This window comes from Colwellia polaris (assembly GCF_002104515.1).
Lineage (GTDB): Bacteria > Pseudomonadota > Gammaproteobacteria > Enterobacterales > Alteromonadaceae > Cognaticolwellia > Cognaticolwellia polaris.
Genome location: NZ_NBOE01000001.1, coordinates 807400 through 865070, shown reverse-complemented (window position 1 = coordinate 865070; position 57671 = coordinate 807400). Strand labels below are relative to the sequence as shown.

At 37.7% G+C, this 57671-nt stretch carries 47 protein-coding genes and 1 tRNA gene (1 of these 48 running past the window's edge); 19 read left to right on the top strand and 29 right to left on the bottom strand.

Annotation, left to right across the window (positions count from 1 at the left end):
• Positions 1 to 132: 132 nt before the first annotated feature.
• A complete protein-coding gene (locus B6A32_RS03895) occupies positions 133 to 1254 on the top strand; it encodes a DUF3083 family protein (RefSeq protein ID WP_085301384.1) in 1122 nt (373 codons plus the stop codon).
• A 413-nt stretch (positions 1255 to 1667) separates the two neighbouring features.
• The gene (gene msrA, locus B6A32_RS03890; protein WP_085301383.1) at positions 1668 to 2228 is read left to right on the top strand and encodes a peptide-methionine (S)-S-oxide reductase MsrA; all 561 of its coding nucleotides are present in this window, start codon (positions 1668 to 1670) and stop codon (positions 2226 to 2228) included.
• A 149-nt stretch (positions 2229 to 2377) separates the two neighbouring features.
• On the opposite strand, the gene B6A32_RS03885 is transcribed toward msrA, so the two are convergent.
• Positions 2378 to 3223, bottom strand: coding sequence for a tetratricopeptide repeat protein (locus B6A32_RS03885; RefSeq protein WP_085301382.1), 846 nt, complete (start codon positions 3221 to 3223; stop codon positions 2378 to 2380).
• 338 nt (positions 3224 to 3561) lie between these two features.
• Here B6A32_RS03885 and B6A32_RS03880 point away from each other — a divergent pair, with 338 nt between their 5' ends.
• Positions 3562 to 4638, top strand: coding sequence for an HDOD domain-containing protein (locus B6A32_RS03880; RefSeq protein WP_158088443.1), 1077 nt, complete (start codon positions 3562 to 3564; stop codon positions 4636 to 4638).
• A 169-nt stretch (positions 4639 to 4807) separates the two neighbouring features.
• Here B6A32_RS03880 and B6A32_RS03875 read toward each other — a convergent pair whose 3' ends face one another.
• From B6A32_RS03875 to folB, 4 genes are all read right to left on the bottom strand, one after another.
• Positions 4808 to 5962, bottom strand: coding sequence for an acyl-CoA dehydrogenase family protein (locus B6A32_RS03875; protein WP_085301380.1), 1155 nt, complete (start codon positions 5960 to 5962; stop codon positions 4808 to 4810).
• Between the two features lie 257 nt (positions 5963 to 6219).
• Complete coding sequence (locus B6A32_RS03870) at positions 6220 to 7017, bottom strand: undecaprenyl-diphosphate phosphatase (protein ID WP_085301379.1); 798 nt, start codon at positions 7015 to 7017, stop codon at positions 6220 to 6222.
• 5 nt (positions 7018 to 7022) lie between these two features.
• Complete coding sequence (gene folK, locus B6A32_RS03865; protein ID WP_085301378.1) at positions 7023 to 7529, bottom strand: 2-amino-4-hydroxy-6-hydroxymethyldihydropteridine diphosphokinase; 507 nt, start codon at positions 7527 to 7529, stop codon at positions 7023 to 7025.
• On the bottom strand, positions 7529 to 7900 hold the full coding sequence (gene folB / locus B6A32_RS03860; RefSeq protein ID WP_085301377.1) for a dihydroneopterin aldolase: 372 nt from the start codon (positions 7898 to 7900) through the stop codon (positions 7529 to 7531). The genes folK and folB overlap by 1 nt, the downstream gene beginning before the upstream one ends.
• Before the next feature lie 211 nt (positions 7901 to 8111).
• Between folB and plsY the strand changes: the two genes are divergently transcribed.
• Complete coding sequence (plsY, locus tag B6A32_RS03855; protein WP_085301376.1) at positions 8112 to 8684, top strand: glycerol-3-phosphate 1-O-acyltransferase PlsY; 573 nt, start codon at positions 8112 to 8114, stop codon at positions 8682 to 8684.
• Between the two features lie 34 nt (positions 8685 to 8718).
• Here the strand turns inward: plsY and tsaD are convergent, their stop codons facing one another.
• Positions 8719 to 9768, bottom strand: coding sequence for a tRNA (adenosine(37)-N6)-threonylcarbamoyltransferase complex transferase subunit TsaD (tsaD, locus tag B6A32_RS03850; protein ID WP_085301375.1), 1050 nt, complete (start codon positions 9766 to 9768; stop codon positions 8719 to 8721).
• A 337-nt stretch (positions 9769 to 10105) separates the two neighbouring features.
• Here tsaD and rpsU point away from each other — a divergent pair, with 337 nt between their 5' ends.
• The 4 genes from rpsU (at position 10106) to rpoD (ending at position 14719) form a co-directional block, all read left to right on the top strand.
• Positions 10106 to 10321, top strand: a complete 216-nt coding sequence (gene rpsU, locus B6A32_RS03845; protein ID WP_011045067.1) for a 30S ribosomal protein S21 — start codon at positions 10106 to 10108, stop codon at positions 10319 to 10321.
• 53 nt (positions 10322 to 10374) lie between these two features.
• Entirely contained in the window at positions 10375 to 10821 is a 447-nt protein-coding gene (locus tag B6A32_RS03840; protein ID WP_085301374.1) for a GatB/YqeY domain-containing protein, read from the top strand.
• 153 nt (positions 10822 to 10974) lie between these two features.
• Positions 10975 to 12738, top strand: a complete 1764-nt coding sequence (gene dnaG / locus B6A32_RS03835; protein WP_085301373.1) for a DNA primase — start codon at positions 10975 to 10977, stop codon at positions 12736 to 12738.
• 136 nt (positions 12739 to 12874) lie between these two features.
• Positions 12875 to 14719, top strand: coding sequence for an RNA polymerase sigma factor RpoD (gene rpoD, locus B6A32_RS03830; protein ID WP_085301372.1), 1845 nt, complete (start codon positions 12875 to 12877; stop codon positions 14717 to 14719).
• A gap of 128 nt (positions 14720 to 14847) precedes the next feature.
• On the opposite strand, the gene B6A32_RS03825 is transcribed toward rpoD, so the two are convergent.
• The 7 genes from B6A32_RS03825 to B6A32_RS03795 all read right to left on the bottom strand — a co-directional run bounded on the left by B6A32_RS03825 (position 14848) and on the right by B6A32_RS03795 (position 25180).
• On the bottom strand, positions 14848 to 16224 hold the full coding sequence (locus B6A32_RS03825; RefSeq protein ID WP_085301371.1) for a sigma-54-dependent transcriptional regulator: 1377 nt from the start codon (positions 16222 to 16224) through the stop codon (positions 14848 to 14850).
• Positions 16225 to 16355: 131 nt separating this feature from the next.
• Positions 16356 to 18365, bottom strand: a complete 2010-nt coding sequence (locus tag B6A32_RS03820; protein ID WP_143327865.1) for an ATP-binding protein — start codon at positions 18363 to 18365, stop codon at positions 16356 to 16358.
• Between the two features lie 55 nt (positions 18366 to 18420).
• The gene (locus tag B6A32_RS03815) at positions 18421 to 20454 is read right to left on the bottom strand and encodes a TRAP transporter permease (RefSeq protein WP_085301369.1); all 2034 of its coding nucleotides are present in this window, start codon (positions 20452 to 20454) and stop codon (positions 18421 to 18423) included.
• A gap of 176 nt (positions 20455 to 20630) precedes the next feature.
• The gene (locus tag B6A32_RS03810; protein ID WP_085301368.1) at positions 20631 to 21644 is read right to left on the bottom strand and encodes a TAXI family TRAP transporter solute-binding subunit; all 1014 of its coding nucleotides are present in this window, start codon (positions 21642 to 21644) and stop codon (positions 20631 to 20633) included.
• Positions 21645 to 21712: 68 nt separating this feature from the next.
• Complete coding sequence (locus tag B6A32_RS03805) at positions 21713 to 22714, bottom strand: porin (RefSeq protein WP_085301367.1); 1002 nt, start codon at positions 22712 to 22714, stop codon at positions 21713 to 21715.
• Positions 22715 to 23139: 425 nt separating this feature from the next.
• Positions 23140 to 24282, bottom strand: coding sequence for an MbnH family di-heme enzyme (locus B6A32_RS03800; RefSeq protein WP_085301366.1), 1143 nt, complete (start codon positions 24280 to 24282; stop codon positions 23140 to 23142).
• The gene (locus B6A32_RS03795; RefSeq protein ID WP_085301365.1) at positions 24275 to 25180 is read right to left on the bottom strand and encodes an MbnP family copper-binding protein; all 906 of its coding nucleotides are present in this window, start codon (positions 25178 to 25180) and stop codon (positions 24275 to 24277) included. The genes B6A32_RS03800 and B6A32_RS03795 overlap by 8 nt, the downstream gene beginning before the upstream one ends.
• Positions 25181 to 25332: 152 nt before the next feature.
• On the opposite strand from B6A32_RS03795, the gene B6A32_RS03790 reads away from it, so the two are divergent.
• Together B6A32_RS03790 and B6A32_RS03785 are read left to right on the top strand one after the other, a co-directional pair.
• Entirely contained in the window at positions 25333 to 28092 is a 2760-nt protein-coding gene (locus tag B6A32_RS03790; protein WP_085301364.1) for a choice-of-anchor B family protein, read from the top strand.
• 172 nt (positions 28093 to 28264) lie between these two features.
• Positions 28265 to 28341: transfer RNA gene (locus B6A32_RS03785), tRNA-Ile, on the top strand.
• Positions 28342 to 28649: 308 nt separating this feature from the next.
• Here the strand turns inward: B6A32_RS03785 and B6A32_RS03780 are convergent.
• The 3 genes from B6A32_RS03780 to B6A32_RS03770 form a co-directional block, all read right to left on the bottom strand.
• On the bottom strand, positions 28650 to 30929 hold the full coding sequence (locus B6A32_RS03780) for a xanthine dehydrogenase family protein molybdopterin-binding subunit (RefSeq protein WP_085301363.1): 2280 nt from the start codon (positions 30927 to 30929) through the stop codon (positions 28650 to 28652).
• Between the two features lie 12 nt (positions 30930 to 30941).
• Positions 30942 to 31436 carry a (2Fe-2S)-binding protein gene (locus tag B6A32_RS03775; protein WP_085301362.1) on the bottom strand — a complete coding sequence of 165 codons (495 nt, stop codon included), beginning with the start codon at positions 31434 to 31436 and terminating at the stop codon, positions 30942 to 30944.
• Positions 31437 to 31891: 455 nt separating this feature from the next.
• Positions 31892 to 32560 carry a glutathione S-transferase family protein gene (locus tag B6A32_RS03770; RefSeq protein WP_085301361.1) on the bottom strand — a complete coding sequence of 223 codons (669 nt, stop codon included), beginning with the start codon at positions 32558 to 32560 and terminating at the stop codon, positions 31892 to 31894.
• A gap of 194 nt (positions 32561 to 32754) precedes the next feature.
• Here B6A32_RS03770 and B6A32_RS03765 point away from each other — a divergent pair, with 194 nt between their 5' ends.
• On the top strand, positions 32755 to 33588 hold the full coding sequence (locus B6A32_RS03765; protein WP_085301360.1) for an AraC family transcriptional regulator: 834 nt from the start codon (positions 32755 to 32757) through the stop codon (positions 33586 to 33588).
• Between the two features lie 169 nt (positions 33589 to 33757).
• Here B6A32_RS03765 and B6A32_RS03760 read toward each other — a convergent pair whose 3' ends face one another.
• Both B6A32_RS03760 and B6A32_RS03755 read right to left on the bottom strand, forming a co-directional pair.
• On the bottom strand, positions 33758 to 36370 hold the full coding sequence (locus B6A32_RS03760) for a TonB-dependent receptor plug domain-containing protein (protein WP_085301359.1): 2613 nt from the start codon (positions 36368 to 36370) through the stop codon (positions 33758 to 33760).
• A 435-nt stretch (positions 36371 to 36805) separates the two neighbouring features.
• The gene (locus tag B6A32_RS03755; RefSeq protein ID WP_085301358.1) at positions 36806 to 38392 is read right to left on the bottom strand and encodes an isocitrate lyase; all 1587 of its coding nucleotides are present in this window, start codon (positions 38390 to 38392) and stop codon (positions 36806 to 36808) included.
• 342 nt (positions 38393 to 38734) lie between these two features.
• Between B6A32_RS03755 and B6A32_RS03750 the strand changes: the two genes are divergently transcribed.
• The 5 genes from B6A32_RS03750 to B6A32_RS03730 all read left to right on the top strand — a co-directional run bounded on the left by B6A32_RS03750 (position 38735) and on the right by B6A32_RS03730 (position 44290).
• Positions 38735 to 39670, top strand: coding sequence for a LysR family transcriptional regulator (locus B6A32_RS03750; protein WP_085301550.1), 936 nt, complete (start codon positions 38735 to 38737; stop codon positions 39668 to 39670).
• Between the two features lie 34 nt (positions 39671 to 39704).
• The gene (locus tag B6A32_RS03745) at positions 39705 to 40103 is read left to right on the top strand and encodes a CidA/LrgA family protein (protein ID WP_233131310.1); all 399 of its coding nucleotides are present in this window, start codon (positions 39705 to 39707) and stop codon (positions 40101 to 40103) included.
• Complete coding sequence (locus B6A32_RS03740) at positions 40093 to 40809, top strand: LrgB family protein (protein ID WP_085301356.1); 717 nt, start codon at positions 40093 to 40095, stop codon at positions 40807 to 40809. Before B6A32_RS03745 ends, B6A32_RS03740 begins: the two co-directional genes overlap by 11 nt.
• Positions 40810 to 41196: 387 nt before the next feature.
• A complete protein-coding gene (locus B6A32_RS03735) occupies positions 41197 to 43371 on the top strand; it encodes a malate synthase G (RefSeq protein WP_085301355.1) in 2175 nt (724 codons plus the stop codon).
• Between the two features lie 436 nt (positions 43372 to 43807).
• On the top strand, positions 43808 to 44290 hold the full coding sequence (locus B6A32_RS03730) for a hypothetical protein (RefSeq protein WP_085301354.1): 483 nt from the start codon (positions 43808 to 43810) through the stop codon (positions 44288 to 44290).
• A gap of 113 nt (positions 44291 to 44403) precedes the next feature.
• Here the strand turns inward: B6A32_RS03730 and B6A32_RS03725 are convergent, their stop codons facing one another.
• The 4 genes from B6A32_RS03725 to B6A32_RS03710 all read right to left on the bottom strand — a co-directional run bounded on the left by B6A32_RS03725 (position 44404) and on the right by B6A32_RS03710 (position 47606).
• A complete protein-coding gene (locus tag B6A32_RS03725; protein ID WP_085301353.1) occupies positions 44404 to 45357 on the bottom strand; it encodes a hypothetical protein in 954 nt (317 codons plus the stop codon).
• Positions 45358 to 45360: 3 nt separating this feature from the next.
• Complete coding sequence (locus B6A32_RS03720) at positions 45361 to 46098, bottom strand: hypothetical protein (protein ID WP_085301352.1); 738 nt, start codon at positions 46096 to 46098, stop codon at positions 45361 to 45363.
• Positions 46088 to 46639, bottom strand: a complete 552-nt coding sequence (locus tag B6A32_RS03715; protein WP_085301351.1) for an RNA polymerase sigma factor — start codon at positions 46637 to 46639, stop codon at positions 46088 to 46090. The genes B6A32_RS03720 and B6A32_RS03715 overlap by 11 nt, the downstream gene beginning before the upstream one ends.
• A gap of 73 nt (positions 46640 to 46712) precedes the next feature.
• On the bottom strand, positions 46713 to 47606 hold the full coding sequence (locus B6A32_RS03710; RefSeq protein WP_085301350.1) for a hydrogen peroxide-inducible genes activator: 894 nt from the start codon (positions 47604 to 47606) through the stop codon (positions 46713 to 46715).
• Positions 47607 to 47953: 347 nt separating this feature from the next.
• Between B6A32_RS03710 and B6A32_RS03705 the strand changes: the two genes are divergently transcribed.
• Complete coding sequence (locus B6A32_RS03705; RefSeq protein ID WP_085301349.1) at positions 47954 to 48235, top strand: peptidylprolyl isomerase; 282 nt, start codon at positions 47954 to 47956, stop codon at positions 48233 to 48235.
• Between the two features lie 148 nt (positions 48236 to 48383).
• Here the strand turns inward: B6A32_RS03705 and msrQ are convergent, their stop codons facing one another.
• From msrQ to B6A32_RS03670, 7 genes are all read right to left on the bottom strand, one after another.
• Positions 48384 to 49022 (bottom strand): protein-methionine-sulfoxide reductase heme-binding subunit MsrQ, encoded by a 639-nt coding sequence (msrQ, locus tag B6A32_RS03700; RefSeq protein ID WP_085301348.1) that lies wholly within the window; start codon positions 49020 to 49022, stop codon positions 48384 to 48386.
• Positions 49022 to 50032 carry a protein-methionine-sulfoxide reductase catalytic subunit MsrP gene (gene msrP / locus B6A32_RS03695; protein ID WP_085301347.1) on the bottom strand — a complete coding sequence of 337 codons (1011 nt, stop codon included), beginning with the start codon at positions 50030 to 50032 and terminating at the stop codon, positions 49022 to 49024. The genes msrQ and msrP overlap by 1 nt, the downstream gene beginning before the upstream one ends.
• Before the next feature lie 143 nt (positions 50033 to 50175).
• Positions 50176 to 50538, bottom strand: coding sequence for a glutaredoxin family protein (locus B6A32_RS03690; protein ID WP_085301346.1), 363 nt, complete (start codon positions 50536 to 50538; stop codon positions 50176 to 50178).
• Between the two features lie 103 nt (positions 50539 to 50641).
• Entirely contained in the window at positions 50642 to 51193 is a 552-nt protein-coding gene (locus B6A32_RS03685; RefSeq protein ID WP_085301345.1) for a DUF2058 domain-containing protein, read from the bottom strand.
• Positions 51194 to 51357: 164 nt separating this feature from the next.
• Positions 51358 to 53613, bottom strand: a complete 2256-nt coding sequence (locus B6A32_RS03680) for a xanthine dehydrogenase family protein molybdopterin-binding subunit (protein ID WP_085301344.1) — start codon at positions 53611 to 53613, stop codon at positions 51358 to 51360.
• A gap of 2 nt (positions 53614 to 53615) precedes the next feature.
• A complete protein-coding gene (locus B6A32_RS03675) occupies positions 53616 to 54086 on the bottom strand; it encodes a (2Fe-2S)-binding protein (RefSeq protein ID WP_085301343.1) in 471 nt (156 codons plus the stop codon).
• An 87-nt stretch (positions 54087 to 54173) separates the two neighbouring features.
• Positions 54174 to 54800 (bottom strand): nucleotidyltransferase family protein, encoded by a 627-nt coding sequence (locus B6A32_RS03670; protein ID WP_085301342.1) that lies wholly within the window; start codon positions 54798 to 54800, stop codon positions 54174 to 54176.
• A 217-nt stretch (positions 54801 to 55017) separates the two neighbouring features.
• Here B6A32_RS03670 and B6A32_RS03665 point away from each other — a divergent pair, with 217 nt between their 5' ends.
• Positions 55018 to 57489, top strand: coding sequence for a penicillin acylase family protein (locus tag B6A32_RS03665; protein WP_085301341.1), 2472 nt, complete (start codon positions 55018 to 55020; stop codon positions 57487 to 57489).
• 48 nt (positions 57490 to 57537) lie between these two features.
• Positions 57538 to 57671: the 5' end (the start) of an MAPEG family protein gene (locus B6A32_RS03660; RefSeq protein WP_085301340.1), read on the top strand. 250 nt of this gene lie beyond the right edge of the window; 134 of the gene's 384 nt are visible here — the first part of the coding sequence; its start codon is at positions 57538 to 57540; its stop codon lies beyond the right edge, outside the window.

Genomic DNA, 57671 nt, shown 5'->3' with positions numbered 1-57671 from the left:
AACCGAGCCCTCATATATTATTTATTATTGCTTAATTTACTGACATAAAAATGTCATGTCTGCTGCTTATAATCACATCATATTAACGAATTGGTATCAGTGTGATGCCTCAATTTGATACAAGGAATTATGATGTCAATAATTAGGAAGCGTAACGCAGCAGCTAAAACCTACATACCAACTAATGCGCGCGACAATCAGTATATCTTGGCTGAATTTGCTTTAACAGACGAACTGCTCGCAAACTTGCCTGCACAAATAGCAAAAGACGGCAGCAATAATTATTATGGCTGCTATCAAGCATTAGCTAAGTTATTGTTTACGCTAAGTGATGAAGGCGGCATAAAAAATAGCGTATTGGTAGCCAACAATAAATTAGTGAGAGTGCGTTATAGCCAAGAAATGCATCAATGGCAAACAAAACAACAAATCATATTTTATTACGATCCAAATCAACACGTATTACAAAATGCGTTTTTTGACGCCAATGTCAGAGCAAAAAAAATCACCTTGTTATTTTTAGCTTCAGGTACTGAGATTAGAATTGGTGCGGCCAGTTTTCACCAACGGGTTAAAACCCTACTTCAAAGCTTTGCAGAAAAAATTAAACTGCCATTAAGCGAAATACGTATGCGTGATCATCAGCATTTAACCTACGATATTTTTGCTAAAAACAAAGGCTGCAATACAAGTACAGCACATAAATTTAGACCTATTGCCCAAAGATATTCAAGTGAAAATGTTGATTTGCCTAACAATGTAGCTTCTATCACTTATGCCATTATCGACTTAACACTTGATCATAGAATTTCTCAATTGGTAGATATTGACGCTACAGCAAAAGACCCTTACAACCCACTTTATACTTACCTAACAGATACTTTTTCTTTAGTGGCGAAACGTTTTAACTTGAACAATGGTGCTTTAATTGCAAATGGATTAGTCCCTATTGTTAGAAACAGCTTACATGATTTAGTCTCTAAAGTAGGCGAATTACAAATGTTAGGCTACAACCCAAACCAGAGTCCTTGTGGCATAGTTAGTCGATGGCAGGCAGCTGAACTAGTTGATAATGTTCAGTTTATATTTGTTGCTAACAGTGAGAATGGCGAAGAACAAAACTATGCTAAATTTGTTAATCAAATTGAACAAGCTATGCGTTTATTAGCGACTGAATTAGAGCTTCCAACAGCAAAAGATGAACTAACTTTACGCTTTCATCAGCATATTGCTTTTAATCTAACCTCAGATTAATTTTTTCTAATTTCATATTGTAAACCTAGTGCTAACTAAGGCACTAGGTTCTCTATGTTTAATCTTATTGGCTTTAAAGTATAAGCTTTAATAAGCCGGTAAAAATGTCATCAATTTGTCATAAAAATAACTATTTTCCTAAACCTCGCTAAATAAAAAACAAACTCTAGCATTTGTTTTTTTGCTTTATACACGCTCACTTTAGTACTACTTCAACAATGACTCAGCGACAAGACTCCTGATCAAATCAATTTAACGAATAAATTATTTAATAAATTAACTCACAAAACATATAGACATCTAAACGGCTAGGTGATATCTTCTGAAAAAGTTAAACACATAGACGTCTAAACGTCTTATGTTTTCATCACGTAATTATGTTGTTCACTAGCAATAGTGAAGAGGAAAAGAAAATGAGCATCGAAAAAATAACTTTAGGCGCTGGCTGTTTTTGGTGTATTGAGAATATTTTTGCCCGAATTAAAGGCGTTGTTTCTGTAACCAGTGGTTATGCTGATGGCGATATTGAAAACCCAAGCTATGAACAGGTTTGTACTGGCACGACTAATCATGCAGAAGTAGTTCAAATCACATTTTCTCCTGAGCAACTTAGCGTTGAACAAATATTAACCGTGTTTTTTGCCATACACGATCCTACATCGATCAACCGTCAAGGCGATGATATTGGTAGCCAATATCGCTCAACAATTTTGTTTCACAATCAAGCTCAGCAAAAATTAGCTATCGCTCGAATTGCAGAGTTAACTAACAAACAAGCTTTTGAGCAGCCTATTGTTACTACAGTGAAGGCCGCTAATAACTTTTATAGCGCTGAAAGTTATCATCAAGATTACTTTACTAACAACCCAGAAAATAAATATTGCCAGTTAGTGGTTGTGAGAAAAATACAAAAGTTTCTGAATGAATTCTCTTATCTATTAAAAGATGAAGACTTAATACCTCAAGCAAGTTAAGTGTCAAAGCTTTCAGGCAAGTAAATGTTTGATAGCAAAAATTTTTCTATAAAAAACGCATAACAATATAATTGCTATGCGTTTTTTAGTTTTTATTAACGTTAAGTTTTAGCGTGAATAGCTGAGCTTAAGAATAGTCACAAACGGTGTTAGTACATAAGGGTATACAGTTTACGTCGATATTTTGTCGCTAAGGCATCGCCGTCTGGCAGTGACTTCAATACATCTAATAATAAATCTTTACTGGTAATATCTGCGCCATTACTTTGCACTAGCAAAAACAAAATTGCCAAAGCTTCTTCATTTCGGTTAACTTGGCTGTATTGCGCGGCTAACTTCTGCTTTAACTCTACATTTTCAGGATTACTTTGTAACTCTTGCTCAAGCGCTTGAATTTCTGGAGAATCGGCAGCTTGGCTTGCTAATTCTAACTTAGCCATTAATGATTTGAAGTGACTATCTTGATCAATCATTTTAATGCTATTTAGCAGCGTTTCAGCCTCAGCGATTTTACCTGTTTGAATATAAACATTTGCCAGCACTAACTTAATATCAGCACGTTCACTGTCAAGTTGATAAGCCTGGTTGATCACTGGAAATGCTTCTGTAATTTTATTCTCTAAAATTAATTCGTTAGCTTGCGCTAATAAAGCGTCTTCGGCTTTAGGTAAGTATTTCGCTAAAAATTCACTAATACTTTCATCAGTTTGAGGCCCAGTTAATCCATCTAGTGGCTGACCATCTTTAACTAAAATCGCCGTTGGTAAACCTTGAATACCAAACTGTTGAGCTATTTGCCCTTGAGTTTCACAATCAATCGTAGCGTATATAATCGTTTCGCCAGCATTCGCTAATGCGATAGCTAACTTATCTCGTAACTCCACACTTTCTGCTATTTGCTGGGCCCAAAAATCAACCAATACCAGTTTAGTTTTTGATTCTTCGAGAATAACTTGCTGAAAATTTTCTAAGGTAATCGCAATAGAATTTGCCATCAATGCAGTTCCAATAATAAAGACATATATTTTTAAGTGGGGTCAAACCCTAAAGATGCAAGCAAATGCCTTAAATATTTATTGTTGTCATCTAACGCCTGCGTTACAGGTGTGTTAGAAACTAATTACTTTTATTTTTTAATTCACATATCGTTTGGATTGTCGTGTATGCAACAGGCAAATAGCATTACATTTGACCAACATTATTAATAAGTTCATAATTTATCTAATTTTATTATTAAATAAGTCATGAAATGTCATTAGAATTTTTTGTTATAGTTTTCGTCATAATTACCTCGGTTCTCTGGTATTTAAAGCGAGGAAGCAGCACTAAAACAATGAGAAGAACTCAAAAAACTGTTGCTCAACGAAGTCAATTATCTACAGCGAAAATACGCAGCATAAACACAGTTATTCAAGCACCTGTACGCCTGATTCCAGAAATAAATAATAATCAGAATAGCGTTGTAAAAAATTCAAATGACTTAATGAATTTTACCTTATTACCTTTTGATGCTCTTGATCGTAATCAGCAACAAAAAATTAATGAAATAAGTCAGTGCTGCCGCCAACCAAATCCTTTATTGCTCAATTTGACCAGCGGTGAACTGGAGGCTAAAGAGCTAATATCTTTGATTAAATCTGATCCAGAAATGACAGCCAAGATCATCAATACCGTTAACTCTTCACTTTTTTCGTTACGACAGCCAATTGAAAGTATTCACCATGCCATAGTGTTTATGGGGGTTACATCTGTTAGAAGTATCGCTTTACAATTTATTTTACAACAAAGCGTTCCCTTTAAAGATGAAGCACAATCAGCAGCTTATAAAAGAATTTGGCTTTCTAGTTATATTGCGAGCTCATTAGTCTTTTTAATCGCTAAACACTTAAATAAAGAAAATGCGGCTGAATTGTCTACCTTATGTTTGCTTATAAGTTTAGGGGATATGACAATGCTTTCTTATCAACCTTCAATAGCCAATACATATTTAGGCAAAACATCACTACTTGAAAGAGTAGAGAATGTACAATCTTCTCTAGGTTTAAACTCCGCTGTAATCGGTAAAGCTTTGGCCGAACAATGGCAACTGCCAACGTCAATTGTGTCAGGAATTGCTACTAGCTTAACCCCTTTGATTAATAAACAATTAAACCGTGTTATGCCGCACGAAGAAGCGCAAAATACATTACTGTGTTATTTGTCTTGTCGACTAGGTGACTTAATTGCTTTTGAAGGTGTGAGTGATATTTTTAAAGTTGAAGATGACGGGTTGGCAGCTTTATGCGGTTCAGATTTTGCCTATATACAAACCAATATTGAGCAACTAGCACTTGAACAAGTAAGTCAATTATTTCGGGATGCTAGCTTTATTAATAAAGCTAAGCGACTGATCGCTCAAGTGGCCGCCTAGCCTATAATATTTATGCGCACTAAGTTTTGTATTTAGCGCTTAAATAACGCTCTAACCCTCGCTTAATTTCAAGCGTAAGTATAAGAGGTCAGAGCGTTTAGATTTTTAAGACTTAGAATTTTAAGACTTAGAATTTTATGGTTTAGGTTTTCAAAACAAGGTTAACTATTTAAACGTTTTGTAATAATTCACGAGCAATAATAACTTTTTGAATCTCACTTGTACCTTCATAAATTGCCGTTACACGCACATCACGCGCCATGCGCTCAACAGGGTATTCTTTCACATAACCTGCCCCACCCATTAACTGTAATGCGTCGTAACAAGCTTTGTTGGCATTTTCTGTGGCAAATAACTTTGCCATTGACGCTGCCATACCAAAAGGTTGACCTTGATCTTTAGTATACGCTGCTTGCATTAATAGTAATCGAGCCGCTTCCATTTCAGTGTAGCGTTCAGCTAACTTCCACTGCAACCCCTGAAAATTTGCGAGTGATTGACCAAATTGCTTACGATCTACAATATACGCTTTAGCATAATCAAGTGCAGCAAGACCAACACCCAGTGCTAATGAGCCTATACCAATTCGACCACCTGCAAGTTCACCAACAGCAACGCCAAAGCCTTTATTTTCTGCCCCCATTAACGCTGAGGCTGGTACGCGACAGTTCGTAAAGTTTACTTCGTTAGTTGGTGATGCTTTTTGGCCCATTTTCTCTTCGGCTTTACCTATGGTTATTCCGTCGGTATTGGCTTCAACAATAAAACATGAGATGCCTTTACCTTTTTTAGCTTCTGGGTCGGTAACTGCCCAAACTACGAATACATCAGCAAAAGAGCCACTGGTAATATAAAGTTTACTACCGTTAATAATATAATCATCGCCATCTTTAACCGCTTGCGTTTTCATACCTGCGGGATCTGAACCTGCTGTAGCTTCTGTTAAACAGAAACCACCAGCTCGGTATTCGCCACTACAAATTTTTGGTAGGTATTTATTTTTTTGTTCTTCATTACCTACCGCTTGAATAACTTCTGCAACCATATTAGTTACAGACGTTGTTACCGCTGTTGAAGCACAAGCGCGAGCGAGTTCGGTTATGGCTAAACTAAAAGCGACCGTACCAGCTTCAACTCCGCCATATTCAGCTTTAATATTTAAGCCCATAAAGCCTAATTCATTTAATTGAGCTAAGTTTTTTAAAAACAAGCTTTGATCTCTTGTTTCATCAAGCTCTGCCGCTACGGGGGCTAATTCACTATCGGCAAACTTTCTTGCCATATCTTGAATCATTATTTGTTCTTCAGTTAAAGACAAATCCATCAAAAATCTCACTTTTATTAGTTTAATATTAAGCGCTGCCGGTAATGGCTGGTGTTAATAATATTAGGACTAACGCTATTATTATGTGTAGTAAGCTATGCTGTTAATTACAGTTTCTAAACTCTGTTTTTTCAGTTCACTTTATTAATTACGTTTGTTAAACCGAATAAGTTTAAATTTTGTAAAGCATGGCTTTTTGGTTATATAGCAAAAACGCGCCAGGGCGCGTTTTCTATTAAATAATATTGTAACAACGATTACAGTACAAACCAAAGCAGACCAGCGCCCAAAACTAAGCGATAGATTACAAATGGCATCATACCTATTTTATTTACCATGATAAGGAAGTAATGAATACATGCATAGGCACTCACAAAAGCTAAAACACTGCCTAAGCCCATGGCTGACCAGTCAACCGCACCCGCCTCTAAAATAAGTTTTAAGGTTAAATAACTGCCCGCCATAGCAATTGCAGGTATCGACAATAAAAAAGAAAAGCGTGCAGCGTTTTCTCTACTTAAGCCTAACATTAGGCCGATAGTCATCGTAATACCAGAGCGCGACGTGCCAGGAATTAACGCAATGGCTTGTGCTAAACCAATTAACATTGCGCCTTTAAAGCCTAAGTTCTCAATACTTTTATTTTGCTTAGCTTTAATATCAGCAAAACCAAGTAAAAAGCCGAATAATAATGTGGTTGCCGCAATCACAAGTGCACTACGTAAGTGCTCTTCAATAAAGTCTTTACCTAATAATCCAAATAGCCCAGCAGGAATAGTGGCAAAGATTATCCACCAAGCTAATTTTCCATCAAAATTATTACGTTCGCCTTTTAAAGTACCAAACCAAGCCACAGCCATGCTGCCTACTTCTTTACGAAAATAAAGTACAACGGCTAACAAAGTACCTACATGAACAGCTACGTCGAATGCTAAGCCTTGATCTTGCCAGCCTAAAATAGCTGAAGGTAAAATTAAATGCGCAGAGCTAGAAATAGGTAAAAATTCTGTTAAACCTTGAATCAACGCTAAAATAAAAACTTCTACAGTGCTCATATTACTTATATTTCCTTATTTTTTCTTGCCCAAATCAAGGGCACTATTTGTAATTGTTGTTGGTCTTTATCATATTGTTGCCATAATTCTTGATAACAAAGCCCAAGACTAGGATGAACTAGATGCCCCGCTATTTCGGCTAATGGCCATAAAACAAAGGCATTTTTTGTAATTTCTTCTCGTGGTATTTGTGCTGGGCTGTCTGTTATAACATCATCATAAAGCAGCAGATCTAAATCTAATGTGCGCGGGCTAAATTTTTTAGCATTTTGACTACGCCCATGAGCAAACTCTATTTTACGTAAAACTGAAGAAACGCTGCCTAGACTTTGGTCTGTTTGTAAGCCAACCACCATATTGTAGAATGCTTTTCCAGCAAAGCCGACTGCTTCACTTTCGAATAACGAAGACAATGTCAGCAAACCAAATGCTTCGGTTAAGGCATTCAGCCCTTGTTCAATATAATGCTGGCGATTAATGTTACTGCCAATTGAAATATAAATTTCAGCCATTACATTGCTTGTTCAAGTCGCTGTGAACCACGTTCTATTTCAACACCTACTGTAGTAGCGTTATGTACAGCGGTTGGTTTCATCAGTTTTAAGCGTAACCAAGGTATTTGATAATTCGCGATAAGAAAGGCTGCAATTCTTTCTGCTAGAGTTTCAATTAAATCTACCGGATTAGCGTTTGCGAATTCGACAATAGCTTCAGAAATAGCGGCGTAATCAAGTGTTTTAGCCAGTTCGTCATTTTCAGCGGCTTGTGCTGTATTCCATCCCATGGCCAAATCAATAACAAGTGTTTGTTTAATTTCTTTTTCCCAGGCATAAAAACCAATGGTTGTTTGAAAAGTTAACCCTTCAATATAAACTTTATCCACACTCAAACCTTATTTATGTAATGGCGTTTCATGAGATAGTACAAACAATCGCCACAACTTACTTTACAAAATAAATGGCGAGTTTACCTGTGCAGGTCTAGAAAAACTAGTAAACAACACGCTACAATGACAAAAAGCTAAAATAATAGGTTATTTTTACAGCTTACTTTGAAAGGAACTATGTATCACTAGTTTACTTGTTACGTTTTTAATGGTGGTTATGGCCTACTTAGTAGGTTCAATTTCGAGTGCCATTTTACTTTGCAAACTATTGAGCTTACCTGATCCCCGCTCTGCTGGTTCTAATAACCCTGGCGCTACAAATGTACTAAGAATTAGCAATAAATTTGTTGCTGCATCAGTGCTAATTTTCGACATACTAAAAGGTACTTTACCCGTGTGGGCTGGTTATTTTTTAGGTATAGAACCCGTTTACTTAGGTGTTATTGCTCTCGCCGCTTGTTTGGGACACATGTACCCCATATTTTTTAATTTTGAAGGTGGCAAAGCAGTGGCTACTGCCTTTGGGGTATTGTTACCTATTGGTTTAGATTTAGCCGGCTTATTAATATTAACTTGGTTAATTGTGGCAAAAACCACACGCTACTCAAGCTTAGCTGCCATTGTAACTGTGTCAATGGCACCTTTATATACATGGTTGCTAAAGCCTATTTATGTTATTCCAGTGTTGATGCTGTCTGGTCTGATAATATTTCGCCATAAAGAAAATATCATCAGACTGATACAAGGCTCAGAATCAAAAATATCTTTTACAAAAAAATAAGCCTGTTTAATGCTATACATTCAAAGCAAATAAATTAAATTGGCTCTAAAGTATCAAGTGGCCAACGTGGTGTCGCTTTAAAAGTTAAATCGGCATCTACGCCAGATTTTAAACGCTGTAAACCTGCATAAGCGATCATGGCACCATTGTCAGTACAAAACTCAGGTCGAGGATAAAATACTTCTCCTCCCAGCTTTTTAGTAATCTCGGCTAACTTTTCTCTTAATGCACTATTTGCACTTACACCGCCAGCAATAACTAAACGATTTAAATTACACTGTTTTAGTGCGCGCTTACATTTAATAGCTAATGTATCAACGACAGCTTCTTGAAAAGCATAAGCAATATCGGCTTGAGTTTGCGCTTTTTGTTCTGGCGTTAATGCTTCCTTTTCTTCTTTTCGAATAGTATTAGCCGCTGAAGTTTTTAATCCACTGAAACTAAAGTCTAACCCAGGTCTGTCAGTCATTGGACGCGGAAATTTATAACGCCCCTTGCGACCACTTTCAGCCATTTTAGCTAATACCGGGCCACCAGGATAATCAAGTCCAAGCAACTTAGCGGTTTTATCGAATGCTTCACCGGCGGCATCATCTACAGATTCACCTAAAAGCTCATAATGACCAATACCATCAACACGCACTAACATGGTATGGCCGCCTGATACCAACAAGGCGACAAACGGAAAGTCAGGGACATTCTCTTCTAACATTGGTGCTAATAAATGCCCTTCCATATGATGCACAGGTACTGCCGGTAAGTTCCAACCATAGGCCAAACTACGCCCGATTGAACAACCAACTAATAAAGCCCCCACCAAACCTGGTCCTGCAGTATAGGCAACACCGTCTAAATCTGCAGGCGTTAAGTTTGCATCTGCCAACACTTCTTTTATTAATGGAATTGTTTTACGCACATGATCGCGCGATGCCAATTCAGGCACTACACCGCCATAATCGGCATGAACGGCAATTTGACTATAAAGCCTATGCGCCACTATTCCTTCAGGTAAATTACCTTCACCGTCATCATAAATGGCAATGCCGGTTTCATCACAAGAGGTTTCAATACCTAATATTCGCATAGCTTTAATTTACCTAGAAATGTTTCGTCAATGTAAGAAGTCGACCGAGTGTTAACATAATACTCAGCCGTCAATGGACGCTGATTTTACCTAGCCACTTAGCAACTTTCAATTTATAGCGTATAAAAGATAGTTTTATGATCAATATCAACCATTAAGCGCCAATTACCGACAATAATTTTACAAATATAAACGAAAAAGTTATTACTACTTTACATTAGCATATGCTTGGCATTAGAATACGGCACCAATTTTTAATAGAGTGGGTGAAGATGAGGCCATGTGGCTGAAATCAGACACCGATTTAATATAGATTCTAACTAAGGTAAAACAGTACATGCCAGTAATTAAAGTAAGAGAAAACGAACCATTTGACGTTGCACTACGTCGTTTCAAACGTTCATGTGAAAAAGCAGGTATCCTTTCTGAAGTTCGCCGTCGCGAGTCTTACGAAAAGCCAACTTGGGAACGTAAGCGTAAAAAAGCAGCAGCAGTAAAACGTGCAGCTAAAAAAGTTTCTCGTGAGAACGCTCGTCGCGTTCGCATGTACTAAGAATACCTTAGTAAATCCTAAGCCAACTGAGTTAACTTAAAAGTAAATTAACGATGAGTCTACTTAGCCAACTTAATGATGAAATGAAAATCGCCATGCGTGCTCAAGACAAACTTCGTCTTGGCGTAATTCGTATGGCGATATCTGCAATAAAGCAGGTAGAAAAAGATCTCAAATCAGAAGCAACTGACGACAATATCATTGCCTTGTTAACTAAAATGGTTAAACAACGCAAAGAGTCTATCAAAATGTTTACTGAAGGTGGTCGCGATGAGTTAGCAGCTAAAGAAGCTGCAGAAATTATCGTTTTAGAAGATTTTCTCCCTCAGCCATTATCTGCAGATGAAATTAACCAGCTGATAACAAAAGCGATTGCCGATACCGGTGCAGCCTCAATGGCTGACATGGGTAAAGTAATGGCGGTGTTAAAACCGCAAATGCAAGGCAAAGCGGATATGGGCGCAGTAAGCGGACAAATTCGTAAAGTTTTAAACAGCTAGTTAATCTTCCAATTTGAACTTCACTGTTCATTTTGCATATAAACCGCGACAGCTTTGGCCTCGCGGTTTTATTTTAACTAGCGCACATAAAGTTACTATTTTCCCAATATTAATTGTGTAAAAATAGCGTTTTAATTAGAAGTAATGGTATTTATGGCTGGTATGATCCCTCGACAGTTTATTGATGACTTATTGGCGCGCGCCGATATTGTCGAACTAATAGATTCTCGCGTACCATTAAAAAAAGCCGGTAAAAACTACCAAGCTTGTTGTCCATTTCATACCGAAAAATCGCCCTCATTTACTGTTAGCCAAGACAAACAGTTTTATCACTGCTTTGGTTGTGGTGAGCACGGTAATGCTATTTCTTTTTTGATGGAGTTCGATCGTTTAGAGTTTCCAGACGCAGTTGAAGAGCTAGCTTCCCATTACAATATGGACGTGCCACGCGAACAAAGCAATCGCTCTCCTGCTCAACAGAAACAAGATCAAAAAGCCTATATTCAAAAGCAAGATGACTATGAATTAATGGCACAAATCAGCCGTTTTTATCAGCAACAATTAAAAGTTGCCACAGATAAAGACGTCGCGATTAATTATTTAAAAGGCCGAGGACTCAGCGGCGAAATAGTCAAACGTTTCGGCATTGGTTACATCAGCGATGCTTGGGATGGCATGATGAAAGTTTTTGGCCGCAGTAACCAAATAAATCAACAACTTGTTGATTTAGGCATGGCTATACAAGGTGATAAAAATAGACCATATGACCGCTTTAGAGGTCGTATTCAATTCCCTATTCGAGATAAGCGTGGCCGCGTTATTGGTTTTGGTGGCCGAGTATTAAGCGATGGCACACCTAAGTACCTTAACTCGCCAGAAACACGCATTTATCATAAAGGCCAAGAACTATATGGCTTATATGAAGCCAAGCAAGCTGTAAAACAATTAACACGTTTAGTGGTCGTTGAAGGCTATATGGATGTAGTAGCCCTTGCTCAACACGGGGTTGACTATGCAGTAGCATCGCTTGGTACTGCGACTACGCCTGAGCAATTACAAACATTATTTAGAACCGTTAAAGAAGTTATTTGTTGTTACGATGGTGACCGAGCCGGTCGCGATGCGGCATGGCGTGCGATGGATAACGCCCTACCAATGATTCAAGATGGTTATAGCTTAAAATTTGTGTTCTTACCCGACGGGCAAGATCCTGACTCAATGATCAGAGAACAAGGCCAAGCCGCTTTCGAAAATACATTAGATAATGCCACACCTTTATCACAATTTTTATTCGAGCATTTGTTAAGCCAAATTAATATGAACTCGCCTGAAGGTAAAGGAGCTGCTGTTGGCGCTTTTCAACCTTATTTAGCTAAACTTCCTGCAAGTAATCTTAAAGACGCTATAGTAACTAAACTCGCAAATCAGTTTGGCGCAAGTAATGAATTGCAATTAAAAAAACTTCATACAAGTTTTGCAAACACAACAGAAAATAAAGCCAAACCGCAGCGACCAAAAATTACGCCAGTGAGACTTGCTATTGCATTATTACTAGAGCATCCCCATATAGTAGAAAAGCTGCCTGATCCAAATATTTTGGCAGATTTAAATTTACCGGGCATTCCGTTACTTAACCAGTTATTAAGGTTATGTAAACAAAACCCGAAAGTTAACAGCGCACAGCTTATTGAACACTTTAGAGATCAAGAAGCCGGAAAGCAGTTAACAAAAATAATGTGCATAGAGCATCATGTAGAAACGGATCATGCTGAAGACACTTTTCTTGATATTATTGAAAAGTTTTTGAACAAATTTTTAGAAAACCGCTCAAATGAATTAATGGAAAAGCAACGCACTGAGGGATTAACCAAAGCTGAAATAGGCGAATTACATAGTCTACTAAGTGAGCAAAAATAATATAACGTGCTGAATGTATGTCAGCATTAAATTAACAACAAAAAACAGTTACGTCTGGTAATTTAGTAAACATTTCGCTATAATTTCCGGCTTACTGTTGTAATTTTGATAGCCATAAATAGGTGGACACTCGTCAATGGATCAAGCCCCACAATCTAGACTTAAAGAGTTAATAACCAAAGGTAAAGAGCAAGGTTATTTAACTTTTGCCGAAGTTAACGATCATCTCCCTCAGGATATTATCGATTCCGATCAAGTTGAAGACATCATTCGAATGATTAACGACATGGGTATTCAGGTGTTTGAAAACGCACCGGATAACGATACGTTAATGATGAGTGAAGCCAATACTGATGAAGATGCAGCTGAAGCTGCGGCCCAAGCACTTGCTACTGTAGAAAGTGAAATCGGTCGTACTACTGATCCCGTTCGCATGTATATGCGTGAAATGGGTACAGTTGAGCTACTGACACGTAAAGGCGAAATTGTTATCGCTAAGCGTATCGAAGAAGGCATTAAAGAAGTTCAACGCTCGGTTTCTGAATATCCGCCAGCAATCAACTACTTGCTTGAGCAATGGGATAATTTTGAAGCTGAAGAAGTTCGCTTAAGCGATATCATCGTTGGCTTTTTAGACCCTGACGCTGAAGATGAAGAAATTCCTGCAGCAGCAACGCACATCGGCTCAGAGCTTTCGAAAGAAGAATTAGACGACGAAGATGATACTGACTCTGACGACGATGATGACGAGGAAGAAGAAGATACAGGTCCTTGTCCTGAAGAAGCACGTGAAAAATTCACTGCTTTACGTGAAGCTTACGAACATGCCAATAAAGTAATCAAAACTGAAGGCCGTGGTCATGCAGATGCACAAGCGGCAATCGATGCTTTAGCTGAAGTATTTAAAGAATTTAGAATCGTACCAAAAGTATTTGATCGCTTAGTGAAAAACATGCGTAGTGTAATGGACCGTTTACGTGTTCAAGAACGCTTAATCATGAAGCACTGTGTGGTTGGTGCTGGTATGCCAAAAACAACGTTCATTAAAATTTTTCCTGGCAACGAAACCTCGAAAAACTGGTTTGAAGAACAAAAAGCTGCTGGTCTGCCTCACTCAAAGAGAATGGCTGATATCGAGCTTGATGTTGAACGCTGTATTTACAAATTAAACATGTTAGAAGAAGAAACCTATCTTAACGTACATGGCATAAAAGACATTAACCGTCGTATGTCAATCGGTGAAGCGAAAGCTCGTCGTGCGAAAAAAGAAATGGTAGAAGCTAACTTACGTTTGGTTATCTCAATTGCTAAAAAATACACAAACCGTGGTTTACAATTCTTGGATTTAATTCAAGAAGGTAACATTGGTTTGATGAAAGCGGTTGATAAGTTTGAATACCGTCGTGGTTATAAGTTCTCAACTTATGCAACATGGTGGATACGTCAAGCAATTACACGTTCAATTGCCGATCAGGCGCGTACTATCCGTATTCCAGTACATATGATTGAAACGATTAACAAACTTAATCGTATTTCACGTCAAATGCTACAAGAAATGGGTCGCGAGCCAACACCTGAAGAATTAGCTGAACGCATGATTATGCCGGAAGATAAAATTCGTAAAGTGTTAAAAATCGCCAAAGAGCCAATTTCAATGGAAACCCCTATTGGTGATGATGAAGATTCTCACTTAGGTGATTTTATTGAAGATGGTAGCGGTGAATTGCCAGTTGACTCAGCAACGTCTGAAAACTTAAAAGATGCAACACACGAAGTATTAGCGGGCTTAACAGCACGTGAAGCTAAAGTGTTAAGAATGCGTTTTGGTATTGATATGAACACAGATCATACCTTGGAAGAAGTCGGTAAACAGTTTGACGTAACACGTGAACGTATTCGTCAAATTGAAGCTAAAGCATTACGTAAATTGCGTCACCCTTCTCGTTCTGAGCAACTTAAAAGTTTCTTAGACGGCGAATAAATTTACATAAAGTAATTTAAAGCATAAAAAAAGAGCATATTAGTTTAACTAATATGCTCTTTTTATTTGTCCGATAAAACCACTGCTAATACTCAGTAACGGTTATTCACACCTAGATCAATCGAACGCTATTTTTTATAAAGCTGGCTATCTATATTATATTTAATTAGCTTTAAGTTAAAAGTGCGTCGTTCCATATTAAGCTCTTCAAGAACCGCTTGAACACTGCCCTTGTGACGCTGAAGAGAATTAATAAGCATATTGGCTTCAAAATCATTAACCAGATCTTTCAAAGACGACTGTACGAGTTTATCTTGCTTGTCTTGCTCGTTTGGATTCAGCAGTTCATTAAGATCATGACAATTTTTTATAACACAACGAGTAGCAACATTGATCAATTCACGAATGTTACCCGGCCAGTCATACTCTAGTAACTGACGTTGAAGGTTAACTCCCGCACCTGACCATTCAATGTTATTTTGATTCATAAACTGACTCGAAAAGTGTTCGAACAACAATAATATATCTTCTTTTCTTTCGCGTAGCGGTGGGATATATAACTCCGCAACTTGCATGCGAAAATATAAATCTTGTCTAAAGTTTGGGTTATCTTTTAGATCTTCTTTTGTCGCTGAAATAATACGAATATCGATATCTTTAGCAACGTTGGAGCCTAAAGCTTCAACCTTATTTTCGGATAATGCACGTAATATTTTTACTTGGGCACTTAAAGGAATAGACTCTACTTCATCAAAAAATACGGTTCCTTTATTCGCAAATTCAAATTTTCCCATCCGGGTAGTATCTGCACCACTAAATGCACCTTTTACATGGCCAAACAACTCTGATTCAAATAAGTCTTTGGGGATTGCAGCACAATTTAAAGCTACGAATTCGGCTTTTTTACGGTCACTAAAATCATGTAAACAGTTAGCAACGACCTCTTTACCTGCACCTGTTTCACCGTGGATCAGTACAGGTACATCTAAATTGGCAACGGACAATATATCTCGGCGTAACTTAGCCATTTTAGGTGAAACGCCCATTAAGCGAGTTTCTATGGCATCTTTATTTTTTAAAGCATTGCGCAGACGGGCTTGGTTATAAGTTAATACCCGTTTCTCAATGGCTCTATTAATGCTTTCTAAGAGTCGCTCAGGCTCAAAAGGTTTTTCAATGAAATCATAACAACCTTCTTGTACCGCTTGAACTGCTTGAGATATATCACCGTGCGCAGTCATTAATATAACAGGAATATTTTTATCACAGCTAAGTACCTGATTAAGCAGTTCAACTCCGGTAATTTCAGGCATTTTGATGTCACTAACCACAATGCCTGGAAAATCTTTATAAATAAACTTAATGGCTTCGGCGGGATCTAGAAATGAATGAACTTTTGTAAAATGAAGGGATAAATAGTCAGAAACATTCGTCAGTAAGTCTTTATTGTCGTCAACGATGACGACCTCACAAGTTTCAGCAGTTAGATCATCAATATCGGTCATGTTGTCCTTCAGTACAGTGTATATTTTATCAATAAGTGCTTAAATTGAAATAAAGCGATTTATATGAACTTGTGTAATTTATTTTAACCTTAATTAAACCGTTAGATCTTATATTTAAAGCACTTATTATTTCAGGATAAAGGCAATGAAATGGTAAAACGTGTAGAGTTCTCCAAACATTTCACCTCAATATTTCCATCATATTCTTTAATAATATTATTCGTAATCGCTAAGCCTAAACCAAGCCCTTTACCAATAGATTTTGTTGTGAAGAAAGGTTCGAAGATATGTTCAACGACACTTTCATCCATTAAGCCACCATTGTCTTCAACAATCACAAAGGCATGTTGATCAATCACTTGAGTTGAAACAAAGACTTTAGCTTGCTCTGATTTTTCAACAGCATCTAATGCATTCCTAACTAAGTTACCAATGGCCATTTCGAGTTTAGTCGAATTCATACTCACTAGCGGTGTTTGCACATCGAGTGTGATATCAATAGTCGCAGCATTATTTTCAAGGTAAGTACTTAATAAGCGTGTAATTAATTTATTAAGATCAACACTTTCTGCTTTAGTTGAGCTACCACCTTGATAAGCAAATGATTTTAATTGAATAAGTATATCCTGCATATTATGACAAAGTGGGAGTAGGTTATTCAACGAGGTGTTTACCCCTTCCCAATCACTTCTTTGTTGTTTAATAGCAATACTTGCTAATGCACTTTTAAAGGCAACTAAAGGCTGGCTTAATTCATGTACTATCGCCGCAGCCATTCGGCCTAGAACGACCATTTTTTCTTGGCGCATGAGTTCTTTTTGGGCCGCATTAAGCGCTAAGGTTCTTTCTTGAACGAGCTTTTCTAAACGAGAGTTAGCAAAACTTAATGCTTCCTCTACTTTTTTACGTTTAGTAATATTCACAATAGTCATTAAATACAGACTATCGTTAATGTTGATAGGACTAATAATGTACATGATTGGCAATGCCGAACTACCACTTTTGTCAGTTAACGAAGCTTCAGTAAATGTTTCTTTGATGTTTATAGCTTCTTCAAATCTTTTCGGTAATCCAACAAATTTATTTATGTTTTTTCCTTTAATTTCATCACTATCATCATAATTACACAAGGCTTGGAACGTGGCATTGTTACTGAGAATGTTACCTTTTTGATCAAGTGTTAAAATTCCAACTTTCGTTTGATCAATGATCAGCTGCATTTCAGCACGATGCTTTTGATCTGTTTTTTCTTTCAAATTTCGTGTGTATTCAATAAACCGGAGATGCTTAATAAAAACATAAAGACCATACAATAAGAACGCTATGATTAAACTGCTAAAAATGGTCTTTTCAATAATAGTGTTCAAAGGTAGTGCGTAGTAAAGTCGCCAATTTTTTAATAACGTATTTTCTTTTTTCCCTAATTGAGTAGACTCCATTAGGAAGTGCTGATCATCAATTTCCCAAAGCGTTAATGAGGCCCAATTAAGGTAAAAAGAATTATTAACGATTAATTTAGGAGTTTGACCTGCAAATTGTTGATGCTTATTAATACTCTCTAGTTGGTTAGCTGAAAGTGCAGTAAGGCTATTATATTTCCATGATTTTTGTGCCGACATAATAACAACATCATTGTCATCAACCACTAACACATCACCTGTCAATTGTTGCCAAGAACGCTCAATATTATTAGGCTCAACTTTAGCAACAATAACGCCAAATCCTGAATTAAAGCCTTCGATTCGAGAAGAAATAAAATAACCAGGGATTTTACTCGTAATGCCAACACCATAATACAAGCCACTGCCTTCGCGCATACTTTGTTCAAAGTAAGGCCTAAACTCATACTGATTGTTCATAAAGCTGGTGGGTTGATCATAATTACTGGTGGCAATAACAATACCTTTATTATTCATTAAATAAAGAATGTCGACACCAGCAGAAATCTGCATAGATTTTAATAATTCATTGAGTTGAGAACCATAATCATTATCTTCAACCGCTAACCTTAAACGAGTATCATGCGATAATATTTTAGGCAGATATTGATACTTTTCTAAAGTACTAGTGAGCGTTTTTTCAATGAGAGACAATCGAAATAAAGATGCGTTTTGACTATCTTTAATCCAAATTAAAAGCACCACAATTACTAGGCTAACAAAAGTTAGCCCAAATAAAAGTGGTATGTACTTTTGTTTAAACAAGTTGGGCACAGGTAGGTTTTTTATTAAATTGAATGAATGAAAAAAGTAAATAAGCTAAGAATATTACAGATAACACTATTTTTAGTAAAACTCCGTCAAACGGCCAGAGTAATAAAGTACCGACAACCCCTAGCACCAACCTATTAGCTCGATTAATAACGTCCATTACAACTCCTTCCCAGGCTGCGATAATACAAAATAGACCTATAGCAGAAAATACAAAAATGAGAATACGTTCTTCAGCATCACCCATCACTAATCCAGTGTACGCCATTAGTATAGGTACAATATATAGCCCTTTAGCAAGCTTCCAAGCACAAAAGGCTGTTTTAGTATGATCGCCTTTAGCAATACCCGCTGCAGTGTAAGCAACTAAGCATACTGGCGGAGTAACATTACTGTCTTGTGATAACCAAAATATAACTAAATGAGCCGCTAATAAAGAACTCGCTAAAATCTCTGGTGATAACACCATGTCATATAACATAGTACGAATTTCACTTGGTGCTGCTAATAAAGCATCTGACAATGGCATACTGCCATCGGCAAAAGCAGGTAATAAGGTTGCGATCATATCCTTAGAGACCGATAACGAACCATTATTAATAACTTCTGTTGTTACCTGTAATGAAATCAGGTCACTAAGCACAGGGGCTAATAATGTTGCCACTATAATATAAGAAGCAGTTACAGGTAATCCTGCACCTAAGATAAGTGAAGCAACGGCAATTAATACGATCAGTATCAGTAAACTACCATCTGCCCACTCAATTGCCATTAATGAAAAAGTACTTCCTAAGCCTGTCGTAGTAATAGCATTTACCATTAATCCGATTGTAATTAATAGGATTGCAGTAACCACCATGCCTTTGGAGCCTTCAGCAAGGGCATCACTAATTTCTTTTAGTTTCATGGGTTTTTCTGATATCCAAGATAAAAGGATAATAGAAACTATTGCCATGCCTACAGCATATAGTGGAGTAAAACCAATGATTAAGCACGTGACCAATATACCAATAGAAACTAAGTGTCTCCAGCCGTTTTTAACATTATCATCACATTCTGATGAGTCAGTAGCCAACTTGTTCGGGATATCAATACCCCGTTTAATCGCGTACGCTCGAACAAAAAAACCTACTGTAATATAATAAAGTAAGGCAGGAAGTAAGGCTGCTGTAACAATAGTTAAATAAGGTAATTGAGTATACGAAGCCATAATAAAAGCACCAGCGCCCATTACTGGAGGCATAAGTTGCCCGCCAGTCGATGCTGCCGCTTCAACGCCACCCGCGAACTCAGCAGAATAGCCTGCCTTTTTCATTGATGGAATAGTAATAACACCAGTCGCCGCTGTATTAGCAATGGCAGAACCTGAAACTGAGCCCATTAATCCAGAGGCTAAAACCGACACTAAGCCTGAACCGCCTCTGAATCGTGATGCAAGTTTACCTGCAACTTTTAATAAGTAATCGCCGGCACCTGATACTTGTAAAAAAGCACCAAACAAAACGAACATAAAAACGAAGGTCCAAGACAGCTGAGCAATAGTACCGAACATACCATCAGTACTGAAATAGCTGCGAAAAAGCATAGTTTCCCATGACAGACCAGGAAAATTAAACACACCCGTTACGTATTGGCCCCAAACGGTTATATACGTTAGAAAAACAACAATTAAAGTTGGAATGAACCAACCAATAGCTTTAAACATTAAGACTAAAGCCAAGATAATAGCTAAAGCACTGAAAAAGAAATCTGTACCAATAAAGGTTTGTCCTCTTTCATAGAGACTGTCTTCGGCAAATATAAGATATGTTGAGCTAGCAATAATACCAACTGAAACAGCTATTTGTTGCCATAATTTTTTAAAGTGTATAAGAGAGCCAAGACAACCAAATAACGCAAAATGAGTGGCTGCAGCCCAATTTTCAGGAATAATAGCGAAGTAATTTAAGCCGACATGTATGAGGCTTGATAAAACTGCTAGCCAATATATCATGGGGATTTTTATATTTTTAATATTCATAATTTATCCAACTATTGATATTTTTAATTGATGTTTTTTTAAGATAATTATCGCTATATTGAATGAGATAATTTAGGTTACTGGCGTTTTCGACGAAGTGTTCATTGCATTTTTACATCACTTAAAACCCATTCTACAAAACACTAAACCCCTAATGAAGAATGGGTATAAATTATCTATTCAATGATTAAATGTGCCGGAATTTCAACACCTACTTCACGATAATAACGAACTGCTCCAGGATGAAGTGGTACGGTTAAACCGCTAATTGCACTCTCAATACTCATTACTTTTGTTGCCGAATGTATACTGTGTAAGAAAGGTAAGTTTTCATAAATAGCTTTGGTGACTAAGTAAACATCTTGCTCGGGCAAATCAGCTTTTACGGCTAAAAAGTTAGGTTGAGCAATCGTATTAATTGGTTCTTTTTGATTAGGGTAAGTTTCTGCTGGAATTATTTGACGAACCCATAACGGGAAATCTTTATTAATTTTTGTCAATGATTCATCTGAAATATTCAAAACTTTCAAATTATCACCTTCACTAGAAAAAGCACGTGTAACCGCACTAACAGGAACACCAGCAGGAGTGTTCATGCCTTTGATACGACCATCTTGCATGGCGCCAGCACTAGCTCCGTATCCCATATGAACATTGTTTAGTTTATCCGTATTAATGCCTACAGCGCTAAGAATATACTTGCCTGAACCTTCGGTTCCTGAGTTTCTTTTACCAATCGAAAACGACTCATTATAAAGTGCATTCATATCAGTTAGGTTGTTGCCCTTAACGGCATCTTTTTTAACCGTGAAGTGCTCAACATTTTTCCATAACATGCTCACCGAACGGAATTCCTTATTTGCGCCTTGTTTTTCAAAGGGGCCAATACCATTCCACGCCCACGCACCATATAAACCTTGTAATATGCCAAATTGTGCTTCGTTTTTACGCATTAAATTTAAGTTATCGCCAGAGCCTGCAGAGGTAATAGCAGATAGAGATAGTTTTTCTTGAGGGGCTAGTTTTATTTTTGCTAAAGTCGCTACTGCAACACCTACTGGATAGAAAGTTCCGCCGGTTGACGCGGTTGACAAAATGTAAGATCTGGGTGTTTTATTCTCAGCGGCTTGTCCTAATAAAGGTAACATTATTAATGATATACAAGTGACTGCTAGTTTAATTTTATTCATGTCATTCTCCAAAATATTAAAGCTTATGTGCTTATATTTGCACTTAAAATAAGTAATTAGATAAGGTCTTAGAAAGATATTTTCACACCGACAGTTATGTCGTCATCGCGATTTTTTAGCTGAGCAGCTTCATCATCGTAATCGGTGTATTCAATAAAAACCTCGCCATATTTGTTAAACTTCTTTGTAGCACCAATCGCTATTTGATTGCCTTTAATAATGCCATTATCTAAATTGTAAATTCTAAATTGTGGCGTTATACCAGACTCAAGAGTGTATGAATAATAAAACCCGATAGTATTAAATTCTGTACCATCTGATACATCTTCATTTTGATAACGTAAAACAACCTTATGGTTATCAGCTTTATATTGAAGTGCTGCCGCAAGAGTGTCGGCATCTGGTTTGATGGCATCGTTAATACGCAGATCATCACTACGATCAAAATAAGATACGCCCAGTTGCCATGCACCGGTTTTATACTTAGCTGCGATGTTGTAACTATCTACACCAGAGCTTTGAGTATCATTTCCATCTATCTCTGCAAGCACACCAAAACTTAACCCGTTATACGATGGTGAAAAGTAAGCCACTGAGTTGGCTTCGCGAATTGACGAGTTTTCGCTAGCATTCCATCTAATATTGTAGTGTCTAGGATTATGAAAAGTAATATCAATAGGCAACACAGTCCATAAGTAGTGTGGTGAATATTGTTTACCTAACCTAATTTCACCAACCTCTTTATTTTTCAAACCAACAAAAGTAATACGCTTATGATAATCGCTGGCATCACTATTAATAACACCATCATCTAAAACAATTCTCCCCTCAAGTTGGTAAGTACCCTTCCATTCATCAGAAAGATTAACATAGCCTTTAATACCTATACGTGAAATACCATCGGCAACATCGCTTTCTTGTTCTTTTTCTTTAGTAACAAGTGCTCTTAAGCTGCCGTAGAATTGCACTTTTCCCCATTCACCTTCAGTAGCAATTTCTGCCGATGCAGGTGCGGCTGTTGTAGCAGCTATTATCAATGCACTGAAAATGCAGTTAAATTTAGTATTCATATTATTCCCTTATATTGTGCTTTTAATTTAATTGGGTGATGAATGTTGTAAGAATTATATTATTTGTTTTCGTTTTACTTTCCCCATCACAATATATATTGCACAAGTCATGCCTAAATTAACTAATTGAATCTAAATGATATTATTTTAAGCATGAGAAAAATAATTCCTATTACCAAAAACAGAAGGAATATTTTTACCTAATTTATAGATATTTAACAGTACAAGGCATAATGGTGAAAAATTTGCTCTTCAAGCGAGAAAATAAAAACAAGTCACTAAAGCAATGAAAGATATTCAGATGTTTACCAAAGAGGTTGAAACGAAAGGCTTACATCATAATACTTATTCTGAATAACTAAAGTGTCAGACGACTGGCTAAATAGAAGCATAATTAGCATTCATCTCAAATCAAATAGTCTGACTTATTGTGTTTCCACTTTACTATGTTTTGGTGAGGTTAAAAAATTCATGTCAGTCAACGACTCAAGAAAGGCTAATAAGTCCTTTTTTTCTTCCGCGGTAAGTACAAAGCCTTTGATAAACTGGCTTTTCATTGAGTTAGTGCGTCCATCGCCTTTTAGTGGACCACTTTCAATATTTCGCCCACCTGCGGCATAAATATCAATAACTTCAGCAAGTGTCGCAACACTGCCATCATGCATATAAGGTGCTGAATGACTAATATTTCGCAGCGTTGGCGCACGAAAACGACCATTATCTTTTGCTAAGGTAGAAACTTCTGCAAGGCCAATATCTGTAACGGGATAACCATATTGTTTTGGTTTTACTTCCACATTATACAAGCCGGTATTATGAAACGGCCGACGATCGATAAGTTGCTGTTCGTGAGTAGTTGATTGTGTAAAGTTAAAGCCTCCATGACAGTGATGACATTCCAAGCGCTCAGAGAAAAACAAGTTCATACCACGAATAGCCGCTGCTGAAATTGCGTTATCATCACCTAAATAGGCATATTTATCGAAAGGAGAATTTAATGAGATTAAGCTACGTACGTAACTCGCTAAAGCTTGTACTATTAACTCAAAACTTATCGGCTCTTTTGGAAAGGCTGCATTAAAAGCCTGTTGATATGCTTCGCTTTTAAACCGCTCAATGACTTCATCTTCGTGGCCAGTTATACCCAATTCAATTGGAGACTCATCAAACATTGGTAGTAAAATTTGTCGTTCCAATGAAGTGATGCCATCGTGCGCCCATGTTAAGGTTTTATTGTAAGCAATATTAACCAATGCAGGCGCATTTCTTCGATGTACTTCACCAGTTGAACCAATAGAAATAGCCATCGGCTCGGCAAATGCATACTTTTGTTGGTGACAGCTTTCACACGATTGCTGCTTGTTTGCTGATAAATTTTTATCAAAAAAAAGAATTTTTCCCAATGCTACTTTTTCAACAGTCATTGGGTTACTGTCAGGTACTTGTGGCTTTGGAAAACCCTCAATAATAGGCCACTTATAACTACTTTTTATCGATTTAGCGTTATCACACGAAAAAAGTAAACTACTCAGAACTAAAAAGATGGTTATTGTTAAAAGCTTATTCAACCGTACTTCCCTTACTTTTATGATTGATATTCACGGCATTAAAAACACCAGTTTCAGTACTTTTAATTTTATTATTTAACAATAAATTATCAAATAGTTGTTGGCAGCTCTTATTATTTTGTTCTGACTGACAACTCGACGAAGCAGACAATTCAACACCCTTTAACAAAGCAGCTAAGTCGACGTTTAATATAAGCTGGCCTTGATTATTTTTAACCAACGGAAGTTGAAAATTAAACCGGTTTGGGTACAGGCAATTATATTGAGGTGAGCGCATTGCACTTGCTGATTTACAACCTGTAGATCCTAAATGAAATAGCCATTGTTGTTGGTTTGTAGCAAGCTCTAAACGCATGAATTTATGGCCTGTTTGCCAAATCCAAAACATTGAAGGTAAATTTAATGGGCTTGGTTGACTGATTGGATTAAGGTGGTTTATCTCAAAGGGTACGCCAAGCGTAAAACGTATTTGGCTGTATTCATCCAAAATATGATTGCTGTCTGTTGCAAGCTCAATCGCCCAATTAGCTTTGCTTTTTATTTTACTTTCTGCGGTATTGTTAACGTCTAACAACACATTATTATCTTTACAATTTGTGCCTAATAAAGCGGTATTACTTGCTTGAAAAGGCGTGTTAGCCAAATTTAATTTTTTCCAGCCCGAAGTACTAGAGCCAACTTCAATATCGCTCAGAAAAAACTGAAGCTGCTCTATAAACCAGGTTTTATTTTCCTCACCTGTGTTAAAAGTAGTTTGGCAGTCTAGTGCTGAATTTTTCCACATCAACTTTACATCGAATTGCTGAGCATTTGAGCGTGTTTCACTAAAAAAGCAACCCGAAATACTTAACGATATTATTGATACAAGTAAAAAAGCAAACCGGCTTTTTATTAACATAATGCTCACTTAATATTTATTACGGCTATCAGACTATAATTATCATAATAGTAAAAACAACGACTACTATTAGTTAGTATGATTTAAAAAATAATGTAAATGCGTTACAGTAAGTTACATTTATAACATTTTATTAACATAAGGACTATCGGATGTTTCGCATAACATTGATATTTGTCGTTAGCGCAGCCTTGTTTTACAGTGATCTAGCTATGGCTCACTCTGAGCATGACAAAGCCCGCTTTGTCGCTCAAATAGGTAAAGATACTGGAAAATGTGATCAAGTACTTAGGCCTTGTAAAAGTATTGCCTATGCTGTTCAGCAAGCGAATAAAGGCGATAAAATATTAGTATCTGCCGGGGAATATACCGTTAGTTCAAGTGAAGAGTTATTCTATTTAAAAAGTGCATTAGTGCCAATTTTTGGTGGTTACAATCGCTTCGATCACTTTCAAAGCCAAAGCCCAGATACAAACCCTACAGAATTGAAAAATATTCCGTTAGATATGGCTGAGCAGCTACGCGAGCAAGGTTTTATAGTTTTGGCCGATGGTAAGTCGTTATTTAGCAAAAACAGCCCTGAAGGCAAGGCATTACAACGTAAGCTAGAAAGTTATACTACCTTAAGTGAAAAGCAAGTTGATCTAGCCTGTGTAGACGGTAAAGCAGGAAGTTTTGACTGTAATAACATTGATTTACTTGCTCATATGCCGCTAAGTGAATTTTCAAGCCGACCAAACAGCGCTAATGATATTTGGGGCCATGTAGATTTAAATACCGGTGACGAATATGCACTCATTGGTTTACGTAACGGCATTGCGGTGATCAATGTAACAACCCCTGAAAACCCAAAAGAAGTTGGCACCATTAGTGGTCTTAACTCAACGTGGCGAGACATTAAGGTCTATCAATACTTTGATAGTGCCATTAATGCTTGGCAAGCTTATGCTTATGCAACCGTTGACGGTACCACAGACTACGTCACTATCATCAACCTAAACCAATTACCTAACTCAGTTAGCTTAGTGGAAAAAAACACTGTAGTAACCAAAGCACATAATGTTTATATTACCAATGTTGATCATACACTTAACATTGCACTACCGGGCTTAACACCCACCTTGCAACTCATAGGAAGCAATAAATTTGGTGGCGCATTTCACAGCTACTCATTAAAAACGCCAGCAACACTTACCACATTACCCAATAACTACTTTGGATCAGGCTACACTCATGACGGTGCTTCAATCAATATTACCGACAACAGAAAAAGTAGCCAATGTAATACAAGCAACGAGAGCTGCACCGTATTTATTGATTTCAATGAAAAAGAAGTAAAACTTTGGGATATTACTGACGCTTCAGCCACTCGTTTACTCGGCACTGGCGAATACAACGATGTGGCAAAGCGTGACCAATATGTACATTCAGGCTGGGGCACAGAAGACAAACAACATATCTTTTTACACGATGAATTCGACGAGAAAGATGGCGGCTTAAACTCAACAGTGAGAATATTTTCCATTGCTGACCTTAATAACCCTACCCAAGTAGGACAATGGACAGGGCCAACACGCGCGATTGATCACAACGGTTTTGTTCGAGGCAATCGCTATTACATGTCAAACTATGAACGTGGCTTAACGGTATTAGACATTACCGACCCAGCGAATCCTGAAACAGTTGGTTTTTTCGATACTTACACGCCATCAAACAATGCCGGCTTTAACGGTGCTTGGGGTGCGTATCCTTTCTTACCTTCAGGTAATATTTTAGTTAGCGATATTGGCAGTGGCTTGTATATTCTAAAAGATCGCACACAATTATCGACCCAAGGCAGCCTTGGGTTTGCTAACAACGCTATCGATACTGCCCAAGGTGAAACCCTAGCTATTAACGTGCAACGCAGCAATGCAGCTAGCCCAGATCAAACGGTAAGTGTTAATTATCAACTACTACCCGGAAGCGCAAAGGCAAACAGCGATTACACGCCTCTTGCTGGCACTTTAACTTGGGCTGCTAACGATATCGCCGATAAAACGATCGAAGTTGATATTGCAAATGATGCAACGGGTAATGAGTTGAAAGAAAAGTTTTTTGTGCGCTTAAGCCAACCAAGTAATAGCGCAACACTCAATCAACATAGTTATTTAACGGTTAATATCGACGGACGTAACGATAGTGGCGCTATAGCGTTTACATCTGCAAGTACTACCGTAGCAGAGAATCAAGGTGAGTTTTCCGTCACGGTAGCGCGTCAAGGCAGTTCAACTGGCGCTGTATCTGTTTCTTATTTACTGAGCGCAGGCACAGCAACAATTGGTGAAGATGTAGAGTCAGCTTCAGGCATTATTAACTGGGCAGACGGTGACTCTGCAGAAAAAAGTATTCAAATTAGCATTATTGACGATACCGATGACGAAGCTAACGAAACTTTTGTTATTGATTTGTCACCTGTCGCCGAGAGCAACTTAGGTGCTATTACAAAATATACCGTAACCATTTCAGATGACGACAGCAATTCAGCCCCTACTGTAACAGTGCCCGAAGATAGCGAAATTAATTCTGGCGCAACTATTAGCATAGCAGCAACCGCTACCGATACTGAAAATGACGCTATGACTTACTTATGGCAACAAACGGCAGGAGCCAATATTTCCCTAACCACTACAACGTCTTTAACAACAAGCTTTATAGCACCAGCTAGCGCAGGAGAAATAACACTTTCATTTACAGCCACAGACTCAAAAGGCCTGTCTAGCACACAAAATGTCACTTTTACTGTAGTCGTTGCCCCTATAGCAACACCTTCACCTACACCACCCGTTGAGAGTAAATCTTCAGGTGGCGGTTCAATAGGATACTTCATCTTATTTATAGTTATTTTACTCACCAGAAAACAAATAAAATAACGAAATAGTTAAGTTGGGTGAACATTGCAACAACAAATCGCTCAACTATTGAACTAACGAACTCATTTATCTGTTTTTTTAACTTTATAATGGTGACAACAAAATAAAAAATGCTTATACTTCTCGCCGCTTTGAACAACCTTTCGTGTTTTCAAAGCAAAAGTAGAAAGATGGCCCCTTAGCTCAGTTGGTTAGAGCATCCGACTCATAATCGGCAGGTCCCCTGTTCAAGTCAGGGAGGGGCCACCATTTCAACAATAAAGACGCATTTGAGCGTCTTTTTTTATGCCTAAGCTACAAATCTGCCTAAACTTAATTTTTTCACTATTCTCTATTCTCTACAATCAAAAAATTTATGGTACCAGCAGAATTAACCATATTTTTACAGTATCTTAGTTTTTTATCTCTCATAAAATATCTCCCTATAAATAAAAAATGCTGCATTAAATAAAAAACCCTTAATTTCGAATGACCGAAATTAAGGGTTTTACCTTGGTTAATCTTTGTTAATTCAATTAATATAAAAATCTATGTAAGCATAGCGTTAGCTATATATCTTAGGCATTTTTAATTGCTTCAGATGTTATAGGTAAATCTCTTACTCTAACGCCGGTTATTTGGAAAATAGCATTGGCAATAGCTGGTGCTATTGATACTACTCCTGGCTCGCCTAATCCAACAGGAAACTCTTTGCTGTCGACAAATTCAATATCTAATTCTGGTACATCATTCATGCGTAACGGTGAGTAGGTATTTAGGTTAACTTTACTTACTTGGCCGTTTTCTATTGGGCTTTGCTCGTGCAGTGCCATGCTTGTGCCCCATAACATTGAACCTTGTACTTGCGCTAAGGCACCGTCAGGATGAACGATTACCCCTGCATCAACCGTCATAGTAAGTTTTTTAACGGTTATTTTTTTAGAGTCGGGCTCAACATGCACATGTGCCGCACAGGCCATCCAAGCTGGCATGGTTTTTTCTTGTCCGGCGCTTACTGCAACACCTATAGCTTCATTTTTTGCTAATTTAACTGTGCTTACTTTTTTCTTCAGCAGGGTTAATACGTTGGCTAAACGTTTTGCGCCACCAACACTTTCAGGTGCCTTGCCAGCTTGTTTACCTAAACCGTCTAGCATAGATAAACGAAAATCAATGGGATCAGCTTTTGCTTGGTGAGCAATTTCATCTATAAATGATTCTAGCCCCCAAACAATCCAACCCTGCCCTACTGATCTTAACCAACCTGGCAGAATAGTTTCTTGTGCTAGTTTATTATTGATCGCTCGAACACGATGGTTGTCCATGCTGTACCAATGATCTGCACCACTGGTTGAAAACATGTCTATTTTGATTTTTTTATCCAGGCTTTCAGGCATAAAGCCAGGGGCCATTGTTAATGTTGGCCAGCCCGCCGCAAGGGCATGCTCCATCCCCGTAAATTTATTTGTTTTATCAAACGATGCTTTAAATGATACAACAGATGGAGATCTTGGTTGATCAAAGCGTGAGTCATCTTCACGGGTAAATACCATTTTTACTGGTTTACCTATCGCTTTTGAGGTTAATACTGCAGGTATTGCATAATCACCAAATAAGCGCCTGCCAAAACCACCGCCTAAATATTGTTGATGCATAACAACATTTTCGTCTGTTACCTGCAGTGCTTTAGCTATCGCTGGCAGTGTTAAAGATTGCCATTGATTACCTGTATAAATGTGCCATTGGCCATTTTTTTCTTCAACCGTTGCATTTACCGGCTCTAAGGCAAAATGCAAAACGGTATGAGTACGATATATTGCATCTATAGTCTTTGCCGCTTTTTCGCTAGCAGTGGTAAAGTCTCCATCATCAATAAATAAGCCGCCTTCATTCTTGTCGGCGACTAAGCGCTCGCCTTCTTTAAGAATATCGGCTTCGCTGACTTTTGCTCTTTCACCTGCTTGATAACTCACTTTTATAGCATCGGCTGCTTTAATTGCGCCGTAATAAGTGTCTGCCTCAACCGCTATCCATCCTTGAAGTTTCTCACTAGGATCTTGTAATTTATGGTAGCCGATATAACCTTTGATTTTTTTCGCAGCACTATCATCAACAGCTTTAATTTTACTGCCATATCGTGTTGGTGGAATAATGGGGCGAGCATAAACCATACCCTCTAATTCCACGTCAATACCATAAACTGCGCTACCGTTAGTTTTAGCAGGAATATCTAGCGCTGAGCTAGACTTGCCAACTAAGGTTCTTTGACTGGCTGGCTTTAAAGGTAAGTTGCCAATTTCTTCTGGTGTAAATGTACGATTAAACGTACCTTTTGCAACAATATCGCCAAAACTTATAGCGCTATCTTTACCAATTACAGCGCCATTTTCAACGCGACACTCATCAACTGAGCAATTTAATATCTTTGCTGCCGCTTCAATTAATGCGATACGTCCAGCAGCGCCAGCTTGAGATAATGGTTTAAATGACTGAAATACAGACCAAGAGCCGCCGGTTACCATGTAGCCCCACTTAGGATCAGTATCTACATGAGTTATCGATACCTTTGACCAGTCAGCGCCTAACTCATCAGCAACAACTCTGGCTAGCGCGGTACCAATATGTTGCCCCATTTCTGCCCTAGCTATGTTGATGTTAATTTCGCCCATCGGGTTTATTTCAAACCAAACGGTTGGAGAAAATAGTTTATCTTTTAGCGTTTGTTGTGCACTTTGGCTTAAACCTGTGGCACCCAGTAATGGTGCAAAAGCCATTAATAGTGAACCACTAACCGAACCTACTAAGAATCGACGGCGAGATAAGCTAATGTTGTTTTTTTCATCTTTAATCGTTTTCATTATTACTCACCTTTATGATTGTTGCGTTGTTGCACGTGGATCAAAAGTTTGAACCTCAGCTGACATAGAATCAGCGGCATTTTTAATGGCACTTTTAATTCGCACATACGCCATGCAACGACATAAATTTCCACTCATGTGGTCAACAATTTCTTGGTCACTCGGTGAAGGATTGCTTGCTAATAAAGTTGCCGCTTGCATAATTTGGCCTGATTGACAGTAACCGCATTGTGGTACTTGCTCTTCAATCCATGTTTTTTGTAATGGATGATTATTTTCTAGGCCTTCAATCGTGGTGATGTTTTTATTTTCAGCCCCGAGTAATGGAAAAGAGCAGGATCTAATAGCGGCACCATCTAGATGCAAAGTACAAGCACCGCACATGCCAATGCCGCAGCCAAACTTGGTGCCTTTAAAGCCTAATTCATCGCGAATAATCCAGAGTAAAGGTGTGTTTGCATCTGCAGTGGTGGAAACTTCTTTGCCATTTAATTTGAATTTAATCATAATTTCATCTCTTAGAACTGATTGTAAAAAATACTCATTTATTATCTAACGTTATAAACTAATTTTATTAGCTAACAACGGAGTAAGTTGGAGAGTTTTTTGTTTCGACTTTGTGCTTATTTACTCAAAGTAAAGACATTATCGCTGCTTGTTGTAGTGGGTTTTATCAAATAAGTGAATATTGTTAAACAATAAAAAATTGTTTTTTCCATTAATATAATAGCTTAGCAGGTTAGATGATTTTTGCTTAGCTTTAGCATGAACATAGACTGTAATTACACCAAACGTTTTAGTGCCAAATACAATTAGCTACTTAACGTTTTATTAGTGATAAGTTATTAAAAGGTAAGTGATAATTAATAGTTATATCGTGTATTAACGATCGGCCAACCACTTACCTTTATCTTTTACCTATTACTTTTTACTTTTTACTTTTTACTTTTTACTTTTTAGCACTAAGCAAAATCATAGCTGCCACCGGTTTTTAAGGCTTTTTTATATGCTTCACGCGCCTGAAAACGTTTTACGTATGCAACAATTGTTGGGTAATTTTGATCAGCGCCTCTATTAGCGGCCCACGCTTCTAATGGAAAGCTCATTTGAATATCGGCACCTGAAAGCGCTTCACCAGCAAACCATTGGTTATTTTTTAGGTGGTTTTCAATTAATGTTAAGTTAGCGGCAATATTTGGCCCAACATAACCCGCCATTACTTTCTTCATTATGCCTTTGGCAATGGGTTTAACAAGAATAGGCAATGAACGTTGCACTGTTTTTTCTAAAATAAGTTTTAACAATAATTGCTGCATTAATGTACCTTCAGCAAAGTGCATCCAATATAAGTACTGGCGATGCGCTTCGGTATGCGCTTGAGGTAAAATTTTATTTTCGCCGTATGTTTGCGCAAGGTATTCAACAATTGCACCTGACTCAGCAATCGTTATATCACCGTCGGTGATCACCGGAGACTTGCCAAGCGGGTGCACTTTTTTCAAACTCTTAGGGGCTAAGTTCGTTTTTAAATCACGTTGATAATGCTTAACTTCATATGGCACGCCTAACTCTTCTAAAGCCCAAAGCACACGTTGTGATCTTGAATTATTTAAATGATGTACAACAATCATAGTTTCTCCAATCTAGTAAAATATATAACTTAATTTTCGCGACCATATAGCCAAAATCAGCGAGTTAGCTTAACTAAGCGAGCAGCTAAATATAAAATAAAGTGCAATAGTGCTATTTTGACATTATTTTAGTATCTTTATTTATTACTGTCGCATAGGATTGAACCTAATACTTGTACTATCGGACTATTTAAATGCTCTGGAGCTCTAGCGTTTTATTCAGGAAAAACATTGAACAACACAGCCATAATGTTCATGAGATGATAATTTGCTTAACAGGCAGTGTTAATATTCAACTTAATGATGAATATTATAACTTGTCGCCGGGTCATTCTGTTTTTATTCCTGCACAATACTCCCATGCAATCCACGTTGTTAAATCTGCTGAAACAACATTATTATTCGCCTGCATAGATCTACCCACTTTTGACAGCTTATCAACTCCAACTAATCGGTTGTTCTTAAATACCATATCAACAGGTAAGTTTTTAATTAATAACACGAGTAAAAGTGTGAATAACAACACAAACACCTTGTTGGCTGCAGCTAAAGAGTTAGTCAATATTCCGCAATCTGCTTCTCCTTTACACGCAAGCTTGAAAGAAGCTTTATTCTTAAAGTTATTGTTTACGCATATAAGCGGTGCGGGTTATGAAGAGAATACCAATGAGTTAGCGTCATTGCGGATCAGCAAAGCGCAAAATTGGATAAATAGTAACTATGCATTAGATATAACATTAGCGATGGTAGCTCAGCAGGTTAATATGTCGAGAAGCCATTTCGCTCGTCAGTTTCGTCAGCATTCAGGCTATAGTGTTATTGATTACCTACTCAAAGTTCGCTGCGATGCTGTGGCTAATTTACTTGCAAGTTCGAATGCAGATATTACAGAAATAGCTTTTTCTGCTGGGTTTAGTAATTTAAGTCATTTTTATCGACATTTTAAACGCCGTTACGGTATTACCCCCAGAGCTTTCAGGCAAATGAATAACCACCAAGATATTACTGTTATAAATAAATTAGCTTAAGTATTTGTACAACAAAATATCTTTAAAAGTTAACTGGGTTTTAATGGCTTAATTAGACTTGGCTTAACTTGCTTTAACTTGATTTAACTTGATTTAACTTTTTATAAAATAACAAAAAAAGCTCTCACCTAGGTAAGAGCTTTTGCATTTATGAACTGTTAAGGGTTATTTAAAACTTATAACTTGCTTTAACATATACAAAACGACCTTGGCTATTGTGTGTGCCACTAACAAAGCCCATAAAGTCGTGATAAGCAAACGGCGGCTCTTCATTAAATAAGTTTGTCGCACCAAGACTTAACGTGGTGTTTTCAATACCAATATAATTTACTGTAGTATCAACTGTAGTCCATGAGTCAACATCACCCATTCCTTCAGTAGCCACGGCTGCATCTTGTTTAAATGCGCCAATATAGTTGATCGCCATACTTGCGTTCCAATCACCTTGAACCCAAGCGGTGTTGAATGTCCAACGTACTTCAGGTTGCTCAAAGTCACCTTCTTGAGTGTCAATACGCATAGAGCCATCGGCATTTGGACGCGCGTCTTCATAAGATAATACATAATTTACCACGTAGGTAAATTTGAATTCGCCCATGTCAGTATCTAAGCCGTAGTTCGCTTCAATATCTAAACCAGAAGTAGTGATGTTACCAATGTTTTCATATTGATCAAAAATACGAACTACTTCACCTGGGTCGCCAGCAATAGTAGAAGGTAAGCGCTCAACAACAGTAGGATCATTACCCAAAGTACTAAACTTAAACTGAGTATCTTTAGTGATTACGTTTTCAATATCATAATCATAATAGTCGATTGAAAAATCTAGGTTATCGGCAACTTCATAAATTAAACCTAAGTTGTAGCTTTTAGACTCTTCAGGTCCTAAATCATCGTTGCCTGATAATACGGCTGTATACTCTTTCGGGTCACAATCAAGTCCGACTGCTGCACAACGCACTGAGTCAACTAAAGTAGGCGACTCGTCAGTATTACCTAAACCAATTTGATGCAATGAAGGCGCTCTAAAAGCCGTTCCGTATGAACCACGTAATGATAATGATTCAGTTGGCTGCCAAATAAAGGCAACTTTAGGGTCGGTTGTAGTACCAAAGTCACTGTAATCTTCATGACGTACAGCAACCTGTACTTCTAAAGTATCTAGTACTGGGATAGCTAATTCGGCAAAAATTGAAGTGTTGTCACGTTTACCATTTGCTTGTGTTGCTTCAGTACCAAACACTTCACCACGCAAGAATTGGTCATCAGGGTTATCACTAATGCTTTCTTCTCGGTATTCAACACCAACAGCTAAACCAAGTTCACCATGTTCCATTTCCATGACTGAACCACTGATTTTACCGTCGAAAGACTTACTGGTTGATTTACCAATACGTGTTGTTGTGGTTTCAATAAAGTCTAATGCTTCTTGAGTGTTGCTTGATGGTTCAAACGGGTTCCATAAACCACTATCAATAGCCTCTTGAGTACGGCGAGAGTTAGGAAAACCATTTACACCACGTTCAGTTGATTCGCTTTTTATGTAGTTGTAAGCAATTTCCCAACTCCAATCTTTTATTTCACCCTGTAGGCCAATAATTGAACGGTAGTAGTCTGACGTTACGCGTTTTTCACGGTTGCCAATATCTAGCATACGTCGGCGCATGGTTAAATCTTGCTGATAAAAAGCATGATCTGGCATGTCGGCAAATGGGTGATTTATATTATCGCCCGACATAAATAACTCATTAAAGCTTGGGCTACCAGCACCACGAATGGTGGTTTTAGAGTGTTGGCCATTTAATTCAGCAAAACCACGTAAGTTGTCGTTTATTTCATATTTACCCATGTAAATAAAGCTAGCACGCTCAGTAGCAGGCACTGAGGTCATTACAGGTGCATAGTCATAACCACACAGGTTGCCAATAATATCTTCAGGCGCACAAACATCATTACCAAACGTATCTGGCATACGAATAGTAGAGTCATCTTTTAAAGCAATAGTACCTGGGAATCCTGATGAACTTCTAAAGTCAGTGGCAAATGGGTCGTTAGGTCTTAAAGCACTTTGGTTCGCTGATTTTGAATAGTCGCGATCAGCATAAAGAATTTCTTCACGATCAAAGTAATCTAGTGCAAAAGTATGGCTACTTTTTTCGGTTGAGTTACCCCAAACAAGGCTAATGCTTTTTTCTTCACCACCACCGTCGGCAGTATCACCAAATTTTGCTGAAAGTTCTGCTCCTTCAACATCGTCACGTAACACGATGTTAATAACACCAGCAACAGCATCTGAGCCATAGGTAGCTGATGCGCCATCTTTTAAAATATCAACACGCTTAATTGCCGCTAATGGAATATTGTTAATATCAACAAACGCCGTGTCGATATTATTAGCAAATGGAGAAACCGAAACACGGCGACCATTCACAAGTATTAATGTTGAGTCTGCGCCCAAACCACGTAACGACACACTTGAGCCACCATTACTGGTATTGTCACTGCTATTCCCTTGTGTTGAAAATGTGCCTTGCCCGGCCATAGGTAGCTTAGTAAAAAGTCCTATTAGGTCAGTAACGCCGCTATTGGCAATATCTTCTGCACTTAAAGACGTTAATGGCGAAGGCCCTTCCATGTCAGTTCTTTTAATGTGTGAACCTGTAATTTCTATTCGTTCTACACTGTCTTTTTCGGCGGCGATTACAACATGACTTTGAGAGGCAAATAAAGCTGCAGCGATGCTGAGCGCAAGTGTATGTTTACGACTATTTGAAACTTTCATTTTATCTTCCTTTATATATTTTTATATTTCTATGTTTTTATAATGACTTGTATTTTATAACATTTTATTAACATAACTTTGTTAAAACCCTATTTAACTTGATTACACAAATGAACAAAGTCATTAGATTTTTATAACAAATCAAATGACTTTTTAACAGGTAAACCACAGAGTTCTCTTCATAAAAATGTAAAGTAATGTAACCAATAAATATAAACTACGAAATTTATCGGAGTTTTAGCGGTTTTTTAGCGCCAGTAAAAACAAATTAACTGTCGAGAGATTATTAAGATAAAAAAAAATCCGATGAACAAGTTCATCGGATTTCGCTTTTCTTGAGTTTTGAGCTAAAAGCTCGCCACTTTCGATCTTATTGCTTTAACACAATATTTTTTGGTTGGGTCTGTTTTCGACATCATTAATGATGTTGGTAACTTATGAAAACTGGTTAGAGGTGTTTTTAGCGCCACCTGCTTTAAGTGCGTTTTCACCAGCAAAGTATTCTTTGTGATCATCACCCATGTCTGAACCAGACATGTTTTGATGCTTAACACAGGCAATACCTTGACGAATTTCTTTACGTTGTACACCTTCTACATAGCCTAACATAGCTGCATCACCAAAGTATTCTTTAGCAAGGTTGTCTGTAGATAACGCCGCTGTATGGTACGTTGGCAAGGTAATTAAGTGATGGAAAATACCCGCTTCACGTGCTGTGTCTGATTGGAAGCTACGGATTTTATCATCGGCTAATGTTGCTAATTCTGTATTGTCATAATCAACATTCATTAAGTCAGCTCGTACATAAGCAGATACATCTTTACCAGCTTCAACCATAGCGTCGTATGCTTGTTGACGGAAGTTAAGCGTCCAGTTAAACGATGGGCTGTTGTTATAAACTAACTTAGCATTTGGAATTTCTTTACGTACTTCGTTCATCATAGCGGTAATATCAGCTACGTTTGGTGTTGCAGTTTCAATCCAAAGTAAATCTGCGCCCGCTTTTATGGCTTCAATGCTGTCAAATACACAACGCTCTTCACCAGTACCTGGGCGGAATTGGTATAAACCAGAAGGTAGGCGCTTAGGACGAACAAGTTTACCATTACGGTTAAAACATACATCGCCTTCAGCCATGTCTGCTACGTCAATTTCTTCAACGTCTAAGAAAGAGTTATAGATATCACCTTGATCGCCTGGCTCTTTAACAACCGCGATTTCTTTTGTTAAACCAGCACCTTCTGAGTCGGTACGAGAAACAATAATACCGTTGTCGATACCAAGTTCTAGGAAAGCATGGCGTAATGCACGAATTTTAGAATGAAAATCTGCATGAGGTACCGTTACTTTACCATCTTGATGTCCACATTGTTTTTCATCAGCAACTTGGTTTTCAATTTGTAGTGCACAAGCACCTGCTTCAATCATTTGCTTAGCCATTAGGTAAGTGGCTTCAGCATTACCAAAACCAGCATCTATATCAGCAATAATTGGCACAACGTGAGTTACATGGTTATCAATTTTATCTTGAATTGCCGCTTTGTCGCCTTCTGCTGCTGCATCTAATTCGCGGAAAAGACCACCCAATTCACGGGCATCTGCTTGGCGTAAAAAGGTGTATAACTCTTCAACTAAAGAAGCTACTGAAGTTTTCTCATGCATTGATTGGTCAGGCAAAGGACCAAACTCACTGCGCAATGCAGCAACCATCCAACCAGAAAGATACAAGTAACGACGGTCAGTTTGGCCTGCAAAATGTTTCTTAATAGAAATCATTTTTTGTTGGCCAATAAAACCATGCCAGCAACCTAACGATTGTGTGTATTTAGAACTATCAGCGTCATACGCAGCCATATCACGACGCATAATATCTGCTGTGTATTGTGCTATATCTAAACCTGTTTTAAATTTATTTTGAGCACGCATACGCGCTATTGATTCAGGATTGATGGCATCCCAAGAACTGCCAGCTTTTTCTTTAATCTCTTTAACTGCTTCTATTGCACTTTGGTAATTAGACATATTACTTTCTCCAAAAATTATAACTGACAGTATGTAAATACTTTATAGTGTAACTCGCCATGTAAGCTGTCACACCGAACAACATAAATACTAAACCAACCCATCAAAATAAATAAAATATATAATTAACATACCTACCATTCACAAAGAAAATAATAGTGTATTAACTCTAAACTGAACTATAAAATAGAGCAATAAATTCAATAACTAAGGTTATTCACCATGACTTTTTTTATAATAAAAAGATGATATTTAATTAATTTTTTATGTAAATTTACTTGATTATCAACATTAGCCATGACATATATCTTAGTTATGTTTTTGTATTAGATGATTAATTTTATGAATATATCGAAAATTGATTTAAATTTGCTGATTTATCTTGATGTATTACTTAGAGAAAAAAATGTTACTCGCGCTGCGGGCCAGTTAAATATTACACAACCAGCCATGAGTAATGGCCTAAAACGCCTTCGCACACTATTTAATGATCCTATTCTAGTCAGAACATCTGACGGCATGGTGCCTACCGAACGTGCACGAGCCTTAGCACCTGCTATTCGTAAAATTTTATTAGAATTAGAAGAAGCCTTACAAGGTGAAGAAGAGTTTAACGAGCTAAATAGCCAACGAGTTTTTCGCTTAATGGCGAGTGATTATGCCGCTTCAACTTTATTGCCGAAATTATTAAAACGTATTAATCAAATAGCACCAAATGTGACCATTGATATTATGACGCCAAGTGACGTTAATTTTCATGACGTTGAAGCGGGTAAAATTGACATGGCGATTAACCGGTTTGATGAATTACCGCAATCGTTCCATCAAAAAACCATCTGGCGAGATTCTTTCTCTTGCTTATTAAGTGCTGATAACCCGGTAGTGTCAAAGTTCAACCTCAATACCTATCTTGATGCCAAACATGTTTGGGTTTCTAAAACAGGCTTTGGTGTTGGTGTTGGTATGGATCCAAAAGATGTACAAAAATTGGGTTGGGTTGATGAAGCGTTAGCGCGTTTAGGCAAGCAGCGTGACATTAAAGTATTTACCCGTAATTACCATGTTGCCATGCAATTAGCACTTGAAGATGAGTTAGTCGCCACACTACCTACGCGTGCAGCTTTGATTCATAAAAATGATGCTAATTACACCGTACTAAAACCGCCATTTGATATTCCTGACATAGAACTTAAAATGATCTGGAGCCCACTTTTACATCATGACGCTAGCCATATTTGGTTTAGACAGTTAGTCATTGAAGCGGCAAATGAAGGTTAGCTAAACGTTAAGTACACCCGGGTTGTGAGGTATTTTGAACAAGTTTAAACACAAAGTATTCAATGTTTTATATAGTATGTTCGCCATATTAAGTTGTGTTGCTTTGGGGAAAGTCTGTGCTTTTTATGCTCCTTTATTACCGGGGAGCTTATATGGTTTAATGCTCTTTACACTAACATTGCACGTACGCATTTTTGATGCCGACCGTATTAAAGACAGTGTAGTGTGGGGCGTAAAACATATGGGCGTATGCTTTGTACCTGCCGGTGTCGGCATTATGAATCATTTCGACTTGATCAGGCAATTTGGCATCACCATTGTTATGATTACTTTTATAACCACCTTTATTCTACTGACTATCGTCGGCCTACATTATCAACGTTACGCCAACGATCAAGATGAAAATGATGATGAGGGCTCACATGTTAGCTGAGTTATTAAATCATCATTTATTATCTTCAATTTTCGCAGTAGTGGCGACTATTGCCCTATTTCAATTTGTCGCTGTTTTTCAACGCAAATTAAATGCCATTTGGCTACAGCCAATGCTGGTTAGTATTTTAGTTATTATGTCATTTTTGCTGTGGCAAAATATTAGCTTTGATCACTACTTTGCCAGTTCTTGGTTTTTAAACGCCTTACTTGAACCTGCCGTTGTTGCGCTAGGGTTTCCGCTTTATCAACACTTATCAACAATTACTAAGCAATGGAAGAGTATTTTATTGGTACTTTGCATAGGCGCATTTATTGCCATTGTTACGAGTTTTGTAGTTACTATGCTATTAATTGGCGATTACACAATTGCGGTTGCTTTGGCCTTAAAGTCAGTTACTACTCCCATTGCTATTGCCATTGCAGGACAATTAGATGGCAATACCGCTATAACCGCTTTTGCCATTATCCTAGCCGGATTTTTTGGTGCTTTAGTTGGCCCTCCTTGGTTAAAATTTATAAATGTTAATTCACCAAAAGCGCAAGGTTTAGCCATTGGCGCAGCAAGTCATGCTATCGGCACAGCTACGGTGAGTAATATTAGTTATGAACATGCTGCGTATAGCTCATTAGCATTAATTGTTTCAGCGGTTATTACCGCTACATTTAGCCCATTTATTATTAATTTTTTAGTTACGCTTTTATAGCTAAATGAATGTAAATAGCTTTTCAGTGCAGTCATTTCTTAAGCCAAGTGTTTATGAGCAATGTGATAATTTTTATTACCAATACGATCAAAGCTTTTAACATTACTCAATCAAGATAATTCATAAAATAAATAGCAAAAATCACAATAAACAATAGTATGAATAATGGTATTTGAAAAACAACACAAAATAAATTTACCCTATATTTAACAATAAGTTACAAACCATCATTTTATTAAAGCAGTAATAAGGCTATCTTTGTCGGCTAAGCCACTAAATTGCAGCTATTGCATCAACTTCACATTATTTCTACATTGCAGGTAGTGGTTTTACGTAAATGTATTAAAAAAAGAATACTTTCTTCCAAACTTTCAAAATAGGTGTCCCATGACAAACAGAATTTCAATCGCAAATTTGCAGGTAGCAGAAGAACTTTATAACTTTGTTAACCAACAAGTGCTTCCTGGTACTGCGCTGCCTGAAGATACCTTTTGGTCTGGCTTTGGCAAACTTATAGCTGAATTAGCGCCCAAAAATAAACAGTTATTATTAAAACGCGATGATTTACAACAACAAGTAACCGCCTATCATCAAGACCATCAGGGAGATAATTTTAACTTTTCTGACTATAAACAATTTTTAACTAAAATTGGCTATCTTTCCGCTCCAGTTGACGACTTCACTATAACAACCACCAATGTCGATGCAGAACTTGCGACTATTGCAGGTCCACAACTCGTAGTACCGGTTATGAACGCGCGTTTTGCTTTAAATGCTGTTAATGCTCGTTGGGGCAGTTTATATGACGCATTATATGGTTCAGACGTTATAACTGAAGAAAATGGCAGCGAAAAAACTAAAGCATACAACCCCGTTCGCGGTAAGAAAGTTATCGCATTTGCACGCGAATTTTTAGATCAAACTATCCCGTTAAACCATGGTTCGCATATCAATGCCAAGCGTTATCAAGTTGTTGACGGTGAATTAGTTGTAACCCTAACAAATGGCGACTCAGCAGTATTATCGCAAACTAATTTATTTATCGGTTTTAATGGTGAGCAAGCATCGCCTAGTGAGTTAGTTTTTAAACATCACGATTTACACTTTATTATTGAGTTTGATCAAAACAATACGATTGCAAAAAGCGATCAAGCCGGTATGAGTGACATTGCAATGGAGTCAGCCATTACTACTATTATGGACTGCGAAGACTCTGTTGCCGCTGTTGATGCTGCAGACAAGGTAATTGCCTATCAAAACTGGCTAGGCTTAAATCAAGGCACTTTATCTGAAACATTTGAAAAAGCCGGCAAGCAACAAACCCGTTTAATGCATGCAGATAAAACCTATCAAACTCTTGATAGCAAAGAAGCTCAATTAAAAGCGCGTAGCTTAATGTTCGTGCGTAATGTTGGCCACTTGATGACCAATAACGCCATTATTGATCAAAACAATAATGAAGTGCCTGAAGGTATTATGGACGCGGTTATTACGTCATTAATTTCAATTTATGACGTTAAGCAAAAAAATACCCTGCGCAACAGTGAAACAGGCTCTGTTTACATTGTTAAGCCTAAAATGCATGGGCCGGAAGAAGTTGCATTCGCTAACGAGCTATTTGATCGTGTAGAAGACCTATTAACCTTGCCACGTAACACCTTAAAAATGGGCATAATGGATGAAGAGCGCCGCACCAGTGTTAATCTTAAAGCCTGTATTTATCAGGCAAAAGAGCGCGTTGTATTTATTAACACTGGCTTTTTAGACAGAACAGGTGACGAAATTCATACCTCTATGGCTGCCGGTGTTATGGCTAGAAAAGCAGATATCAAGTTAACAAAATGGATAACCGCTTATGAAGACAATAATGTTGATGTTGGTTTAGCCTGTGGCTTTAGTGGTAAAGCACAAATAGGCAAAGGCATGTGGCCGATACCTGATCAAATGGCTAATATGCTGGCAACAAAAATTAATCATGTAAAAGCCGGTGCAAATACTGCTTGGGTGCCATCGCCAACGGCTGCTACATTACATGCTTTGCATTATCACAAAGTTAATGTTCTGCAACTTCAGCAAGCACTTAAAGCGCGTGTTCCTGCGAATGTAGACGACATATTAACCATACCTTTAGCTGAAAATACGCAGTGGACGGAACAAGAAATTTCTGATGAATTAGACAATAATTCGCAAGGTATTTTAGGTTATGTTGTGCGTTGGATTGATCAAGGTGTTGGCTGTTCAAAAGTACCTGACATTAATAATGTTGGCTTAATGGAAGATCGTGCAACACTGCGTATTTCAAGCCAACATATGGCAAATTGGTTGCAACATAATATTTGTACGCCTGAACAAGTACTGGCAAGTTTGAAAAAAATGGCAGCCGTTGTTGATCAACAAAATCAACATGATAAACAATATCATGCAATGTCAGCTAACTTTGACAACAATGTAGCTTTTCAAACAGCTCTGGCACTAGTACTTCAAGGCCATAAACAGCCTAACGGTTATACAGAGCCTTTATTACACAAAAATAGATTACTGTATAAAGCCCAAGCTAAATAATAACGTAAAAGCAATAAAGCCGACTAAATTTTCTGGTAGTTAAGAATGAAGTTATCCTTAGCTACCGGGAAATTTTTTAATAAAAAATACCGTTATTTACTTTAATACTTTATTTACTTTAATACGTTATTAAATAATCGATTTCCGGTACTTAACCTGCAGATAATTTTCTATTAACTTGCCCTTCAAACTTCCTTCTACAATGTGAGATTCCAAACTCAGCTTTTTATACCTAACCTACTACTCAGTTAAGCCTAAAATTATCGAGTTAAAACATCTTAATATTAAAGCCATCGTTATTGGTCTGATAAAATAAACCATCTACCTTATTGTTCTCGCGTAAACACAAGTCATTATCTATATTAATTTGTAACATAATGGTACGATAAAGAAATCAAGGATTGATTCAGGATATAAATGTGATGAGGAATACAAAATGACAATACAATTTACCCCCAAATTAGTGGCTCCATTACTTGTTGGATTTAGCGTATTTTTCCTTTATTGCTCAACAGCCTACGCAGAAAAAAGAATAAAACAAAAACTAAATACAAACTTAACTAAGCAAGTGGTTACTTTCAAAGTATCTTTACCTGCCATCGATGAGTCGAGTAAATTCGCTTACCCAGCCATCACTAGCGAAGTCTATAATAAATATAAAAATATCAATGTAAAACAAGCTTCTCAAACTTCACAACAACCTATGATGGGCATTAAAGTCGCTGACTTTTCTAGCATAGTTCCTCGAAAACTTGAGAACAAAAATTCCTTCTTTGAATTTGCAGCAAAATTTAATGATAAACTGCAGCAAGTTATCGCCTACTTTAACTTTTCTTCCAAAACTGTTGAAAATAAAGATAATAACAAAGACATAAATCAGAAAAGAAAAGTGAGCTTTATTATAGAAAGCGTTAACTAAGTCGTTAATAAGCTTTATATAGCCATGTTATTACACAAAAAAACCGCTAATTAGCGGTTTTTTTCGTTGTAATAAATATGCTAACTCAGCATTATTGGTTAATTTTCATATCATTAAAATTGATAAACTTGGCTTTTATCGATTAATGTTGTCGCCGTTATTTTATCTGCTGAACAACTAGCAATATCTTGCTTAGAAAATACCAAAATACTATCTTTATATCGGCCTGCTGATTTTTCCCCTGCCGACTTTAAAATAACACTAACATGTTCATTTTTAGGTAGTTCTTTTAAACCATTACCATATAAGCACAGGGTTTCACTTAACTTGACTGTTAACTCTTGAAAGTACTGCGAACGCTCTTTTGTTTTCTTCACTTGCTCGGCTTTTTGCTTAACGGCTAATGCATTAGCCTTATCAGTAATTTTTTGCTTATCTGCGAGTAATTTAACTTCTTGTTTTGCAAGTTGTTCTAGATCTTGTTTGAGCTCGACTTTACGTTCATCACTGGCGCGAGCAAACTGATAATTTAAATCTCGTTTTTCTCGCTCAAGATCTCTTAAATCATAAGCAAGTTCGCGTTGTTCTTCTCTTAACTCTCTGGTTTTATCACGGTTATGCTCAAAAATCTCTACTATTCTTTCATAGCCAACAGCTGCCGACTCCATCGCCTGACTAACGGTTTGATTAATATCAATATCAAATTTTTCATGAAAGTCTTGATTAGCCTCTGGTGCTATTGGTGCAGCTGGAACCTCAGGCATAGCAGGCATTTCAGGCATAGAAAAATTAAAACTATAATTTCCCCATTGGCTATTACTTGCCGCAGAGCTAATAGTAAAAACAACACCTTGGCCGCGTAAATATGTACTTTCAATACTATTTATTTTTGATAACTGATCTGTCGATTGGTCTGTAACCGATGACTTAATAATATCGCTCATAATTGACATTTGTTTGTACAAACCTGAATATTGGTCTGCATTATTTTGTGCAGCAAATAATGCTGTCGACATAAATAAACAAGGTAATACTACGCTCGATGATAATAGGTTAAATTTCTTCATTCTTTATTCCTCAGTTGTCCAATTTTCAGGGGTACTTATGGCTTTACCTTGCTGTAATCCATAGCCTTTAACATTGCCGCTTTGATAAGCGTTGTTATATTTAATTGCTTGCTCTAGTGCCTGATACTTAATTTTTTGCTCCAGTAATTCATCTTTTCGCTCAGCATTGATGTACTGAATAAAGTCACCCAAATCTTCTTTTCGTTCTTGTCGAGAAGCGCCCATGATATAACTGGCCAGTTGTAAATTATTGTCTTGCTGCTTAACCTTAATATCAGCGGCGTAATTCGCTAAAACCACTTGTTGCTCTTGAGCAAAACTTTGTAAACGCTGATCAACTAATTTAGCCAGGTTTTGCTCTTGTAACTTATTATTACTACCGGTAAAACTCAGTAATATCCCATTGTCTTGAATGACTAATTCAACTTTAAACACTACTAGTGCTAACGCGAGAATAGAAAATGCCATTGATAATGCAGGTAAACCTCGCCATTGCCAAAAAGGGATTTTATCACTTTCAAAGCCACTGGCTCGGTCCCACTCTGGCACTTTTTTATCAATAGACATGGCGACTTGGTGTTCAATTGCATTAACGGTATTTTTACGTTCTTGCCATAACGGTTCATTATCTGTCGGACAATCAATTGACTTATCATCTAGCCAATCTGCAAAAGCTTGCTCTGTTGATTCAGCTTTGTTCGCGTCTTTGTTTGGCACTTGCTTTGAGTCATTATTTGACATGTTCTAACTCCAAATGATCTTTTAATTTATCTAAAGCACTGTACAAACGTGACTTTACCGTATTAACAGAAATCCCCAGCTGCTTAGCAATTTCATCAAAAGTACAGTGTTGAAAAAATTTCAGCTCCACCACTAGTTTTTGATTTAGCGGTAAAGTTTTTAGTGCTTTATGCAGAGCGCTTGATTGTTGTCCTGAATAAAAGTGTGCCTCAGGGCAAGCATCGCTACTCTGCTCTTCTTGTTCGGGTGTATCATCTAAAGATTGCGTGGGCTTTTTTCGACGATAAAATTCAATGCAGCGATAATGTGCAATTTTAAACAGCCAGCCTTTAAATGGACTATCACCACGAAACGACGCTAAATTACGAAATACCGCCATAAAAACATCTTGCATTAAATCTAAGGCATCATCAGGGTTACTCACCATGCGCAGTGTGTAATTGTATAAATTTTTTTCATACCGCTTTACTAAGGTAATCCAAGCTGATTTTTTACCTTTTAGCGCTTGTTTTACTAGCGTTTCATCGCTTCTCTCAAACACGCAATATCCTATTTATTTATCTTCTTATATTAAAGGTAGAGCCGGGCGTGAAAATAGTTTGAAAGTTTTCAAACTATTTTAATAAATTAACTAATATGGTGGATAATTTTTGATAAACCGGAGTGGCAGCACTGGTAGAACGACGCATTAAAGCAATTTCTCGATAAACATCACCCGAGAGTTTATCTATCGTTAACCCTTCGGCTTTAGAGAAACCTTTTTTAACCGCCATTTCAGGTAGAAAGGTAAAGCCTTGATGATATGCGGTCATTTGCACTAAAGTCGCTAGACTTGAAGCCGAGAAAGCGTTTATACGGCTGGTATCTGCTAATTTACAAGCAGACAAAGCGTGCTTAGTTAAGCAATGCTCATTTGATAATAAAAACACGCTATGTTCGGGTAAGCATTGATAATCTTGCTTGAGGCAAAAGCTCGTCATTAATTTGGGATCGCCGGCAGCATAGAAATGATCTTTACCAACCACCTCACTTTCAAAACCTCTTTGTGCTATCGGTAAAGCTAAAATAACAACATCAAGTTCACCATTTTTAAGCATATTTAATAGATTGTCAGTGGTGTCTTCTCGAAAATAAATTCGTAAATTAGTTAGTTCACGTTTACAAGCGGGTACTAAATCGGTCAATAAATAGGGAGCTATGGTAGGTATACAACCAATATTAAATACACCGCCATCACTTTGACCTTGTTGTTTAGCACCATTTACTAGGTCATTAGCATCTACTAACAACTTACGGGCTTTTTCAACAAAGTCATTACCTTGGCTAGTAAATAAAAAAGACTTATTGTCTCGTTCAATTAGCTGACAATTAAGCTGCTGTTCAAGTTTCAAAATTGCACTGCTTAATGTTGATTGGCTAACAAAACAAGCCTGCGCTGCTTGATGAAAATGCTGATGCTGATGAAGTGCAACTAAGTAACGTAAATGTTTCAGGTTGGGTAAGTACATGACAAGCTCATTTATTATGATTTTCAGTAATTAACTTTTGTCGTTAATTTTTGTATTAATTTTTGTAATTGGCTCTTGCAATTAGTTTTAGCAAACAAATTTACTCGCTAATTAATTTAACTTATCAATGAGGTGCATTTCAATTAATTAAATCGATAACAATTAATTCTATTGTAGTTATTAATGTAAAATGCGAACATCAAAACCACATTCACGGGCTTATTTACTCAATATATTACCTGTATGTATTGAAACATTTAGAAATTTATTTTAACGAAATGAGTCTATTATTTTTAAATAAAATACGCTAAAGTCTTGAGATATTTAAATAAATCAGAGGTAATAAAATGTTAAGAGCGTCAGCACGTCATTTATTGGTAGATACTGAAGAGCAATGTCTAACATTGAAGCAACAAATCGCAGCTGGTGAAGATTTCGCCGCCGTTGCACAAGCCCACTCAAATTGTCCTTCTAAAGCACAAGGTGGCGCATTAGGCTCTTTTGGTCGCGGCCAAATGGTACAAGAGTTTGATGAAGTTGTATTTTCAGCTCCATTGAATGAAGTACAAGGACCAGTAAAAACACAATTTGGTTATCACTTACTTGAAGTAACTGCTCGTAGCGAGTAATGTTCGATAAGTTAGAATATCACTGCTCTTTTTGAGTATTAAAAGCGAAAGTAAGCACTTTCGCTTTTTTTGTATCTGAAACTTTAGTTAAACCCTCAACCTTTAACTCTCAAGCTTAACTCTCACTTAAGCATTGTAAAAGTAGCTGCTATTTAAACCAACGTTTTATTTTGTCTTTGCGTAAAGCTAAAAGAAATAGCGCGATAGTAAAATAAATCATGGGTTCAACAATGTCAGACTTTACCGACCAAAAAAAGTGTAAGGCAATAAGCAAAGCGGCGATATAAACCCAGTTATGTAATTTTTGCCACTTCTGTCCCATTCTCCTCCTCAGTGCAGTTATCGATGTTATAGCTAAAGAAAGAAGAATAATTAATGCAGCCATACCTACGGTTATGTAAGGTCTGTCGAGTATTTCATTAAAGAATAACTTTAAGTCAAATTGTACTTCAAAAGCTAAAAAATTCAGTAAGTGCAAGCAAGCATAAGTAAAACTATACAAGCCGATAAGCCGTCTAGTTTGCACTAAATAGCCTTGCCTAAATTTTTTAGCCATCGGCGATATCATTAATGAAAGAAGCAGTAAATTAAAAGCACCGATACCAGTAAAGTGAATAACTTCTTCTACGGGATCTGCGCCAAGTTGTTCAGTAAAGGCTAGAAAATAAAGGCCGAACAAAGGTAAAAAAGCCAATAAATGAATAGCAATTTTAAGTAGTAACACTCTATTACGTAGAAATACGCTTTTAAATGTTACTTGCTTTGTCGTATTTGCACTTGCTGACACTAATAGTTTTTCCTTAAATCCATGCCTTTATACAGTTGAGCAACTTCTTCACCATAACCATTAAAAGGCAAAGTGGCGATGCGGTTTCGTGCAAATAAACCACCTGTGGTAATGCGCCTTTCGCTGGCTTGGCTCCAGCGAGGATGATCGACTTCAGGATTAACATTGGCATAAAAGCCATATTCATTCTTAGCCAGAATATTCCACGTGGTTGGCGGTTTGTGTTCAACCAACTTTATGCCAACAATTGACTTAATACTTTTAAAGCCATACTTCCAAGGCACAACTAAACGAATAGGCGCGCCATTTTGAGCTGGGAGCGTTTTACCGTATAAACCCACACTCATAAAGGTAAGTGGGTTCATCGCTTCATCAATACGTAACCCTTCAACATAAGGGTATTGCACACCGCCGCCAATTCTGCGGCTTTCTTGCCCTGGCATTTGTTTAGGATCGTACAAAGTTTCAAAAGCGACATATTTAGCTTTTGAGTTAGGAGCAGCCTGTTTAATTAATTGTGCTAAACCAAAACCGACCCAAGGAACAACCATAGACCAGGCTTCAACACAACGTAAACGGTAGATGCGTTCTTCTAGAGGAAAGCGTTTGAAAAGATCATCGTAGCCTAAGGTGTAAGGTTTATCGACTTCTCCCGAAATTTTTAATTGCCACGGGTTAACGTTAAAGTCTTGAGCGTTTTCTACTGGGTCGCCTTTATTAGTACCAAATTCATAAAAATTATTATGCGTGGTTATTTTGGCTTCAGGGGTTAGAATTTGTGAGGACTCTTCAGCTTTTGCATAGGTAAGCGCATGACGCTGAAATACGGTGTCTTTTTTGCTACTAAAAAAATCAATTGGACTGGCTTGAGATGCTGCCGATTGTGCCAATAGGCTGCCAGCACCAAGGTAACCAAGCTTTTTTAAAAGATCGCGCCTTGAATGATAAACCGATTCATCTGTTACTTGTTGTTCAGACAGCTGGTAGCTTTTTCTAGTTTTAATTAACATATTTACCCCTAATAGACCTAATTATACTAACCAGATGAAATAAGAGATCACAAAGCGAGCCTTATTTCATCGGTTCAGTATAGATAGACCAAAGAATGGATAAAAAAATTCTTAATAAAACTAAATCAGTCTGTAAAACTAACTTAACGAGAAAATTTTGCTAAATAGTCAATAATGTCACTTGACTCATACATCCAGGTAACAGATTGATCTTGATTAATAATCTTTAAACAAGGCACTGTTCTTTTTCCGCCTTCGTTAATTAACTCTTCTCGGTATTGTTCATTCTGATTAATATTACGCAACTCTATATTTAAACCTAATCGCTTCATTGCACGACGAGTTTTAACACAAAAAGGACAAGCAGGAAGTTGATATAAGCTTAAATGGGCTGTACCCGCATCAACTTCTTTTTGTAGTTGCGGTGAACGTTTTGGCGAACTTGGTGAAAATATAAAGTTTAATAACAAAATTAAACGGCCAATCGGCCAACGAATTAAAAACATAATAAAGCTGTGCTCACTGTTAAAGAAAGAAACTAAAAAATAAACTAAAAAATAAACTAAAAAATAAACTAAAAAATAAACTAAAAATTATATACTAAGGTTATTACCACATCATATCATCGGGTATTTGGAACTCTGCATAAGGGTCATCTTCAGCAACAACGTCTTCAACAACTTTAGTGTTTTGCACCAAAATAACGCTACTGTCTAAACTCGACACTTTTTCTGCCGTTTCTGACGTTACAATATAGGTAGTTTCATCAACACCACATAATGCTAAACGACCATTCACTAATGCTTTATGTGTAACATTATCAACAAATAGTTTTTTGATTTTACTATTAAACGTGTAGTTGTACTCAGCCTCACCATTTACATTAGTAACTTGGTGATGCTTTAAAATTTGCAAAATTCTTAGTTGCTGCTCTTTAGCAACTAATGCTGACTTTTTCTCGTTATTTAAAGCAATATCGCGAGCAAGCTTTTCTTTTTTTGCTCGCTCAAGATCTTGTTTAACTTGTTCTTGTAAGCTGGCATCAACCTTAACGCCACTGCGCTTTTGTTTGCCGGTTTTGCGTTTGTCGCTATTTGCTTGTCGAGCTTTTTGTTTGGTCGTTAAACCTGCTTTTAACAATTGATCTTGTAAAGAAGCCATCTATTTTCCTGCGCTAGCCTGTTAATTGAATATATAAATTGTCAGTATTTTATCAGTTCATTGGTTATTTAACAGCATTCAATAAAAAAGCAGCAAAAGTGCTGCTTTTTAAATGACTTAACAATAGCCTAACTAATAGATGGGCTAAACTGCATGCTTATTAATTAAACAATACCATACTTTTTCAAAGGTAATTCTCGATAACGTTTGCCGGTGGCATTAAATATTGCATTGCAAATAGCCGGAGCAATTGGCGGAACGCCAGGCTCACCAACACCGCCTGGAGGTGCATCGCTGGCAATAATTTCAACATGCGTGGTGGGTGCATCGGCAATTCTAGCGACTTGATAGTCGTCAAAATTGTTTTGCTCAATTACCCCGTTTTTAGCGGTAAGTTCACTATAAAATGTTAACGATAATGCAAAGATAGCAGCACCTTCCATTTGTGAGCGAATACGCTCAGGGTTGACCGCTAAACCACAATCTACCGCCATCCAAACGTCGTGTACTTTAACTTTGCCATCAATGTTTTCTGAAACTTCAACAACACATGCCACATAACTTACAAAGCTTCGGTGCATAGCAATGCCAAGACCATGGCCTTTAGGAAGACTTCTTCCCCACTTTGCCATTTTACTGGCTTTTTCAATTACGGCTTTCATACGAGCAGTATCAACCGGAAACTTCTCTAATGTTTCACCGTAATTGCTGTAGTCGGCATTCTCTTGTGCAAAATCAATTTTACGATCCGAACCTAGCATGTTGATTAAGTTGTCTTTACTGTCTACGCCTTTCGCTTGTGCTAGCTCATCAATAAATGAACTAATCGCAAAAACGTGGTTGATATTGGTTACTGAACGCATCCAGCCAATTCGCGTATGTGCCGGAGCTTTACCAATGGCGCAACTAACATTAGCAATATCATATGGCATATCAACAAGACCTAAACTTGCTTCTGAGCCAATTAAGTCTGCTCCTTTACTAAATGTTGAGCCAATCGGCGGCTCGGCCACATGATGTTGCCACGCAGTTACTTGGTTATGTTCATCAATGCCGGCCATTAATTTTTGATAACTCACCGCATGGTAATAACCATTTTTAACTTCGTCTTCTCGTGTCCACATAACTTTAACTGGCACATTTAGCTGCTTAGATAATATTGCTGCTTCAACAACAAAATCTGGCTTAGATTTACGACCAAAACCGCCACCTAGCAAAGTTACGTTAATATTCACATTTTCGGGCGCTACAGCTAATATTTGTGCCACAGTACCTTGTGCTGATTGCGGTGTTTGCGTACATGCCCAAATATCAAAAATTCCATCATGATAATGAGCCGTTGCTGCAGGTGGTTCCATTGGCACGTGTATAAGCTCTGGCACATAATAAGATGCTGTAATTACTTGTTTAGCATCTACAAGTGCTTGAGTTACATTACCTTTACTACGTAATGTTTTTGCTGGATTGTCACAACTTTCAGCCAAAGCTTTTTTATATTCTGCGCTGTTGTAACTTTTATGAGCACTTTCATGCCATTGAATATCTAAAGCTTCACGGCCTTTAATTGCTGCCCAAGTATTTTTTGCGATAACCGCAACTCCACCTAACGGCTTGAATAGCGCGGGCTCTTCTAAGTCAGGCATTTGAACAACATCAATAACACCGGCAATAGCTTTTGCTGCATCGCTATTGAACGATTTAACTTTAGCGCCTAGAACTGGTGGTCTGGCAATAACCGCGTATTGCATATTGTCGAGTTCAACATCAAAACCATAGGTAGTTTGGCCAGTGGCAATTTTCTTACCATCGACAAGTGCTACATCTGATTTACCAATAAGATTAAAATCTTTTTTAGCTTTTAAAATCAAATCAGATTGCTTAGGCAATGTTAACTTACTTGCCGCTGACACTAAGCTACCAAAAGTTAATACTCGGTCTGACTTTGTGTGCACAATAGTGCTATTTTTTGCAAGGGTTTCACTTACATCAACTTGCCATTGCTCGGCTGCGGCTTGTTGCAGCATCATGCGGGCAGCAGCGCCAGCTTCGCGTAATGGTTGATAAAAACGTCTTACAGAACGTGAACCATCGGTATTTTGGCTACCATATTTTTTATCACCTAGGCCTTGTACAACCGCTATTTTTTGCCAATCTGCGCCGATTTCATCAGCAACAATCATTGGAATACTGGTTCTGATCCCCTGGCCCATTTCAGATCTATGTACAACAATACTCACAATATTATCAGCACTAACTTGTACATAGACACTCGGCGAGAAGGTATCTGAACTGGTAACGCCCGCTAACGCTTTGGGTATGGTCAGCATTGATGGTAATTGTACGCCCAAGACTAATGCTGTTGAACTCATGCCGAATTTTTTCAAGAAGCTACGGCGACTAACATTTTCAATATGTTTCATGGTTAGCTCCCTTTAACTTCGGTGGCTAAATCTGCAGCAAGATGAATCGCTTGTTTAACTCGTTGATAAGTACCACAACGACAAATATTACCACTCATAGCAAGTTCGATATCTTTATCGTTTGGATTTGGCTCTCGCTCTAATAATGCGACTGCTGACATTATTTGCCCTGATTGGCAGTAACCACATTGTACAACATTCAAATCTTGCCAAGCTTGTTGAACCGGATGGTCTCCTTGCTCAGATAAGCCTTCAATCGTGGTAATTTTTACATTAGCTAAAGCAGATACTGGCATAACACAAGAGCGTACAGGTTGGCCGTCAACGTGAACAGTACAAGCGCCACATAAGCCTTTACCACAACCGTATTTAGTCCCGGTATATTTTAAAGTGTCTCTTAATGCCCATAACAATGGCATATTGCCATCATCATTAAATTGATGTTCTTTACCGTTAATATTCAAGGTGATCATGCTATCTTTTCCTTTAATTTTAATCGTCACTAACAATGAGTAAAGCGTTAGATAAATACTTTATCACGCCTGCTTAACTGTGTTTATTTATTTACCCAATTCTTTATACATATTACTTAACTGCTCAGGCGTGTCTAAATCGAAAAACGCCTGCACAAGGGGAACTTTTAATAATTTATCATTATATTTCGCTAATAATGGCTTTGCGCCTTTATTGCCTGTTAAGGCGATTAATTCAGAAAAATATTGTTGAGGAAATATAACCGGTGGACCGATGTTTTCACGACCCACTTGTTTCGAAGTTTTTGTGCTTTGTGCAACAACAATAACATCAGAGTTTATTTGCCAATTAGATATATGGTTGCTCAAATCAGATGAGGTTAATTGCCATTGGTCAACTAACACAATCATAGCTGCACTTGTATCTGCAGGTAAAGCCGCAACACCAGCAGCAATTGAAGATGCCATTCCATCAAAAAAGTTATGATTAATAATAGTTTTTATAGGTAAATGGTTAATTCGAGACTTAATTTCATCGGCTTTAAAACCTAAAACACAATAGACCTTATTAGACACTTTTAACGCTTGTTCTAATTGATTTTCAATTAAGCTTTTGCCTTTAATCGACACTAACTGTTTCATTTGCCCTAAGCGAGAAGACTGCCCCGCCGCCAACACGATAATGGCAACATTACTTTGTTCATTAGATGTCATTGTCAGCAACTATCCTTATCAACTTAGCGATTAGAGAAACAATCAACATAATTGTATCACTATATAATGCAATAGGGTAAAGCTGCTAATAGCTTTTGTTTTAGCGATATTCATAAACATTTTAACGACATAGCTCAAAAAGGATCTAGCACAAGATTCAAACTTCAATTGTTTTAAGGTACTCTAACTTATCTCAATTTTGGTTTTGCTTATTGTAATGAAAAATTTAAAAAACATATTCATTGGCATATTATGCGTTCTGCTCTTGGTTCTTGCGACTGCGGGTACGTGGATATATAGCCAAATTGACAGTGCTTTACCGCAATTAGATGGCAATAAAACACTGTACGGTTTATCTGCCACCGCGATCGTAGAACGAGATGCTCAAGGCGTTGCAACAATAAAAGCTGATAACCGTTTAGATATTGCAATAGCAACAGGCTTTATTCATGCTCAAGAGCGCTTTTTTCAAATGGACCTATTACGTCGAAACTCAGCTGGTGAGCTTTCTAGCTTATTTGGCGCAGCGGCAATCGACTATGACAGCGAGATACGTCGCCATCGCTTTAGAGAACGTGCTAGTGTAATAGTCAACCAATTATCAGCGGCCGATTCGGCCCTGTTAAAAGCTTACTCTCGCGGGGTAAACCAAGGATTAAAATATCTCAAAGCTGCACCTTTTGAATACTTACTACTTCGCCAAGACCCCGTAGAATGGCAAGAAGAAGATACCATTTTAAGTGTTTTCAGTATGTATATAGATTTACAATATCAAGATGGTAAGCGAGAACGTACTTTAGGTTTATTACACACGTTATTAAGTCCTGAGGTATTTGCTTTTCTAAACCCTAAGGGCAGCCAATGGGATGCTGCCATCGATGACACAGAACTTTCAGCGTCACCACTCCCCAAAATGCCATGGCCTTCGGCGTCAAGTGAGCATATAGCGTTAACCAATAATGAAGAGACGATTCCTCGCCCCTATTTACCAACAGCTACTGCAGAAAATAAACGCATTTCTGCTGCTGATGTTACATCGCCACTTAACCGCTACGAATCTTCACAAAGCGAAGCTTTTCCAGGCTCTAATAACTGGGCCGTAGGCGGTAACTTAAGTACTACAGGTAGTGCCATTGTCGCTAATGATATGCACTTAGGTATCAGAGTACCTAATACTTGGTTTAGGGCTTCTTTTGAATACCAAGCAGATGACCAAAATCAGGTAAAAGTTACCGGTGCAACTTTACCTGGTACCCCTAACATTATTATTGGCAGTAATGGCCATATAGCTTGGGGGTTTACCAACAGCTACGGTGATTGGAGCGATGTTATTGTGCTTGAAACTAATGCTGATAATAGCCAATATTTAACACCCGACGGATATAAAAGCTTTAAAGAGCGTAAACAAATTATCGCGGTAAAAGGCCAAGAAGCCATTAACATTACACTCTCAGACACTATTTGGGGACCTGTTATTGGTGAGAATGAGCAAGGCCAATTACTAGCATATCGTTGGATAGCGCATGACAAAACTGCCGTAAATATGGCTATAACCGAATTTGAAACTGCGAAAAATGTGGAACAAGCCATCGCAATTGCTGCACGTGCAGGCATGCCAGCACAAAACTTAATGGTAGGGGATAAACAAGGTAACATTGCCTGGACCATTATGGGGCCCATTCCACAACGCAGTGCTGTTTTTGGTGAAACCCCAACCTCTTGGGCCAATGGAAAAAACAAATGGTTGGCCCCTTTATCACCTGTAGAATATCCCAAAGTCATCAACCCTAAAAATGCTCGATTATGGACCGCAAACTCGCGTGTAGTCGGTGAAGAAATGCTCAAAAAAATAGGTAACGGTGGCTATGCTATCGGCGCTCGCTCTACGCAAATAAAGCAAAGTCTTAACGCTAAAACTATATTCGATGAGCAAGACATACTCGATATTGGTTTAGATGACAGCGCAATGTTTCTAACTCGTTGGCAAACGTTTTTATTAACCGAAGTACTTAACGATTCTATGCTCGCCAAAGATGAAAAATGGCGTGAGATTAAAAGTATTGTTGATATTGAAAACTTATCAGCCAGCACTGACTCTGTTGCCTATCGCGTAGTCAGAAACTTCCGATTAAACCTTAGGGATCAGCTGTTCGAAATTTTTAATGAGCATATGACCAAACTAGATAATAGTTATAGCTTTAACACTATACGTCACCAAATAGAAACACCTTTATGGCAGTTAGTTAATCAACAACCTGAAAATTTCCTCTGGCGTGGTCACGATAGCTGGGCGGCATTATTTGAAACCAGCTTAGAAAAAACGCTAGCCGATATGACCACATCAACGTCACTTAAAGATGCGACTTGGGGCAAGCAAAATATCAGTAAAATTCAGCACCCTTTAAGCCGTGCAGTCCCTTTTATCGGACAGTGGCTAGATATGCCTGAAGTTGAGTTACCAGGTGATAGTTATATGCCAAGAGTGCAAGGTCAATCATTTGGTGCATCGCAACGTATGGCGGTTTCTCCAGGTCACGAAGCAACGGGGATTTTTCATATGCCGACTAGCCAATCTGGACATCCTTGGAGTCCGTATTACGGTTTAGGTCATGAAAGTTGGGTTAAAGGAGAGACAACACCTTTTCTGCCAGGTCCAAGTAAATACACATTAACTTTATTAAGTTATTAGCAACTTTTAACTAACTTACACGTATAACCTACAAAAAAAGGAAGAATAATGTCGACACTTATTATTTGCTTATTTATCGCAGCATTATTGCCTTACTTAGCTAAAGTCCCAATGGCTATTGCCATGAATAAACTCGGCGGTTACGACAACAACCATCCTCGTGCTCAGCAAGCAAAACTAAC

What these genes read in the sequence shown, in the direction of transcription:
- B6A32_RS03895 (WP_085301384.1), top strand. Translation starts at nt 133, where the DNA reads ATGTCAATAATTAGGAAGCGTAACGCAGCAGCTAAAACCTACATACCA.
- msrA (WP_085301383.1), top strand. Translation starts at nt 1,668, where the DNA reads ATGAGCATCGAAAAAATAACTTTAGGCGCTGGCTGTTTTTGGTGTATT.
- B6A32_RS03885 (WP_085301382.1), bottom strand. Translation starts at nt 3,223, where the DNA reads ATGGCAAATTCTATTGCGATTACCTTAGAAAATTTTCAGCAAGTTATT.
- B6A32_RS03880 (WP_158088443.1), top strand. Translation starts at nt 3,562, where the DNA reads ATGAGAAGAACTCAAAAAACTGTTGCTCAACGAAGTCAATTATCTACA.
- B6A32_RS03875 (WP_085301380.1), bottom strand. Translation starts at nt 5,962, where the DNA reads ATGGATTTGTCTTTAACTGAAGAACAAATAATGATTCAAGATATGGCA.
- B6A32_RS03870 (WP_085301379.1), bottom strand. Translation starts at nt 7,017, where the DNA reads ATGAGCACTGTAGAAGTTTTTATTTTAGCGTTGATTCAAGGTTTAACA.
- folK (WP_085301378.1), bottom strand. Translation starts at nt 7,529, where the DNA reads ATGGCTGAAATTTATATTTCAATTGGCAGTAACATTAATCGCCAGCAT.
- plsY (WP_085301376.1), top strand. Translation starts at nt 8,112, where the DNA reads ATGGTGGTTATGGCCTACTTAGTAGGTTCAATTTCGAGTGCCATTTTA.
- tsaD (WP_085301375.1), bottom strand. Translation starts at nt 9,768, where the DNA reads ATGCGAATATTAGGTATTGAAACCTCTTGTGATGAAACCGGCATTGCC.
- rpsU (WP_011045067.1), top strand. Translation starts at nt 10,106, where the DNA reads ATGCCAGTAATTAAAGTAAGAGAAAACGAACCATTTGACGTTGCACTA.
- B6A32_RS03840 (WP_085301374.1), top strand. Translation starts at nt 10,375, where the DNA reads ATGAGTCTACTTAGCCAACTTAATGATGAAATGAAAATCGCCATGCGT.
- dnaG (WP_085301373.1), top strand. Translation starts at nt 10,975, where the DNA reads ATGGCTGGTATGATCCCTCGACAGTTTATTGATGACTTATTGGCGCGC.
- rpoD (WP_085301372.1), top strand. Translation starts at nt 12,875, where the DNA reads ATGGATCAAGCCCCACAATCTAGACTTAAAGAGTTAATAACCAAAGGT.
- B6A32_RS03825 (WP_085301371.1), bottom strand. Translation starts at nt 16,224, where the DNA reads ATGACCGATATTGATGATCTAACTGCTGAAACTTGTGAGGTCGTCATC.
- B6A32_RS03815 (WP_085301369.1), bottom strand. Translation starts at nt 20,454, where the DNA reads ATGAATATTAAAAATATAAAAATCCCCATGATATATTGGCTAGCAGTT.
- B6A32_RS03810 (WP_085301368.1), bottom strand. Translation starts at nt 21,644, where the DNA reads ATGAATAAAATTAAACTAGCAGTCACTTGTATATCATTAATAATGTTA.
- B6A32_RS03805 (WP_085301367.1), bottom strand. Translation starts at nt 22,714, where the DNA reads ATGAATACTAAATTTAACTGCATTTTCAGTGCATTGATAATAGCTGCT.
- B6A32_RS03795 (WP_085301365.1), bottom strand. Translation starts at nt 25,180, where the DNA reads ATGTTAATAAAAAGCCGGTTTGCTTTTTTACTTGTATCAATAATATCG.
- B6A32_RS03790 (WP_085301364.1), top strand. Translation starts at nt 25,333, where the DNA reads ATGTTTCGCATAACATTGATATTTGTCGTTAGCGCAGCCTTGTTTTAC.
- B6A32_RS03780 (WP_085301363.1), bottom strand. Translation starts at nt 30,929, where the DNA reads ATGAAAACGATTAAAGATGAAAAAAACAACATTAGCTTATCTCGCCGT.
- B6A32_RS03775 (WP_085301362.1), bottom strand. Translation starts at nt 31,436, where the DNA reads ATGATTAAATTCAAATTAAATGGCAAAGAAGTTTCCACCACTGCAGAT.
- B6A32_RS03770 (WP_085301361.1), bottom strand. Translation starts at nt 32,560, where the DNA reads ATGATTGTTGTACATCATTTAAATAATTCAAGATCACAACGTGTGCTT.
- B6A32_RS03765 (WP_085301360.1), top strand. Translation starts at nt 32,755, where the DNA reads ATGCTCTGGAGCTCTAGCGTTTTATTCAGGAAAAACATTGAACAACAC.
- B6A32_RS03760 (WP_085301359.1), bottom strand. Translation starts at nt 36,370, where the DNA reads ATGAAAGTTTCAAATAGTCGTAAACATACACTTGCGCTCAGCATCGCT.
- B6A32_RS03755 (WP_085301358.1), bottom strand. Translation starts at nt 38,392, where the DNA reads ATGTCTAATTACCAAAGTGCAATAGAAGCAGTTAAAGAGATTAAAGAA.
- B6A32_RS03750 (WP_085301550.1), top strand. Translation starts at nt 38,735, where the DNA reads ATGAATATATCGAAAATTGATTTAAATTTGCTGATTTATCTTGATGTA.
- B6A32_RS03740 (WP_085301356.1), top strand. Translation starts at nt 40,093, where the DNA reads ATGTTAGCTGAGTTATTAAATCATCATTTATTATCTTCAATTTTCGCA.
- B6A32_RS03735 (WP_085301355.1), top strand. Translation starts at nt 41,197, where the DNA reads ATGACAAACAGAATTTCAATCGCAAATTTGCAGGTAGCAGAAGAACTT.
- B6A32_RS03730 (WP_085301354.1), top strand. Translation starts at nt 43,808, where the DNA reads ATGACAATACAATTTACCCCCAAATTAGTGGCTCCATTACTTGTTGGA.
- B6A32_RS03725 (WP_085301353.1), bottom strand. Translation starts at nt 45,357, where the DNA reads ATGAAGAAATTTAACCTATTATCATCGAGCGTAGTATTACCTTGTTTA.
- B6A32_RS03720 (WP_085301352.1), bottom strand. Translation starts at nt 46,098, where the DNA reads ATGTCAAATAATGACTCAAAGCAAGTGCCAAACAAAGACGCGAACAAA.
- B6A32_RS03710 (WP_085301350.1), bottom strand. Translation starts at nt 47,606, where the DNA reads ATGTACTTACCCAACCTGAAACATTTACGTTACTTAGTTGCACTTCAT.
- B6A32_RS03705 (WP_085301349.1), top strand. Translation starts at nt 47,954, where the DNA reads ATGTTAAGAGCGTCAGCACGTCATTTATTGGTAGATACTGAAGAGCAA.
- msrP (WP_085301347.1), bottom strand. Translation starts at nt 50,032, where the DNA reads ATGTTAATTAAAACTAGAAAAAGCTACCAGCTGTCTGAACAACAAGTA.
- B6A32_RS03690 (WP_085301346.1), bottom strand. Translation starts at nt 50,538, where the DNA reads ATGTTTTTAATTCGTTGGCCGATTGGCCGTTTAATTTTGTTATTAAAC.
- B6A32_RS03685 (WP_085301345.1), bottom strand. Translation starts at nt 51,193, where the DNA reads ATGGCTTCTTTACAAGATCAATTGTTAAAAGCAGGTTTAACGACCAAA.
- B6A32_RS03680 (WP_085301344.1), bottom strand. Translation starts at nt 53,613, where the DNA reads ATGAAACATATTGAAAATGTTAGTCGCCGTAGCTTCTTGAAAAAATTC.
- B6A32_RS03675 (WP_085301343.1), bottom strand. Translation starts at nt 54,086, where the DNA reads ATGATCACCTTGAATATTAACGGTAAAGAACATCAATTTAATGATGAT.
- B6A32_RS03670 (WP_085301342.1), bottom strand. Translation starts at nt 54,800, where the DNA reads ATGACATCTAATGAACAAAGTAATGTTGCCATTATCGTGTTGGCGGCG.
- B6A32_RS03665 (WP_085301341.1), top strand. Translation starts at nt 55,018, where the DNA reads ATGAAAAATTTAAAAAACATATTCATTGGCATATTATGCGTTCTGCTC.